This is a genomic window from Martelella mediterranea, from assembly GCF_004342225.1.
GTDB classification, from domain to species: domain Bacteria; phylum Pseudomonadota; class Alphaproteobacteria; order Rhizobiales; family Rhizobiaceae; genus Martelella; species Martelella mediterranea_B.
This window is the reverse complement of sequence record NZ_SMAR01000009.1, coordinates 1-57671: the sequence shown is the minus strand read 5'-3', so window position 1 is coordinate 57671 and position 57671 is coordinate 1. Positions and strand designations below refer to the sequence as shown.

The window sequence follows — 57671 nt, the reverse complement described above, 5'->3', positions numbered from 1 at the left end:
GCGCTTACGGACGAGTATTTCATCGAGAAGAAGCTCTACCCGAATATCGACTTCTATTCCGGCATCACGCTGAAAGCGCTGGGCTTCCCCACCTCGATGTTCACTGTTCTTTTCGCTCTTGCCCGCACCGTCGGCTGGATCGCGCAGTGGAACGAGATGATCGAAGACCCGGAACAGCGCATTGGCCGTCCACGCCAGCTTTATACGGGCGCCGACAAGCGCGACTTCGTGCCGGTTTCAGAGCGCTAAAGAAAACGACAGCAATATCGAAAAGGCCGGTCCTTGCTGGGATCGGCCTTTTTTTAATCGCACAGCGACGATGGCGTTTGAGTGAAAAACGGCCTATTCGCCGATCACAACTGTGGTGTTCTCAAGCCCTATACGACGCGCGAGCTCAAAAAGAATGGCTGCATTTTCTGGGTCCAGACGCACGCAGCCATGTGATGCAGGGGTGCCCAGACGGGAGACCTGATCGGTCCCGTGAACGGCATAACCGTGATAGAAGAAGATCGCAAAAGGCATTGGCGCGTTATTGTATTTTTTTGACCGGTGATGCTTCGAAAGCCATTCGGCCCCGTAAATTCCCTCAGGCGTGGCGTATCGCCCTGCACCAGTCGACACAGGCCATTGATATCGTTCATGCCCGTCAACAATCACCTTCATCGTCTGATCGGAGAGGCTGACCGCAGCGACCACCTGCCCCGGTGCAAAAATATCATCGCCTGACTTTCGCGCGGCTTGAGCGACCGAAACTGATATCAGGAAAGCAAAAACTGCAATAATCAAATGACGCATGATGTCCCCCTTAACGTCACTGCGTTTTTGATACTTTAGCCTCAGCTTTTATACATTCAACACGTCAAGGCTGTTAAGGTAAACAAATACAAGAAAAGCGCGACCTCAGGGAAGACCGCGCTTTTTGCAAATCATCAAAGGTCAGCGTTTTCAGGGCACCAGCGTCTTGGCGACCAGATCAACGACCTTGACCGGCTCAATGGTCATTGCAACCTGCTGATCCGGCTTGTCATCCCATGGGCTCGGCGGGAAAAATTGCTGTGACGGCTTTTGAATTGTCTGACCGTCTGCGATGCCACCACACACAACGCGAACCGAGCCGGGACGTAAACCGAACAGCTCCGGAGCAACGACATAAACACAGGCGCAGGAATCATGCACCACCATGCCATCTTCAACCTGCTGGCTGTAGAAATCGATGTAGGGGTCTGAAATCTTTGCAAGAAGTTCCAGATGCGGGCCACCACGTGCGGCCAGATCATGCATCTGCGTGCGGGTCATCACCGTCTGAATGGTGACATCGAGACCGACAATTACCACCTTCCACGGCGCAGTGAAGACAGCATCGGCTGCTTCCGGATCTCCGTGAATATTGGCCTCGGCCGCTGGTGTGACATTGCCGTTCTTTTCAAATGAACCGCCCATCACGACAACCTGTTTGACCATGCCGATGATTTCTGGGTCATGCGCAATCGCAAGTGCCAGATTGGTCATGCGACCAACAGCCACAATCTCGACTTCGCCCGGATTGGCACGAACCGTGTCGATGATGAACTGGAAGGCCGGGCGGGGATCCAGCGGCACATCATCAATGGTTTCCGGCATATCGATATCGCCGAGACCATTCACACCGTGAACAACCACCGGCCAGGGGGCCATCGGGCGTGCGGCATCATAGGTAACGTCTCCGCCTTTAGCGACCGGCGCCTTGATGTTCCACTCACGCTTTAAGAAAAGCGCATTGCGGGTCGTGGTTTCAATCGATGCATTGCCGAAAACGGTCGTAATGCCAAGCAGGTCGATTTCAGGGTGGCGCTCGAGAAACAGCAATGCCATTGCATCATCAATGCCGGGGTCTGTGTCAAAAATTACCTTGTGCATACGATCAATTCCTGATTTCTGAAATCCGAATACCGGCCTTAACTGCCGCCTACCAAACGGCCTACACGATCTTCTGCCAAAAGCAAACGGCCTGATGGCGCCAAACCTGATCAAACCTTCGCCGCCACCGGGGAGTGACACCATTTGTTCGAAGCCAGTCTGACTGTCCTTGTTCTGCTCTTCTTAGCCGCTTTGATCGCAGGCTTTATCGATTCTATCGCTGGAGGCGGCGGCCTGATCACCATTCCAGCCATGCTGATTGCCGGCGTTCCTCCGCTTCAGGCGCTTGGAACAAACAAGTTTCAGGGCATATTCGGCGTTGCTTCGGCAACGATTTCCTATGCGCGGGGTGGGCGCGTCGACCCGAGAACACAATGGCCCATGGCGCTAATGGCCTTTGCCGGTGGCGCACTTGGCGCAGGCGTAGCGACAATTATGCCGGGTGATGCATTGCGCATTGTGCTGCCGTTTCTGCTGGCTTCGATCGGTCTTTATTTCGCGTTCAAAAGCGGTCTGGATGACAGTGACCGGCACCAGCGAATGTCACGCCTGATGTTTACGGCTGCAATTGTGCCCGCGATTGGCTTTTACGACGGTCTGTTCGGTCCGGGAACGGGTTCATTCTACATGCTGGGCTTTGTGACGCTCGGAGGTTTTGGACTTTTGAAAGCAACCGCCCATACAAAGCTTCTCAACCTTTCAGCCAATACCGGTGCTTTCGTGATCTTTCTGCTCGGTGGCGTGATTTTATGGAAGGTTGGCATTGCCATGGGGCTTGGTCAGTTTCTGGGCGCGCAGGCTGGTTCGCGTCTAGCCATGAGAAACGGGGCCCGGATTATTCGACCGTTACTGGCCGTTTCCAGCCTTGCCATGGCCATCAAGGTGTTCTTCGACCCGGCAAACCCGGTTTACATGTGGCTGATGGGGTAAACCTCAGCCTTTCAAAACCATTGGCAGCCCCGCAGCCATAAAAACAACGGAGGATGCTGCCGCAGCGACCTTCTGATTCAGAATTCCTGCTTCATCACGAAAGCGGCGGGCCAGAGCGTTTTCAGGGACAATTCCAAGCCCCACTTCGTTGGAAACGATAAACAGCGGTTGCTTCGATCCCAGGATAAAATCTGCAAGTCGATCCCCTTCCCGCCCGACATCACAATCCGCCAGTATGAGGTTGGTCAGCCAAAGTGTCAGGCAATCAACCAGAACAATCGCTTCACGATCCGCATCCAGATTGTAAAGACAGCCGACCAGATCACGCGGAACTTCATGCGTGGTCCAGAGATTGCCGCGCTCAAGCTTATGACGGCCGATGCGTTCTGCCATTTCCGCGTCATGCGCCTCAGCAGTCGCAACATAATTCAGGTTTCCGCGACGCGACCGGGCACGGTTTTCTGCATAGCGTGATTTGCCTGAACGCACGCCTCCAAGAACAAGAGAGCAATCATTGGAACTGGCAGCCACGATACTCAAACCATAAGAGTTTCAGGGAGGAATAAGAGCGCCGGAACAGCGGGATACAAGACAAAAGTGGACGATTCGTAGAAACAAGAGGCGTCCACCGGCTGATTGCTCATATGCGATAAGCCGCTCTTAAAGGGGCAGATTATCAGCCCTTACAGACCGCGCTATCCGGCACTCATGTCACCATCTTATAACTCTTTCCAAAGGCACTGGCAAATCTTGATCACGGCTGAAAAAGTTTTCCTTTCATGCAGGTTCAAAGTGTTCGTTCAACCTTGTCGGCTGCAAAAGCCGGAAGCCATGCATGCCAGACATTCGGAAATTCCTTGAGAAAATAGCGGGCAGCCTCGGCGTTGGTTGCATTGTTTTCCTGCTGCCACGCCAATACGGTGCTGACAGTCTTATTATCCCAGGTTCTGACACCGAGATACCCCATGAGATCAGGATGACCTTCTTCGAGTGCGTCTGTAACCAGCGTGTAGACCGCTGAGACCGGATAGGCATTGGGCTTGGGATCGGAACAGTCCGGTTGAACCGTGCAGCGATCCCATTCCGTTTTGTCAAACTCGACGCCAAATGACAGCTTGACCATGTCATAGTCACCCAAAAGGGCCGTTGGTGCCCAATAGTAACCAAGCCAGCCTTGCTGCTTTTCAAAAGCATCGACGATGGATTGCTTCAGTGCGGCACTTGAAGACGGATCGATAAGACGGAAACCAGCATCTTCCGCCGAAAAAGCCCTGAACAGGTTCTCGGTCGCGTCCCGGCAGACCCAGCCGTCGGGACAGCTGAAAATCGCCCCGACCGTCGCATCAGCGGGCGACGGGAAAAGCTCCGGATGGGCAAGCGCCGCTTCAACGGTTGTGATTTCGGGATTTTGGTCAACCAGATATTTGGGCACCCACCAGCCCTGAACCCCGCCTTCGCGCAGCAATGGGGCCGCGAAAGAGACCTTCCCCGCAGCAACGGCGTCCTGCAGTGCAGGTGTTGTGCTCTCGAACCAGAACTCCGGAATGATATCCGGACGGCCGGCTGATGTTATCGTGTCAATCGCCGATACGGTGTCACCGGAGAGCAGGTCGACTGTACAGCCATATCCTTCTTCCAGGATAATCCGATCAACCCAGGCAGCAATCCCCGCCGAGGGCCAGTTCAGCTCAGCAATTGAGATTTCACCACACGGTTCCGCAGCAACTGCAAAAGAGGCGGATGAAATCAGTGCACCTGCGATCGCCGCCGCCGTAATTGTCACTTTCATGAGCTGAACACCTCCTCGCTTCCATACTCTGCATAAAACCACGTCAGGCGTCAGTTTTCATCTGTCAAGATTAGAGGGACAGCAGTGTAATGACAAATATGAAATTCAGCTTTTCAAGCCTCATGACCGCCCACGAAAGATCATGAAATTTTAAAGCGCGCTAACCAAGCGGTAACGTTCTTTCTCTAAAAAGGTGGGCAGCGGATGGTTGCACGGCATATAGCCCGGCCTTTGTTATTGCGTTGCCGGGCTGCCGTTTTCAGGTATAGCGTTTGCAACCTCCGCCGGCATTTTTCTCCGAACGCCTGAGCAGCCGGCCAAGACCTCTTGCGCAAAAATGCGCCCCCCCCTCTCTCAGCATCTGCATACGTTGAGCTCTGGACACTACGCGGTACCGTGAAAGCCAAGGCGGGAAATTTCCAACGCGAAACCTGACGGGCGATCCAGAAAAACAGATCAACCGCCCACGCCAAAAACAGCACTCAGCCTTTCAGATAATGTGTTTCCGGCAGGTCCAGCCGTTTCTGGGTGGCCTGTTCGGGCGTCAAATCCCGCTGAGGCGACCCAAGAAGCTCGAAACCGACCATGAATTTCTTCACTGTCGCGGAACGCAGAAGCGGCGGATAGAAATGCGCAGGCATCTGCCACTCATCGTGCGGCTCACCATCAACAGGACGCTGATGAAAGCCCATGGAATAGGGAAACGACGTCTTGAAAAGGTTATCGTAGCGGATCGTCAGCTTTGAAAGGGCTTCAGCCAGCTGAAGGCGTTCATCAGCGGTCATTTCCTCCATTGAACGGATGTGCCTCTTCGGAAGAACCATGGTCTCGAACGGCCAGACAGCCCAATACGGGACGAGGACGACAAAGCCTTCATTCTGAAAGAGAATGCGCTCATCAAGCGCCAGTTCCTGTTCGAGATAGGCCAGCAGCAAAGGTTTGCCGTGCTCATCATGATAGGCCAGCTGTGTTGTGCTCTCTTTGATCGCCTCGTTCGGCAGGTGACGGCTTGCCCAGATCTGTCCGTGAGGATGGGGATTGGAACACCCCATCATCGCCCCGCGGTTTTCAAAAATCTGCGCATAGGAAATATCGGGATGAATGCCGAGTTCTTCATATTGCGCAACCCATGCATCGACGACATGCACGATGTCATCGACATCCATCAGCGCAAGCGTCAGATCATGACGCGGAGAAAAGCAGATCACACGGCAGATACCGCTTTCACCTTCGGCCTTCAAAAGCCCGTCCTCAAAAACCTGCTTTGGCGAATCCTCAGTCAGAGCCGCAAAATCATTGTCAAAGACAAATGTATGCTCGTAGTCTGGATTGGTTTCTCCATTGATCCGGGTATTGCCCGGGCAGAGAAAACAGCCAAACGGTATTGTCAGTTTCGGCAACGGCTTCACCGGGACACGGCCAGAGCTGAACGTGCTCCGCCCCTTTCCGGCGAGGTCAAAAAAGCGTTTACGCCTCTTGTGACAGGTCGCGAACCAGCCGTTTGATATAGGCCCCAAAGATACCGCTCATATCAAGTAATTGCCCGGATCGCAGCCACTGCTCCTGCAGACCATCCATCATGGCGATAACCTCAGAAGCCAGACTTTCGGGCGACAAGGCCGCGTCAAGTGTGCCCCTTCCAATGCCAACCCGAAAAGCATCGGCGATCATCGTACGGGTTTCGTTCATGCGACGCTCAAACCACTCCTTGGCCGGATGATCGTCCGCCAGGCACTCCACGGAAAGCAAAGCAAAGACACGGACGACGCCCGGAATGCTTTCATTGTGCCGCACAATGGCGACAAGCGCCTTGAGCATATCCGGCCAGTCTCCGCCTTCGGCCGGCAGCATTGTCCGGGCCATTTCATCGCGGCGTTCCAGAACGGCTAGCAGAAGGTCGACCTTCCGCGGAAAGTGATGCAGCAACCCTGGCAGTGTCAGCCCGACTTCCTCGGCAACAGCGGCAAATGCAGCATTTTGATATCCCTGCCGCCCGAATATGACCATTGCAGCATCAACGATGGCTTCGCGCCGGCGTCTTCCTTTCAGATAGCTGCCACGCGCGCGCGCTCCGCTTTCGCCATCCTTCGTGACAGTTTCATTCTTTTTCACGCTGAACCTCAGTTAATGCGCACTCTTCAGCTGCTCTGCCTCTCGAATCGAGAAAAACCCACGCGCCGGGGAAAGCCAATTCACAGACATATCACCGGCCCACTCGACTCGAAAGTCAAACTCGGATAACAAAACCTATCAGTCAGTAGGTTTTATCTTAACCACGTTCCTCGCCGGTGATGGTGCCGAATTCGTTTGGGAAGCGGAAGCCGGGGCTCCCGAAAATGAGGAGGGGGAAATGAGTACATCCGATACAACGCATTTTCATGCGCAGGCGCACGAAACCGGAACCACAGCAGCACCACTTACAGACGTCAGCACCAGGTTTATTCTGCACTATTTTCTGGGTTTTATCGGCACCTGTCTGATGTTGATGACCCCGGCAGCGGTAACGCTGGCCGTCCGCGTCGGTGAAATTGCCGGAGACCGCAAAGAGGCCGCTCTTGGCACCATTGTCGGCATCGGCGCATTCGTGGCCCCGTTTTTCCTGACGATTGGCAGTAGCACGATCGGAAACTATCCGCTTCTGTACACCGTCGCGGCTTTGGTGGCGTTCCTCGGCGCAGTCTTTATTGTTCCTGTTAAAGGTTTTCGATAACCCATTGAAAGTATTAGGCCATAACCCCGTATATACAATCACCGTCAGCATGGCTTAAAAGACATTTCCGATTAGGAGGATGCTATGAGTACCAATCACAACGGTAAGAAGAACGTCGACATTGACGCCCTTCTGGACGACCTGACCCTGGACGAACAGGTCGCATTGATGGCTGGCGCTGACTTCTGGACCACCGTTCCCGTTGAGCGCCTTGGAATACCTGCGGTCAAGGTTTCCGATGGTCCGAATGGCGCACGCGGCGCAGGCGGCCTCACCAATGGAACACCGGCTTCGGCGTTTCCCTGCGCGATTGCGCTTGGAGCAAGCTGGAACCCAGATGCTGCCTACGAGATGGGGACCGCGCTTGCGGCTGAAGCCCGTTCGAAGGGTGCCCGTGTTCTTCTGGCTCCGACGGTGAACATCCATCGCTCAGGTCTCAATGGCCGCAATTTCGAATGCTATTCAGAAGACCCGACGCTGACCGCAATGCTGGCCGTTGCCTATATCAAGGGCCTTCAGGATCACGGTGTCGGCGCGACGATCAAGCATTTTGTCGCAAACGATTCTGAAATCGAGCGTCAGACAATCTCGTCTGATGTGGATGAACGCACACTGCGTGAAATCTATCTTCCGCCGTTTGAGGCCGCCGTCAAAAAGGCGGGCGTCTGGGCTGTCATGACCGGCTATAACCGGCTGAATGGCACTCATATGGATGCGCATAAATGGGCAATGACCGACGTCATGCGCGGTCAGTTCGGGTATGATGGCATTTTCATGTCCGATTGGTTTGGCACAAACTCGACCGCTGCTTCAGTTAATGCCGGGCACGACCTTGAAATGCCGGGGCCGACGCGCTTTCGCGGCGCACAGCTTCTGGCCGCCGTTGAAGCAGGCGAAGTTGAGCCGGAAACAATCCGCGCATCTGTCCGCCGCCTGCTGGTACTTTTTGAGCGCGTCGGTGCCTTTGACAGCGATGGTCCGGAGTCTGAAACGACGCGTGATGAGCCGGAAACCCGCGCACTGATCCGCAGACTTGGCGCTGATGGCGCCGTTCTTCTGAAGAACGAAGATCATTTCCTGCCGCTTTCAAAGGATGTTTCCGTTGCAGCTCTCGGCCCGAACGCCGCGATTTCCCGTCTGATGGGCGGCGGTTCAGCGCAGATCAACGCACCTTATCGGGTAACGCCGGTTGAGGGACTGAAGGCGGCATTCGGAGACAACCGCGTTTCGCAGGAAAAGGGCTGCTCAAATAACCGTCTCATGCAGGTCTGGCAGGGCGATATCGAACTGAGCTTCTTCCACGGTCGCAAGCTGGAAGGCAAGGCGATCCATACCCAGAAAGAAACCGAGCTGAACTGCTTCTGGTTCGACCTGCCAGTCCCCGGTTTCAACCAGAATGACTTTTCGGTCCGTGCCGAAGGAACATTTACACCGCGTGAAAGCGGCACATACTGTGCCGGTATGACCAATGCCGGGCTGGCGCGTGCCTATCTCGACGGTGAACTTCTCATCGACGGTGAAACCGACTGGGAAAAGGGAATGAACTTCTTCGGTCTGGCCAACGACGAACGTCGCGCAGACGTTCAGCTTGAGGCCGGACGGACCTATAACATCGTGCTCGAATACGCTTCACCGGGCGACGCTGACGACGGTATTACCGTTCGCGCTCTGCGCTTCGGCATCGAAAAGACGCTTGGTGAGCAGGAAATTGATGCAGCTGTCAGGCTCGCCGCGGAGCAGGACGTTGCGATCCTTTATGTCGGACGTCAGGAAGAATGGGACAGCGAAGGCCACGACCTGCCGCATATGACCCTGCCCGGCAGCCAGAACGAACTGATTGAAAAGGTCGCTACGGCCAACCCGAATACAGTTGTAGTGCTGCAGACCGGCGGTCCGGTTGAAATGCCATGGCTTGATAAGGTGAAAGCCGTGCTGCAGTTCTGGTATCCGGGACAGGAAGTCGGCTACGCAATTGCTGACGTTCTGACAGGCGAAGCCTACCCCGGCGGACGGTTGCCGCAGACCTTCCCGGTTTCCATGAAGGATAATTCGGCATGGACAGCTGACGCGCTGAGCTATCCCGGCAAGGATGGCCATGTGCGCTATGACGAAGGCGTGTTCGTGGGCTACCGTCATCATGACAGCAACAACGTACCTGTCCTCTTCCCTTTCGGCTTCGGCCTTGGCTACACCACGTTTGCCTGGGAAACAGCAACGCTCAGCTCTGATGTGATGGGCGAGTCGGACCTGAAAGTTACTGTACCAATCTCCAATACGGGAGCACGGGAGGGAGCGGAGGTCGTTCAGCTCTATGTTCGTCCGGATTTGATGGACGATGACGTCGCCGTTGCCCGACCGGAAAAAGAACTGCGGGCCTTCGCGCGTCTCGCTCTCAAACCAGGTGAAACGCAGATCGCAGAGATGAATATCGCGCCGCGCGATCTTGCCTATTTTGACGTCGAGCGCCAGCGCTGGCTTGCGCCTGCCGGTCGCTATGAAATTGTACTGGCCGTCAGCGCCACGGATATCCGTGAACGCGTTTCAGTCACGCTGAAATCCGAATGGTCTGAACCGGCCTGAGGAAAGCTGTGAAATCAAATTGAGAATTCGCCCGGATGGGCGAATTCTCCTCATATCCATTATAATTTCTCCTGACAGATGGCAGACTTGTCGTCAGTTTGCGGCCTGGCTGAACGTCTGAAACTTGAGAAGATGCCAACTTTTCGATACAGCAACGCAAGTGTCGTACACATTCAGTTGGTTGATTAATGATCGTCCGTCTTTGGAAAAACTATATTGCTCCGCTGATGCTTCGCCCGCCACGGGTTCAGATCGCTGCACTTTGCTATCGTCAGACGACGGGTGGCCCCGAAGTTCTGCTGATCACCTCACGCACAACAAAACGTTGGATCCTGCCGAAAGGCTGGCCGATCAATGGCACGGATGGTTCCGGAACGGCGCTTCAGGAGGCCTGGGAAGAAGCAGGCGTGAAAGAACATGGCGACCGGCCGATACGTATGGGACGATATCGCTACAAAAAAATTGTAAATGGATCTCTTCCGCTTCCAACGGACGTTTATGTGTACGCCGTAGAGGTGCATGAACTCTTCGACGCGTTTCCGGAAATGAGCGAGCGCGAACGGCAATGGATGTCTCCGCAGGACGCAGCCGAGGCCGTGGACGAACCCCAGTTGAAACTGATCCTGAAGACTCTGCCGGAGCGACTCGAAGACGCGCTGCAGCGCTGAATCCTGCGCGAAATTTATTCAAGGAAACGAAAAAGTGCATGATGACGCCACGCAGCAGTGGAAGACGCTCGATAAAGACCTGAACCGTCTTTCTCGTCTGGAAGAGGCTACGATGTATACTTCGCGCCCGCTTGTGGGCGTCGGGGTGAGCCTTGTTTTTGTAACACTGACCGTCGTTGCGGCTGCCATCTTTACGGGCGGGGAGCCTCAAAGCCTTGCGGTGATCGTAGCAGCAGCCTTCGGTGCCTATATGGCGCTCAATATCGGTGCCAACGATGTCGCCAACAATATGGGACCAGCAGTTGGTGCGAAGGCACTCTCGCTGCTCGGAGCCATCGCCATCGCAGCTGTTTGCGAAAGCGCCGGCGCTCTGCTTGCCGGGGGGGATGTCGTCTCAACCATCTCCAAAGGCATTATCGCGCCCTCCGCGCTTTCCAGCACCACCGTATTTGTGCGTGCGATGATGGCCGCCTTGCTGGCCGCATCCGTATGGGTCAATGTAGCCACATGGATCGGCGCGCCGGTGTCGACCACGCACTCCATGGTTGGCGGAGTGATGGGAGCGGGAATAACGGCTGCCGGTATCAGCACCGTGAACTGGGAGACCATGAGCGCCATTGCCGCCAGCTGGGTCATCTCCCCGCTCCTCGGCGGCATCATCGCCGCTGCCATGCTCGCCTTCATCAAATGGCGGATCATGTATGTTGACGACAAGATCGCCGCGGCACGAACATGGGTCCCGGTTCTGATCGGCGTGATGAGCGCCGCATTCGCAACATATCTGTCACTGAAAGGCCTGAAAAAGGTCATCGCAATCGATTTCTCGATCGCGCTTCTGATCGGGCTGGCCTCCGGACTGGTGATCGGCCTTCTGTCTGTCCCGCTGATCCGAAAGCAATCGCAGGGACTTGAGAACCGGAACCGTTCACTCAAGACGCTGTTTCGGCTGCCACTTGTGGCATCTGCTGCACTTTTGTCTTTCGCCCACGGCGCCAATGACGTTGCCAATGCCGTCGGTCCGCTTGCAGCAATTGCCTATGTTCAGAAATCCTCGGCAATAGCCGGCGAAGTGTCCATCCCGCTCTGGGTCATGCTTATCGGCGCGTTCGGCATCTCCTTCGGTCTTGTTCTTTTCGGGCCAAAACTGATCGGCATGGTTGGAAGCCAGATAACGAAACTGAACCCGATGCGGGCCTATTGTGTTGCACTTTCTGCGGCTGTCACCGTCATCGCGGCCTCATGGCTCGGTCTGCCCGTAAGCTCAACACATATCGCGGTCGGCGGCGTATTCGGCGTCGGATTCTTCAGGGAATGGTATGTCGAACGGCGCGCGCGGCGCATTCAGCGTGAACGGCCATCCGCAGAGAGAATACCCGGTCAGGAACGCGCGCGGCGTAAACTTGTCCGGCGCTCCCACTTCCTGACGATTATAGCCGCCTGGGTGATCACGGTTCCCGCGGCGGCTCTGCTCTCCTCAGCCTGTTTTATGCTATTAAGATTTATCGGCTTTTAGACCAGAGCTTTCACATAAAAGAACAACCGTATGATTTTAAAATATTTTCTTCTGAATTTTCGGACAGGCTGATGCTGATACAGGTCGGCGAAAAAAGAACCGTTGCATTTGATCTGCGCCTGGCCGTCTGGCTGGCGCTTGCCGCCGGAGCCGTTAATGCTGCTGGTTTCAGATCGCTTGGTTACTTCTCAGCCAACATGACCGGCAATGTCTCGGCCATGTCTGACATGCTCGCGCTTCGACAATGGATTGTCGCTGCCGGGCTCTTCGCACTTCTGGCCGCCTTTATCTTCGGAGCCTTCATCTCAGCCGTTCTCATCGAGGCAGGCCGCCGTCGACAGATTCGCGGCATTTATGCACTGAGCATATTGCTTGAAGCCCTCCTCCTGCTCGCGTTGACGGTGTTCGAGCTGACACTGCCCCAGTCAGTCAGCGCCATGGTTATGCTGGCCGGGCTCAGCTTTCTGATGGGGCTTCAAAACGCGGCAACAACACGTATCTCCGATGCCCGTGTGCGAACCAGTCATGTTTCCGGGATCGCCACTGATATCGGCATTGAGCTTGCGGCACTTCTGGACAGAAAAAACGACACGAAACCGATCATGCGGTCGAGATTGAAGCTCCATTCGGCAACGCTTTTGTCATTTTTTGGTGGCGGTGTTGCCGGCGTTTTAGGGTATGAGTGGATCGGGCCCTATGTCTTTGCTGTTGTCTCAGTTTTTCTGCTGGCCCTTTCCCTGCCTGCACTGCGCCACAGCTATGCAGCAAGATCTTCAGGCTCTCAGCCATAAATGATTTTCGAGACCTTGAGCGCATAACGATCCGTCATGCCCGAAACGTAATCCGCCAGGCAATGCAACGCCGAATAAGGATCATGTGCCTGCCGAAGATCAATATCGAGTGCGCGCCGCAGCTGCCTTGGGTATCCGGTCAGCTTTTCCGGTTCAAAGTCTGACTCGGCCAGAGCTTCAAACACGGGTAACAAACCATCGAGAATTCTGTGGACGAGGTTGCGCCCCATAACTTCCAGTTCGGTTTTTCTTGAAGCCGTGAAAATCCGTTCACTGGCGATTGTGCGCATCACGGCAAAGGCTGCCGCGCAAGAGCTGGCTTCAACCAGCCCTTTGCTGAAGGTTCCATGCATGATCGCGCTGTGGTTTTCGCTGAAAGCCTGACTGCAGGCTTCAAACGCGCGCCCGATCGCAACAGCGCGCAAAAATGCAATCTTCTCTGACTGCGTATCGCCACGGTCTTCGCGCGGAACCAGCCCGGCAACAGCGGCCAGAAGCTCAACGACCTCCCGATAACTCAATGTGCCCGCAGTGAAAGCATCTTCAAGATCAAGGATGTTATAACAAATGTCATCGGCTGCCTCGACGAGGAAAACCAGCGGATGGCGGCACCACCACCGATGCGGCCCCGCACCGGGAAGAAGGCCTGTCTGCTCGGCAACGGCACGCAACGCATCCGTATCGGATTCGAAAACACCGAACTTCTTCAAAGCCCCTGAAATTTCCGGATCTTCGCGCCTCGCCCGCGCCGTCGCGGGATATTTCATGAATGCACCCAACGTCGCATGTGTCAGGCGCATGCCACCCGGACGGTTCATTTCGAGCCGGGTGAGTATCCGAAAGCCCTGCGCATTGCCTTCAAAAGCTTCAAACTCTTCGGCAAAGCACTGACCGCGATCCTGAAACAGTCCGCTACGAGAATCAAACTTCTCGGCAAACCAATCACCAATAGCCGCCTCGCCGGAATGCCCGAAAGGTGGATTGCCGATATCGTGCGCAAGACAAGCGGCATGCACCGTACCGGCGACAACGGCCTGTCCGCCCGCTGCGATCAGACCTTCCTGCTCAAGCCAGTGACCGACCTCAAGGCCGAGCGAACGACCGACACTCGCCGTTTCCATGCTGTGAATCAGACGATGGTGAATGTGATCATTGTCATAAAGCGGATGCACCTGCGTTTTGTTCGCAAGCCGTCGGAATGGCGCGGAAAATGCAATCCGGTCTGCATCCTGATCATAGGCCGGACGATGCCTATCCTGCTGGTAGTCAGCACGATAGAGGCGATTAAGATCCAGCAGAGCCGGCCATTCCATTGACGTCATCATAATCTCCGGCAGTCTTCTAAAATCCAAAAAGGGCTGAATTTCTTTGAAGCAAACGCTTAAACGGATGCGAACCGTGCGTGGTCCATCAAACGACAACCCTATTCGGCCGCGTCATCCCGCCGGTGCGCTTCAGGCCCGTCAAGCTGATCCTTGTCCTCGCTATCCGGCAGGTCAATCTCATAGGAATATCCTTCCAGCATGGTATAAGCCTGCTCAATGGCAGCAATCTGCTCTTCGGCATTTTTGATGGCTTCGGCGATGGACTCGCTTCTGGCTCTCAACATCGCTCCCAGTACATCGGAACCGCTGTCATTGCGTGCTTTTTTCGCAACCCGATCCATGTGTTTTCGCACACGCGCGCGATGCCGTTCCAGTTCAAGAATGTGGAACCGGCTCTTGAGAATATCATCGGACAGCTTGCGGCGCATCGCGGCAATAGGATCAAAACTGCCAGGCTCACGCTCGTCGAGAATCATCTCGTTCACGAGCGGTTCCAGAAGCAACAGGCCTTTAAGGTCATTCGGCTCGGCCAGTTCCGGATCATAGCCAGTATCATCGTAGACCTTCCGGCGCACCGGATTCTTCAGCAGATCATAAGATGCCTGCAGTTGCCCGAAACTGTCTTCGTCGCCACCGCTGTCAGGGTGGGCTTCCTTCGCCAGTTTTCGATAAGCTGCCCGAACCGTCTTTTCATCCGATTTACGGTCAATTCCAAGCACTTCATAAGGGTCGATCAATGTATCACCCGTCACTCGTCATGAATGAATTCCACCTGACGTACTCCGCCCGGGCTTTAGGTTCAAGGCAACACCCCAAATCTGACTTGCCAGCGCCGGATATCTACACGATTCTGATTCAGAATAGGCAGTTTGGATATAAAAGGCAGCAATTCGTCGTGAATTTGACATCCATGAGCCATAATTCTAAATATCAGCCGTCGTCCGATGCTTTGAAAGCGTCTTTTTTGAGTGGCGATCGGGGTTCTATGGAGCCTGCGGGGTATGCGGATCGCTTTCAGTGCCTTTCTTTGGCGTCTGAAGGAGCCGCAAGGTCGCGGCGTGTGTCCACCACCACATCGGGGGCTTATGGCCTCGCCGCCCCATAAATGATGCGTGTGGAATGCGCCGTTCGCGGCAGCACGTGAACGCAAATAAGATCAGCCGCCTCGGGGAACTGTTTCCCTTGCAGCCGCGTTAGGAAGAGGTATGACAGTAAAACTGATCGCGAAGAATGTTTCCAAGCTTTTCAATGATGAAAGTGGCGAAGGCGCCAAACGCCTTGCCGCTGGTGAATCAAAAGAAGATATCTTTAAAGCGACCGGGGTCACGGTCGGTATCAATGATGTCAGCTTTGAGGTCAATGAGGGCGAAATATTCGTCATCATGGGCCTTTCGGGCTCTGGTAAATCCACTCTGGTACGCACCCTCAATGGTCTGATCCCGCCGTCCGGTGGCCAGATCATGATTGATGATGTCGATGTTGCATCGTGTGACAAAGACACACTGAAAAATGTGCGCAGACAGAAAATCACTATGGTTTTCCAGCACTTCGCCCTTTTTCCTCATAAAACGATTATCGACAATGTTGCCTTCGGTCTGAAGCTTAAAGGCATGGGCAAGGAAGAACGGCACAAGCTGGCGATGGAATCTCTGGCAAAGGTCGGCCTTGATACGTATGCCAACAGCTATCCGAGCCAGCTTTCCGGCGGTATGCAGCAGCGCGTCGGACTCGCCCGCGGTCTGGCCAATGACCCGGAAATCCTGTTGATGGACGAACCTTTTGGCGCCCTTGATCCGCTGATCCGTCGTGAGATGCAGGACGAATTGATGGTTCTTCAAAAAGAATTGAAGAAAACCATCATCTTCATCACCCATGACCTGAACGAGGCCATGATCCTTGGTGATCGCATCGCGATCATGAAAGACGGTGCATTCGTGCAGGTGGGAACGGCACAGGAGATCGTATCCGAGCCGGCAGACGACTACGTTCGTGCGTTCGTCTCCGATATCGACCGCAGCCGTGTCTTCAAGGTCTCCGATATCAGTGAAGATGCAGCATGGGTGAAGGTTGATGCCACCACGCGTGATGCTCTTCAGGTGATGGACCGCGCAAAATCCGACCTCGCCTATGTGGTTGAACGCGGCGTTCCGGTCGGCCTTCTCATGCGCTCAGTTGCCCTGGAACGCGACCGTTCGACGCCAGTGCGTGATGTCATGCTGGCCGAACCGCCGACAGTCGCAGAGGAAGCCTACCTCAATGAAGTCTATGGTGCTGCACAGAGCGGCGTTCCGGTGGCTGTAACTGACGACGACGGAAAGCTTGTCGGCGTGGTATCTCAGGAAGCAATCTTCGAACAGCTTGCCAGCGACGAAGAGCCGGCTGAAGACACAAACGAGAGCGGTGCTGATGATGAAAAGAAGCAGCCCGCCGCCGATAAACAGGCCTCGGAATAAGCTGACAGGAGACAAATTTTGTTCGATCCCTCACAATATCTTACAATCCCATTCGACGAATGGGTCAACGCTTTTGTCCGCGGCTTCCTGGTCCCGAATTTTCGGCCGTTCTTCCGTGCACTTCAGGTTCCGGTGAATGAAGTTCTGCAGGCATTCGACGCAGTCTTTGCCTTCATTCCGATGCTTGTCATCACAGCGCTTTTTGCTTTGCTGGCATGGCGTATCGTTGGTAAAACCATGGCAATTGTTACGATCATCGGCTTCCTCTTCGTTGATCTGATCGGCCTGTGGCCGGATACGATGACGACGCTGGCTATGATCATAACCTCGGTTCTGTTCTGTACGGTCATCGGTGTGCCGGTTGGCATTCTGGTCGCGCGCAGCGACACGATGTGGAAGATCGTCAGACCGATCCTTGATGTGATGCAGACGGTCCCAAGCTTCGTCTATCTGGTGCCGATCGTGATGCTCTTCGGCGTTGGTATGGCTCCAGGCATTATTGCGACGATCATCTTCGCCCTGCCTCCGATTATTCGTATGACCAATCTGGGTATCCGGAATGTCCGCACGGACCTGATCGAAGCTTCAGAAGCCTTCGGTGCGACATATTCTCAGACCCTGTTTGAGGTTCAGCTGCCACTGGCAATGCGCACAATCATGGCTGGCCTGAACCAGACCCTGATGCTCGCCATGTCGATGGTTGTTATCGCGGCTCTGATTGGTGCGGGTGGCCTGGGTCAGGTGGTTAACACGGGCCTTGGACGTCTGGACGTTGGCGGTGCCACGGCCGGCGGTGTCGGCATTGTTGTGCTGGCTATCGTTCTCGACCGGATCACGCAGGGCCTTGTCGAACCCGGCGACCCCAATCGCATGACATTCCGTCAGGCGCTGGCGGCTCTTTTCAGCGGTCAGAAGCAGGCCGCTGAATAAATCAGGACTGTGTCTTCACAGTCTTTAGAGGGATCTCCGATCCCTAGCCAAGATGGTTGCCCGGCTCTTCCGGGCAATAATCGCAACACAAAACACGGAGAAACACCACAATGACTTACGATCTTCGCAAGTTTTCCGCCGCGCTTCTGCTTGGCGCTGCCAGCCTTGTGCCGGCTGCCGCATTTGCTCAGGAGCCGGGTGACGGCAAGACGATCACGATGGCACAGGCTGACTGGGATACCGGCTGGTTTCAGGCCTCAATCTACAAGCAGATGTTTGAAGATCTCGGCTACACGGTGACAGGTCCGATGACACTTGGCGCTTCGGCGTTCTACCAGGCTGTTTCGCAGGGCGACGTAGACCTGTGGGTGAACGGCTGGTTCCCGCTGCACGACACTTACAAGTCCACATTCGAAGGCAAGGCAAAGGTTGACGGTGCTGTCGCAAAGGGCGGTGCGCTTCAGGGCTACCTTGTCGACAAGGCAGCCATTGAAGAATTCGACATCAAGACGCTCGACGACTTCAAGCGTCCGGAAGTCAAGGAAGCCTTCGACCGTAACGGCGACGGCAAGGCCGATCTGGTTGCCTGCCCTCCGGGCTGGGGCTGCGAACTGACCATTTCCAAGCATATGGAAGAGTTTGATCTCGGCGATGCCATCAACCCGATCAAGGCCGGTTACTCGGCTTCGATGGCCGACGCGATTGCAGCCTACCAGAACGGTGAACATATTCTGTTCTACACATGGACGCCGAACTGGACCGTTGACCAGCTCGCCCCCGGCAAGGATGTGATGTGGATCGAAGTGCCGCAGAAGGAAGGCGTTGAGCTTCCGGCACCTGCCAAGGGACTGGACACCTGCGTTGCCGATCCATGCTACATGGGCTTTGTCGCCAATGACATCGTACCGGTTGTCAACGATGACTTCATCTCAGACAACCCGGCAGTCGATGCCCTGCTGCAGGCGGCGTCCATTCCACTGCCGGCGATCTACGCACAGAACTCTGCCATGAATAATGGCGATGACAATGTCGACGCGCAGGCATCTGAGTGGATCAAGAACAATCAGGATCTGGTTGACGGCTGGCTCGAAAAGGCACGTGCTGCGGCCAAGTAATTGATTCTTAAGAATCGGCTATTCTGTCACACTGAAGCCCCGCGCAAAATCAGCGCGGGGCTTTTTTTATCTTAGCCGGGAGTGTGACTGTTCGTCATTCAGCCTCAAGGCTGATCCCTTTGGTTTCTATCCGGTAGAAGAAAGTGATGAGCGCACCCAGCAACGACGTTCCAACAAGAATATAAAGCAGAATCGTGGTCCCTATATCGGACAGAAGGATGGGGAACAAAAAGGCTGTAAGACAAGCCCCGATCTTGGCAAATGACGCGGCAAAACCAGCGCCGGTTCCACGAATGCGCGTTGGAAACACTTCACCCGCGATCAGATATGTCTGCGCATTTGGGCCGAGGTTGGTCATAAAATTAAACAACATGAAACCGGCAAAAATCAGCGCCGTCTGCATGGGACCATCAAACAAACTCGATTGAGCGGCGATAGACAGCCCGAGCGCGCAGCCAATGAATCCGAAAACCTGCAATCTGATACGTCCCAGCTTATCTGCAAGGAATACCGCAGCAACGACACCGACCAGCAGAAGAATATCAAGCAACGCGGTTCCCTTGGCAGCAATCAGATCGTTACTGATCAGATCGGCGATATTGTGCGCATTTTCACGCTGATGCCCCACTGTGGCCGCCAGAATGGTCGGCGTGAAAATACCGATGCCATAGGTTCCCAGATCCTGCAAAAACCACGGCACGGAAGCCAGAATGAGGGCACGCCGGTTTTCCCGGTGAAACAGGGCGGCATAGCCGGTCTTCGGCTTCTTTTTAGACGCGACCTCCTGAAGATCATCAATCTTCACTTCTGTCGGATAGGCAGGAACGCGCGAGAGCAGCTTCTCCAGTTCGTCTTCCGCTTCACGCTCCCGGCCACGTGCTGCAAGCCAGTGCGGACTTTCGGGAATGAAGAAACGCCCCACAAAAACGATCAGAGCAGGAATAATGGCTGAGGCATACATCCAGCGCCAGGCCTGGATCGAAGGGTCAAGAGTGAGAATGATGTAGCCGAGAATCGTGCCGAAAATTGCACCGACGGCCTGAAAACCGAACGCTGACAGGACAAGCCCACCGCGTGTATGAGACGGCGTACTTTCAGAAATGACAAGGTGCGCAGTCGGATAATCACAACCAAGCGCAAGCCCCATGCCGAACAGGCAGACTGCCAGCCACAGGAAGCTTGGAGTGACAATAATCGCCGCGAGAAAAGCGATAAAAAGACCCAGCTCAAAAATGAAAACACGCTTGCGTCCGAACCGGTCAGACAGTCCGCCCAGTGCGCTGGCGCCGATCAATATTCCGAAAAGCGACGCAGAGCCGACAATGCCATGCTGCGCAGCGTTGAGATCAAACTCCTTTGCGATCAGTGGGAGCGCGACACCGGTCATGAAAACGACCAGCCCTTCAAAAAACTTTCCGGCAACTGAAAGCCACCAGATACGCCACTGCATACCTGTCATTTTCGGTGAAGGCGCTTCTGTTCCATCCGCCCAATACGGCTTCTCATCGATGTAAAACTGGACCGTACGTCCGCAACTCACATCATCGAAAGTGCCTATTTTTTCGCTCATGCTCTGTCCCTTTTACGGTTGCCATGCGCCGCAAAAAACGGCGGCAAGGATCCGATAAACCAGTCATTTTAGTGTTTCGTGACAAAGAGCGAAGTTTTGAGAAATACATCCTTTCGTTGCTTTGAGGGCAAGAAATCCGGCCACCATTTTGGCAGGAAAATATTCGATTGCGAAAAATCGCGTATTCGCGGTCTTGACTTAAGTCAATGAAGACGAACGCTCTTTGACCGCTAATGCATCTAGCGGTCGGATTCTAAAACGGGAGGAACGAATGGCGACCGAACTACTCATATCACCGCACAAGGAGGCGGCCTTGGCCCAGCCGATGACTGACAATTTTTCGCTGGCTGGTGAATTGCAGTCGACGCATCGCGCCATTCACCGCATATGTGATTCTCTTGAAAGCATTGCTGACTCACTGCCGGCAAATGTCGACCGCAGGATCTGTCACAGCCTGTCACAGGAACTCGTGCCGGCGATTAAAGCCGCTCAGGAGTTCGAGGAAATGAAGATATTCCCTGCTGTCCGCAAGGCCGCAGGGGGGCGTGAAAGCGTGCTTGAGACAGTATCGCGTCTCGAATACGAGCATTTTGAAGATCTCTGTTTTGCAGAGGAAGTCGCAGACGTTCTCCGGCGGCTTTCAAATGGCGCGGCCGTCAATATTGAGGCAGTCGGCTATATGCTGCGCGGCCTGTTCGGAGCATTAAGGCGCCATATTGTGTTTGAAGAGGGGTACCTCGAAACAATGACACACTATTAGGACTGCAGTCTTACCAGCAAAAAGCCGCCCTTTCCGGGGCGGCTTTTTGCATTTCGCATGAAATTCAGTCTCTTTTAACGCGTCAGGCGCTTATAAGTCACGCGCTTCGGATTCACGCTATCCGGCCCGAGACGGCGGATTTTATCGGCCTCGTAGTCGGCAAAGTTACCCTCGAACCATTCAACATGACTGTCCCCCTCAAACGCCAGAATATGCGTGGCCAGACGGTCGAGGAACATACGGTCATGCGAAATGACCACAGCGCAACCGGCGAAGTTTTCCAGCGCGTCTTCCAGTGCAGCCAGCGTTTCGGTATCGAGATCGTTGGTTGGCTCGTCGAGCAGAAGAACATTCGATCCGGACTTGAGCATCTTGGCCAGATGAACGCGGTTACGCTGACCACCTGAGAGCGTGCCGACTTTCTGCTGCTGATCGCCGCCCTTGAAGTTGAACGAGCCACAATAAGCACGGCTGTTGACTTCATAGCTGCCGAGCTTGAGCACGTCAGAACCACCGGAAATTTCCTCCCAGACCGTCTTGTCCGGGTCAAGAGAATCGCGGCTCTGGTCCACATAGCCAAGATCGACGGTATCGCCGATGCGGATCTCACCATTATCTGGCTGCTCCTGCCCGGTAATCATCCGGAACAGTGTCGTCTTACCTGCACCGTTCGGGCCGATGATACCAACGATGCCACCGGGTGGAAGCTTGAAGCTCAGGTCATCGATCAGCCAGCGGTCGCCGTAGCCCTTGGAAAGACCTTCGGCCTCGATGACCACCTGCCCCAGACGTTCTCCGGTCGGAATAACAATCTGCGCATCGCCAGGGCGACGGTCAGCCGCTGATTTGACAAGTTCATCATAGGCACGGATACGCGCCTTTGATTTCGCCTGACGTGCCTTCGGGTTGGATGAAATCCACTGCTGTTCGCTCGAAAGTGCGCGCTGACGCGCTGCTTCTTCGCGACCTTCCTGCGCCATACGCTTGGCCTTGGCTTCCAGATAAGCAGTATAGTTACCTTCGTAAGGAATACCGCGCCCACGATCAAGTTCGAGAATCCAGCCAGTGACGTTGTCGAGGAAGTAGCGGTCATGGGTGATCATCAGGACAGCGCCGGGATATTCACGCAGGTGCTTTTCAAGCCAGGCGATTGTCTCGGCATCGAGATGGTTGGTTGGTTCGTCAAGCAGCAGCAGATCGGGCTGCGACAGAAGAAGACGGCAAAGCGCGACACGGCGTTTTTCACCACCGGAAAGATTGACAACATTGGCATCACCGGGCGGGCAGCGCAGCGCGTCCATGGCCATTTCAACCTGGCTTTCCAGATCCCAGAGATTTTGGCTGTCGATGATGTCCTGAAGCTTGGCGGCTTCATCGGCCGTCTCGTCAGAATAATTCATCATCAGTTCATTGTAGCGATCCAGCGTTGCCTGCTTTTCAGCAACACCTTCCATCGCATTTTCCATCACTGTCTTGTCTGGATTGAGCTCCGGCTCCTGAGGCAGATAACCAACGGTAGCACCCTCCGCGACCCAGGCTTCGCCTGTATAGTCATTGTCGAGCCCGGCCATAATTCTCAGCACTGTCGATTTACCCGCACCGTTCGGCCCGAGGATACCAATCTTGGCATCGGGGTAAAAAGACAGGTGAATATTCTCAAGAACCTTCTTGTTGCCATAGGCCTTGTTGAGGCCGGACATGTGGTAGATGAACTGACGTGCCATAGACCGATTATTCCTGCTTGTTGCGAGGTTTCCTTGGGGAGGCTTTTTAGGTTAAAGCCGCGCGCTGCACAATCCACACGCGCTGAATTCACACCATTGACGGCGCCACCCGCGTGACCAGCCGAACAAATGCCGACCTCATGCGTTGGGCCTAATGGAAGATTGGCAACACTGCAAGGGAGGCAACTATGCTCCACAAACGCGCAGAGTTTTTTGGTGAGCAGGTCAGCGAAACTGAGAAATGGCCCAGTTCGGCTGAAACAGAGGAGCGTCTGGCTGCAGAGCTGGCCGCTGTCGGCAATATCGATGCCACAGAGGTCGAGGTCGCCGTTACAGGCAGCGAGGCCAGGCTGATGGGCGAAGTGGCGCTTTCGGAAGAAATTGAAACCGCCACTCGTATCGCCTTATCAGTTGAGGGCATTGAAAAGGTCAGGAATGCCCTGAAGGTCAAGGACACTCAAGTTGATCTGCAGGCCCAAAGCCGTTCACTCTGATCACGAACCTATTGAAGTCCGGCGGCATCAACGATGCCACCGTCACACCCGATTGATGTGCTTCCGGCACCCTGTATCAGATCCTCCAGCGATGTGCCGGGAGCATACTGTTTCGAAAGACCTATGGTGATCTCATCAATCAGCACGCGATTACCGTCAGACACACAGCTGACTTTCACCCGCCGTCCGGCATTGCGCCCGAACGCTGAATCGAATGCTTTGACAATTTCATCGGACGAAAGCTGTTTCCCGATATGCGACTTGAAAAGCTCGGCAACGACGGAACCGTTCAACTGGTTCAGCAGTTCTGTAGCAGTCTGGTAGTAGTTTTCAGGTGTAAAGCGCGTGCAGGTGCCATGCTTGACCCATTCATGTCTTTGCAGATTAGACTGAACGCCGGGCATGACCTTCTTTAGCTCGGCTTCAAGATCAGATGACAACGAAAGGGCCGGAAGCTTTGACCATGCCCCGCTTTCATCTGTTGCACGCTCGGCATCCGAAACACCGCAATATTCGTCATTCATTGGCCAAAGCCCATGCAATGAAAAATGGCTGGCATCATAGCGGGCCGATGTCTGGGATTTGCACTCGGCGCGATCTGAATGCCCTTCGCAAAAAGCAGGCTGCCAGCTGACCGCCAGAAGCGCATCCGTTTTCGCGGCAAGTGCGGGCGAAGCCGCCGATAGTCCCACGATACCGATCAGCGCCGCAACCAATTGTCTCATGACATTCTCCCATCTGATAAATAATGAAATGATCGGCACTGACCCGGGTCACCGAACTTTCAAGAACGCCTCATAGGCACACATTATTGTATTTTATTGTTTATTTTCAAACAGATAAAAACAAAATATCACGTTCATGATAAACACCACCTCAGTGTCTCACCTAAAACATGATATTTCATATCCATGCCTCTGTTTTTATATGATTAAATACGCGCTCTTTCTGCTGCCTGGTAGATCACGGTCGAACGCTGCCCGGACCGGCAATATCCTAAAACCGGCTTCTCCAGATCATCCAGCGCATCGACCATTCCGGTGACAGCATCGGGGGTGAGGCCCATGCCGCCCACAGGCACATGCGCGACATAAAGCCCGGCATCACGAGCGGCTGCAGCGATTTCCTCAAACGCGGGCTGCCCGTCTTCCTCACCATCAGGACGATGGCAGACAATTGATTTGAAACCAGCTTCCTTGATTGCCGGAATGTCTTCCACGGTGATCTGGCCGCTTACGGCATAAAAATCATCGATCTGACGGATATTCATAGTCACTCACCTCGTTGTCATATGAGCGGAAGTTAAGTCAACATGCGCTGAATGCAAGCGGCAGTGCAACCGCGTCAGAATGATAAATGGCTATTCGGCAAGGCCAGCCGCAATAAAACCATGATTTCAAACACTCTCATTTCTGGCGTTCACGCCGCATTCAGCAGGATCAACGCACAACAGATCAGCAATATGGCAGAGATGAAGAAACTCAAAAACACAAGAATGAAATCAGTTATGATCAGGATCTATACCTTGCCTGTTATCTTGCTGATCGCGATGACAGCCGTTCCTGCAAAGCTGATGGCGCACGAACCTTTATTTAAACACGGCGTTCAGGTTTTTCTGGTCCGCCCGGATGGGTCCCTGCTCGACTATATTCCCGAATATGGCAGCGTCACGCTGGGTGAGGATAATGCAGGCCGTCCAACGCTGCTCGACCATCAGGGACGGTTGGTGGCGACAGAAATGACGGCACGCGAGCTTGAAACCTACCGTTCCCGCGTTGACAACAATGCTTCGCGAAGCGCCCGCGAACCCGGTGGCTGGTCGAACCGCGGAGCGCCAGATCGTGCTCCGGCCCGGCCTTCCCGCCCACAGAGCCCCGATCAGATATTGCGACCGCCCTTTTCCGCCACGCCTGAGCCAGAACAAGACTACAATCAGCGCCCGGCCCCTCAGCGACCAAGTACGGCCTCTATTTTTGATATGAACGTCGTCGCTTTGCAGGTCTATCTGGACAGAGCCGGCTTTTCCCCCGGCGTCATCGACGGGCACATGGGCGATAATGTGCAGAAAGCTCTGACCGCCTATCATGAGGCAACCGGCGAAACGCTGGATGCCGACAAGGATCGTGAAAAGATACTGGCCAGCCTCTCTGTCAATGGCGGTCTGCCGGTCACGACTTACCGGATCACGGACGAGGATGCAGCCGGACCATATCTTGCCAGCATTCCTTCAGATTACAGCGAGAAGGCCAGGCTGGAGCACCTCTCCTACACATCGGTAAACGAGATGCTTGCCGAAAAATTCCACATGGATGAGCGGTTGCTGAAACGCCTGAATCCTGAAGCAGATTTCACTCGCCCCGGAACCACGATCAAGGTGATCGCCCCGGGAGCGCCGAAAAGAGCAAAAGTCAGCCGTATTATTGCGGACAAAACGCTGAAACAGGTTCGCGCATACGATGAGAGCGGGCAGCTTGTTGCCGCCTATCCAGCAACAATCGGCTCATCTGACACACCTTCGCCTTCAGGCACAGTCACGATTGAGCGGATCGCAATCGATCCGAACTACACCTATAACCCAAAGAAAAACTTTCAGCAGGGAAACAACAATCAGGTACTGACCATTAATCCGGGGCCCAATGGTCCTGTTGGCAATGTCTGGATTGCGCTTTCCAAGCCCAGTTATGGCATTCATGGCACACCTGAGCCTTCCAAAATTGGCAAGACCTCCAGCCACGGCTGCGTGCGGTTGACCAATTGGGATGCCCAGGAACTGGCCGGTATGGTTTCCAAGGGCGTCACCGTGGTCTTTACGCCCTGAGACTGGACGGTCTCAGGGCTCGTCACCGCGTACTCAACGCGGCGCGGGGATTTTCGCGCTCAAAGTCTTCTCGACACCATAATGAACACACCTGAAAAACGGGACTGGCTATCCTGTAGCGCCGCCCTAATTCAGATCAGCAGAACTTCAACGACGAGGACGCCCTTAAAAATGAACACCAGCACGCGCTCAAAGCCCGCCATCTACTGGCTGCGTAAAGACCTGAGGATTGCCGACAACCGGGCCCTTTCGGCAGCGAGTGAAAATGGCCGGGCGGTTGTCCCCGTTTATATCCGCGAGGACGATGGAAACGGCCCGCTTGGCGGTGCTCAGGAATGGTGGCTTGAGCAGTCTTTGAAGCAGCTTATGGCGCGCTTCGAAAAGCTGGGCAGCAGAATTATACTGAAAAGCGGAGATCCTCTGCAAATCCTGAAAACAATAGCCGAAGAGACGGGCGCGGAAGCTGTTTTCTGGAACAGGCGCTACGACCCAAAAGGGATCGAAACCGATAAAAAAGTCAAAGCGGCACTGCGCGATGAAGGTTTTAAGGTTGAGAGCTTTGCAGGCCAGATTCTCCATGAGCCATCGCACTTCAAAACCAAAACAGGCGGCCCCTACAAAGTCTATACGCCTTTCTGGAAAGCGTTTTCTGCCGAAGCTCATGTTCCGGCACCGCTCGACCCGCCAGAAAAACTCAATTCGCCATCCCGCCAGCCTGAAAGCGAGACGCTCGAAGACTTCCGCCTCTACACTGGCAAACCGGACTGGGCAGCAGGTTTTCGCGAACTTTGGACGCCCGGAGAAAACGGCGCACAAGAGCGCCTGCAACACTTTATCGATGAGATCGCCAACCGCTATGCCGGTGAACGTGATCACCCCTCTGTCGACGCGACCTCACTGATGTCGCCGTTTCTGGCGCTCGGGGAAATTTCACCGGCAACAATCTGGCACGCCGTCAGCGAGGCAAAAAACATCGACGACACAAACAGGAAGAAATTTCTTCAGGAGCTGGTCTGGCGCGACTTTTCCTATCACCTGCTTTTTCATGCGCCCGATCTGGCCACCAAAAACTGGAATGGCCGTTTCGATGATTTTGAATGGTCGACTGATGAAGATGCCTATCGCGCTTGGACAAAAGGGCAAACAGGGTATCCGATTGTTGATGCCGGGATGCGGCAGCTCTGGCGCGATGGCTGGATGCACAACCGCGTGCGCATGATTGCAGCATCTTTTTTGATCAAGGATCTGATGATCGACTGGCGCCGTGGCGAAGAGTGGTTCCGCGACACACTGGTGGATGCGGACCCTGCCTCAAATGCGGCGAGTTGGCAGTGGGTTGCAGGATGTGGCGCTGATGCAGCACCGTTTTTCCGCATTTTCAACCCGATGCTGCAGGGCAGCAAGTTCGATCCTGATGGTGACTATGTGCGTCGCTACATACCGGAACTCGCCCGACTTCCGGCAAAGCATATTCATGCGCCCTTTGAAGCACCCCACGCAGTGTTGAAGGAAGCAGGTGTCGAACTTGGCAAGACCTACCCTCGCCCTCTCGTTGATCACAAACAGGCACGCAACAGGGCACTTCAGGCTTTTGAGGCGATAAAGGGCTGAAATCAGATTGCGCAAAACGAGAACCTTGTGCAAAACCATTCCTTGTTTAAGACCGGCAGCGGCGGCAAAAAGGCTTTCAAAACAGAAGGAATTGCGGGATATGACCACCCAGAATTCAGTGATCGACCTGATCGGCAACACGCCGCTTATCAAGCTGAAAGCCGCCTCTGAGGCCACCGGCTGCACCATCCTCGGAAAGGCCGAGTTTCTAAATCCGGGACAATCAGTCAAGGACAGAGCCGCTCTTTACATTATCCGGGATGCTGAAAAGCGCGGCCTGCTTGCCCCCGGCGGCACCATTGTTGAAGGCACCGCAGGCAATACCGGTATCGGCCTGACCATGGTTGCCAATGCTCTGGACTACAAAACCGTGATCGTCATTCCTGAAACGCAGTCTCAGGAGAAAAAGGATGCTCTGAGACTTTTGGGTACAGAGCTTGTTGAAGTTCCTGCGAAACCCTATCGAGACCCCAACAACTATGTGAAGCTTTCCGGCCGCCTTGCCGAACAACTGGCACACGCCAATCCGAACGGCGCGATATGGGCCAATCAGTTCGATAACGTTGCCAACAGACAGGCACATATCGAAACAACAGCGGAAGAAATCTGGGCTCAAACAAGCGGAACCGTGGATGGTTTTGTCTGCGCAGTTGGCAGCGGCGGAACACTGGCTGGCACGGCAGCAGGACTGAAGGCGAAAAACAAAGCAATCAAGACCGGTATTGCCGATCCTGAAGGTGCCGCACTTTACTCTTTTTATACAGACGGTGAACTTAAAAGCGAAGGCAACTCAATCACCGAAGGAATTGGACAGGGGCGGATTACTGCCAATCTGGAAGATTTCAAACCGGACATGGCCTTCCGGATTCCCGATACAGAAGCGTTGCCTCTGATCTTTGATCTCGTGACCAGGGAGGGCTTGTGCCTTGGCGGTTCATCGGGCATCAATATAGCCGGTGCGATCCGCATGGCGCGCGCGCTCGGTCCCGGCCACACAATCGTGACCATCCTGTGTGATTACGGGAACCGTTACCAGTCCAAGCTGTTTAATCCCCTTTTCCTTGAGGAAAAGGGATTGCCCAGCCCGGACTGGATCACGCGCACCTCAAAGATCGACATTCCGTTTGCGTAAAGGAAGTGATCAGGCGTTCATGTCAGTTCAAGAGTGCAATCTCCTGCCCCGCCCTGCCTTCCAGGCGCATGACCGGCTCACCGGCAAAATCCCGCAAACACAGCATCACTTCTGATGGCTGGTTTTCTTTATCGGAGGCAGACATGAGCGCACGGCTTAGCCCGTTTATTGTATCACCGGACTGGCTGGAGACGCGTCTGGGCGCGTCCGGCCTCTCGATAATCGATGCATCCTGGTACCTGCCTGCACACAATCGCAGCGGAAAAGCAGAATACGCAAAACACCACATCCCTGGTGCGATCTTTTTTGATCAGGATGAAATCGCAGATAAGACCACCGGTCTTCCGCACTCTTTGCCGGCACCGGATTTCTTCGCATCCGAAATGGGAAAACGCGGCATCAGCGAAAAAGATACAATCGTCGTTTATGATGGCCCCGGTTTCTTCTCGGCACCACGCGTCTGGTGGATGCTGCAGATCATGGGCGCGCATGAGGTTTTCGTGCTTGATGGCGGCTTTGATGGCTGGAAAGCCGCTCGTCGGCCCGTCACCTCCAAGACAGTCCAGCCAGAGCCGGCGACGTTCACCCCGGATTTTGACACCAAACGTGTCACGTCATTTCAGGATATGATGCAGATCGTCGAAAGCGGCGAAAAGCAGATTGCGGATGCGCGGGGCGCCGGGCGCTTTGCCGCTGAAGAAGCGGAGCCGCGCCCGGGCATGCGGTCCGGACATATGCCGGGCGCGAAAAATCTGCCCGCGACCGCGTTTTCGGAAAATGGGCATTTCCGCTCACTTGATGAGCTCGATGCCATGTTCAGGGATGCTGGAATTGATTTGTCGGGGCCGGTGGTCACCAGCTGTGGTTCAGGCGTAACCGCTGCAATTATCACACTGGCTCTGGAATCTCTTGGACATAGAGATCACAGCCTTTACGACGGTTCATGGTCGGAATGGGGCAGCCGTACCGATACGCCCGTCGTAACTGGAAAGGCCTGAACGATGAATGACGATCTGATCGCACCGCAGCCGCTCAAGGTTCACATAACAAAGCTGGAAATGACAGCACCGCCGCGTGCGCACATGGCCTCCCCCTCCAGTCTGCACATTGCGCTGATGCGGGTTCCCGAAATTCCGCTGAATTACTATCGCTTTCTCTATCGTCAGGTCGGTTCGCGCTGGCAATGGGTGGATCGCGTGCGCATGAGCGATGACGAGCTGACCAGAACAATTCACAATGAGCGCACGACCATAACAGTGCTTTATGTGGAAGGCGCGCCAGCTGGTTTTTATGAATATCAGCGCCGCGATGACAATGTGACAGAACTGGTTCACTTCGGTCTTTTCGAACGCGCTCTGGGGCTTGGGATCGGCAAATGGTTTCTGCTTCAGGGTCTCTATGCCATCTGGGCGGATGAACCGGAGAAAGTGGTTACGACAACGAACAACCTGGATCACCCGCGCGCGCTGCAACTTTACCAGCGTTTCGGCTTCTCCCCTGTCTCAACCCATGAAAGCAAAATCAATCCGCTAAGCGATGATGAATTGCTGGCCTTTGCCAAGCGTTTCTAAGGCATCGCGTAACGGCTAAAATGAGAATGCCGGTCGCCCCTGTTCGGGGGTATGACTAATCCAGAAGGCGATCGCTGGCGTATCATGCGTCAGACCTTAAGCCTAACCAGACAGGATGATCTTCTCATGACCGGCAGCGCAAAAAAGGCGGATACAGACGGAGTGATTTATGTCGCCACCGGACCGGAATATCGCGCGCTGGCCGCCCAATCAGCGCGCACCCTCAAGGCACACAACCCTCACCTGCCGGTAGACCTTTTCACTGATGACACCGCTGCGGAGGGGATCGGACTATTTGATGCGGTATGGCCTGTTCCTCTCGTCCACGACCGTGCGAAGCTCGAATGTATTGCCCTGTCGCGGTTTGATCGCACGCTTTACCTCGATTGCGATACGCTGATACTCAAGCCGCTCGGCGACTTTTTCGACATTGCGGAGCGTTTTGACCTGGCACTGGCACATGATGTGCGGCGGAAGTCCTCGCTCGTGCGCGAAGGTTTTGCCGAAGTCACGCCTTACGCCTTCCCGCAGCTTAACTCCGGCGTGATGCTTTACCGGAAAACAGAAGCGATGCTCTCCTTTTTTGAAGCGTGGCGTTCGCAGTTTCATGCCCATCCGGAAATCAAAAGAGACCAGGTTTTCCTGAAAGATCTTCTCTGGTCTTCCGATCTGAGATTTTATGTTCTTCCGCCAGAATTTAACCTGCGCCGGGTGACAATGCTCGATGCATGGGAGCCTCTTGACGCCCGTGCGACGATTATTCATTCGCATCGACTGCTTGATCACCTCCGGATTAAAGGTGGCGCCCGCATCTGTGACGCAGAAACAATTCTTCGGCTGGAACGTGAAGCTTTGCGCGATGAATGGCAGCAGGTTCAGCACTCTGAGACAAACGCTTCCGACGCTTTTGGCGATATTGGCCTTCGGGCATTGCGCGAAGACCATCTTGAGTGACGGTCATTGACTATTCGCGCCGAAAAAGCAGACCTATAGCACCAGCGTCGGCAATGCGATTTCAACACTGTGATCGCACGCAACAATGCGCCGCGAATGCGCTTGAAATTTCATACCCGTCGTATATTTTTCGAATTAACAAGGCAATAATCGAAGGGTATTCGAACCATGGAACTGGACGATATTGATCATGCGATCCTGAAAGCCCTGCAGGCCAACGGCCGCATAACCAATGCCGACCTGGCTGAAAGCGTCGGCCTTTCGCCATCTGCCTGTTCTCGAAGGCTCGACATTCTTGAAAAAAGCGGTGTCATCGAAGGCTATACGGCGAAGATTTCTCCAGAAGCACTTGGCTATAAAATGGTAGCGCTGGTTCATATTTCTCTGAGCGGCCAGTTTGCACGCACGCTCGCCGAATTTGAAGAAGCCGTCAAACGCTGCCCGAACATTATCGTCTGCTACATGGTTTCCGGTCAGTATGATTACATACTGCGCGTCGCGGCCAAAGATCTGCAGGACTATGAGCGCATCCACCGCGACTGGCTTTCTGCACTTCCGCATGTGGTGCAGATCAACTCCTCTTTCGCGTTGCGCCCGATTATCGAGCGCATCAATGTTGGTATCGAGTGATGATGAACGCGGCCAGCTTCAGCGTGTCGTCTTTTTCACCATGAGCAGCCAGTTTTCGCCCTCTGACTGCCAGTCCGGCTCCCTGATGAGCGCTCGCCGGTCGATCTCTTCAAAGCCCAGCCGACGGTAAAGGCGCAAGGCGGCAATATTGGCATCGGAGGTCACCAGACTAAGGTCCAGCCCTCCAGCCTGACGCTCTGCTCTTTCCAGCAGAAGCGATCCCAGTCCGCGACCACGATACTCTGCATAGGCAGCCAGAACATCGACATAATAGGTTCCCATAGCCACGGTTTTCAGCGCCTGAAACGGCTGAAACACCACTGGCTTTTCAGATTCCCTGCGCGGATCATGCGCATCATCAAGCGGATAACCAATCATAACCGCTGCCACATCTGTACCGAGCGAGGCGATTACCGCATTCCCCCAAAACAGTGGATCCTGTTCGTCACAAACGCACTGTCGCCCGACAGCCCACGGATCCTGCCCCTCACCTGCAAGCCGGCTCCAATACCACAGTGTCAGACCATGTTCGGCGATATTGACGAGACGCACCATATCGGATGCATCATCCTCTCTGGCATTGCGTATGGTGAAGCTGCTGATCATGTACTCTCCCGGTGTTTCTGGCGTCACAAACAGCCTGAATTGCAACCTGACTATAATCAGAGCGCGTATTCCGGCTTCACAACACTGCTATATTGTGGCTAAACCTTCTACAATGGTTGTCAACCGCCTGTCATATCAATGGCGCAAACCACATCGTGAAACGTCCCAAAACATTGGGCGCAGCCATAAGCCTGGAGCCGATCATGTCTTCATTCATTGACCTTCATTCTCTTTCCCGACGCCACTTTCTCAAAGGCCTAGCCGCCACATCTTCGATGATTGTCCTACATCCCTTTGCTGCCAATGCAGCTCCTAATCAGGCTCATCTGCGCCTTATGGAAACCACCGACATTCATGTGAATGTGCTGCCTTATGACTACTACGCAGACAAGCCCAACGACACGATGGGTCTTGCCCGTACGGCCTCGATCATCGACGCCATTCGTGCGGAATCGACCAATGCGATGCTGATCGACAACGGAGACTTTTTGCAGGGCAACCCGATGGGCGACTATATCGCCTATGAGCGCGGCATGAATGAAGGAGACATTCATCCCGTCATCAAGGCCATGAATGTTCTGGGCTACGATGTCGGCACGCTGGGTAATCACGAATTCAACTATGGCCTCGACTTCATGTTCAAGGTCGTGGGCGGGGCGAACTTTCCTTATGTCTGCGCCAACCTGACGAAGGGCCAGCTTGCCAGCGATCCGCGCAATGATGACCTGTTCTTCAAACCATACATGATCAAAGAAAAGATCATCACAGATGGGGCAGGCAACAAGAGCCCGGTCAAAGTTGGGTTCATCGGCTTTATACCGCCACAGGTCATGATCTGGGACGAGAAAAACCTCTCAGGCAAAGCCAATACGCGCGACATCGTTGAAGCTGCGGAAGCCTGGGTTCCGGTGATGAAGGAAGAAGGCGCAGACGTCATTGTCGCGCTCTCACACTCCGGCATTGACGGTACAGGCCCGTCCGAGCTGATGGAAAATGCTTCACTTTATCTCGCTGGCGTTAACGGTATCGATGCTGTCTTCACCGGCCATCAGCACCTTGTCTTCCCCGGCCCCACCGACTTCAAAGGCATCAATGGCGTCGATCCGGAAAAAGGCACGCTGCAGGGGAAACCTGCAGCCATGGCCGGTTTCTGGGGCTCGCATATGGGGCTTATCGACCTGCTTCTGGAAAAGGATGGCAACAGCTGGAAGATCGTCGACTTCACGACAGAAGCCCGTCCGATTTACCATCGCGATGAAGATCGCAAAGTCATCCCGGATGTAAAATCGGATGACGCTGTGACAAAAGCGGTCAACGCCGATCACGAAGCAACGCTGACCTATGTTCGCACACCTGTCGGCAAAACCTCCGCTCCGCTTCAGTCCTTCTTTGCGCTGGTGGCGGATGATCCATCGGTCCAGATCGTCTCAAAGGCCCAGACCTGGTACACAAAGGAAATGCTGAAAGACAGCGAATACAAGGATTTCCCTGTCCTTTCCGCAGCAGCACCGTTCAAGGCCGGTGGCCGTGGCGGCCCGGAATACTACACCGAAGTACCGGCAGGCGATATCGCGATCAAGAACGTCGCCGACCTCTACCTCTACCCCAATACAGCCCGTGCCGTTGCTATCAACGGCGCGCAGGTTCGCGAATGGCTGGAGATGTCAGCCGGTATGTTCAATCAGGTCAAGCCCGGCGCCACTGATGCGCCACTGCTGAACCCTGATTTCCCGTCCTATAATTTCGATGTGATTGATGGTGTAACCTACAAGGTCGACCTGTCGAAGCCGGCACGTTATGCCAAGGACGGCTCGCTCGCGAACCCGGACTCGCACCGCATCGTTGACCTGGCGTTTGACGGCAAGCCCATTGACCAGGAACAGATGTTTGTGGTCGCCACCAACAACTACCGTGCCGGTGGTGGCGGAAATTTCCCCGATATCGATGGTGATGTCGTGGTCTTTGTCGGCCCTGACACAAATCGCGACGTCATCGTTCGCTATATTGTTGATCAGGGCACCATCAACCCGTCTGCCGATTTTAACTGGTCTTTCAAGCCTATGCCGGGAACAACAGCCGTGTTCGAAACCGGGCCGCGCGCAAAGAACTATATTCAGGATGTTAAGGCCGCAAAAATCGAAACAGCCGGTGACGGTGAAAACGGTTTCGCGCTCTATCGCATCATGCTTTAATCAGCCGGTGAACTGATATTTGATCTGCAGGGAGGGTGGCCATTCGGCCGCCCTTTCTTTTTCCGACCGTGACTGAGTGAAGCCAGAAGCTCCAGAGCTTTCGCAAGGAGCATGCAAAGCAGCTGTGAATGCAGGGCACCCGCATCTACCTCTCAATGCAAACGATCTTTTTTTATTATTTTATTATAATTTCTTATTGTTTTACGATAATTTTGTCGAAACATAAGAGGTTTACATGCCTAACTTTCACACTCAGAAAAAACTATACAAACTCTGCGGTATCATGATTCAGGCAACGCGCGCTTTTCAGGTTCTGCTGGTTGTCATCTTCATGGTGCTTTTGTGGCTCGCGATTACAAACAATGCCGGCTATGCCGATTTCCTCAAAATGTCCAATGATCTGGAGAAGGTTACACTCACACCAATAACCACCGTATTACTCTTGGTCCTTCTTGGCTGTTTCTTCGGGTTGATCATCACCGGCCTTAAAACAGTTACAGACCTGTTTGAAAAGCTGAGAAGCGCAACACCGCTTTCCTTTGAAACAGCGATTCTTCTCAGACGGACAGGCATCTTCGCACTTTCTGTATGGGTGGCAGAACAAATTTACGGTGGCCTCTGCGCACCGCTCGCCACAGCGGGGAACCCTCCAACCGAACGCATCTTCCAGATCGGTTTCGGGATCAATGATGCTCTATTGCTTTTAATGGCTGGCTTTCTGTTCACCATGGGGCACGTGATGGTTCTCGCGAGCCGGGTAAACGATGAGTACGCCCGCATTATCTGACGCCCTCGAAACCGTACCCGCAGCGCCGGAAGCTGCAGCAATGCACACTGCAAAGGTTTGGTTCGTGGTACACCACATGAGGAACTCTGAAAAATATGGCAAGATTGTTAGAGAATATGGCTATCATCGTGAATCTCGACGTAATGCTCGCCCATCGCAAGATGAAGGCGAAAACCCTGGCCGAGCAAGTCGGAATCACGGAACAGAACATCTCTCTCCTGAAATCTGGAAAGGTGAAGGGCGTCCGCTTTGATACTCTTGAGAAAATTTGCGCAGCCCTCGATTGTCAGCCCGGCGATCTTCTGGAATATCGCTCAGAAGCGCACCAGAGCCCCGCAAATGACCTGACAGATGGATACGCAGAAAAAGATCAATCTGTGACAGACTGAGTGCTTCGCACTTAGCCGCGTTCAGATAAAAAGCCGAGACGAATTGCGGGACCGGATTGCCAGAGCGCTATCCGGTCTCGTTCATTTCCTGCCGTCAGACACTTCTGCCATACCGCGTTTACCCCACAGAGGCATCAGCGGCAATTGCAGAAGCGGCCAGTCAGCTATACAACCATACATAAGCCCACTTTCCATATTGCAGCGCATTTAAAATCAAGCCATCATCATGAAAAAAGCCATCCAAAAGCATGCCTTAAAGCCTATATTCCTATTTTTGCATTTGCGAAAGCATTGACGAAACCTAATCCCGGTGACAGGAATAATGACGGCAGACACAACCGGACAGAAGTATGTTGTGTCACTTCATCTCGGAAAGCGGAAAGGACCGTCAGCCCGCCTGTTGCGGTGCATGACGGACCGTCTCCAAAAAAGCAAACAGAAGCTGCGCTTCACCATAAAAATGGGGAACAGAAAGAATGAAAGCAATTGTCATTGGCGCCGGAATGGGCGGACTATGTGCAGCCATCGGCTTGAAACGGATTGGCTTCAGCGTGGAAGTCTACGAAAAGGTTCGGGAGATCCGTCCCGTCGGCGCTGCACTTTCGCTGTGGTCCAATGGTGTGAAATGCCTGAATTTTCTTGGCCTTGAAAAGGAAGTGGCTGCGCTTGGCGGCGCGATGGACAAAATGGCCTATCATGATGGCCTGACCGGCGACGAGATGACCGGCTTCAGCCTCGATCCGCTTTATCGCGATGTTGGCCAGCGCGCTTATCCTGTGGCGCGGGCCGAACTTCAGTCCATGCTGATGAACACGCTCGATAAAAGTGAAGTGCATCTGGGCACGGAGCTGATTTCTATCGAGCAGGACGAAGAAAGTGTAACTGCGCGTTTCGTCGATGGTTCATCGGCCACTGGCGACCTCCTGATTGGTGCGGACGGTGCGCATTCAGTCGTGAGGCCTTATGTGCTGGGGAAATCCGTCAAGCGCAGATACGCCGGATATGTCAACTGGAATGGCTTGATCGAAATTGATGACAGTCTCGCACCTTCGAACCAGTGGACCACTTTTGTTGCTGAAGGCAAGCGCGTATCGCTGATGCCGGTTGCCGGAAACCGTTTCTACTTCTTCTTTGATGTTCCGCTTCCCGCCGGAATGCCCAATGATCGCGCGACCTATAAAAGTGAGCTTAAAGAGCACTTTTCCGGCTGGGCCGAACCCGTTCAGGCACTGATTGAACGGCTTGATCCGGCCCGGACGAACCGCGTCGAGATTTTCGACATTGATCCGTTTAAGCAATGGTCCCGTGGTCGCGTGGCACTTCTCGGCGATTCCGCACATAACACAGCGCCGGATATCGGTCAGGGCGGTTGCTCGGCCATGGAAGATGCTGTGGCGCTTTCCATCGCGCTCCAGACCAACACCTATGGCATTGAAGACGCTCTCAGGCGCTATCAGAACCGGCGCGCCGGCCGCGCTGGGGAACTGGTCTTGCGCGCCCGCAAACGCTGTGCGGAGACCCATGCGGAAGACCCCGATGCCACGCACAAATGGTATGAGAGCCTGCGGCAGGAGGATGGCAGCCGGATCATGCGCGGGATCCTCTCAAACATCGAGGGCAATCCGCTGGATGCCTGAAGCCGTTCACCAACTCAAAACAGGAGCGGCCCCCGGTCGCTCTTTTCTCCAGACGATGTCAGTTTCCTTCTGCCTTACTGATATCTGAAGGCTGCAGATTGCTGGCAACCATTGAGTAGTATTCGCGCTTTTCATGGTACATCGCCAGATCGGCACGCCGGACAGCAGCTTCGACCGTTTCTCCCTCCTCACAGACTGCGGCCCCCATCGCGACACTGATCGGGATCTGTGAGTAAAACTGATTGTTGACGTGAAGAACCTTTTCGATTTGCTCCATTATCGTTTTGACGGCTTTCGCATCAGCGCCCGGCATCAGTACAGCGAACTCATCGCCGCCGATCCGCGACGCACAATTAGGCAGAGAGACAGACTTCGAGAGCACCTCGCCGATCCGTCTTAAAAGGTTGTCACCAGCTTCATGACCAAGAATATCGTTGGTTTCCTTGAGATTATTAAGGTCGATGATCAGGACACCGACCGGTCGCACTTTCTTGCGTTCAAGCCGGTTTAACTCCTCGACGAAGAAAGCGCGGTTATGCAGCTTGGTCAGAACATCATGCTTGCCCAGATATTCCAGATAGGCTTCGGCTTTCTTTCGTGCCGTAATATCTGTCAGTGACACCTGAACCAGAGACCAGGTATCTTCATATCCGGGGAAAACGGTAAACTGGAGCAGAAGATAACGCTCGCTGCCTTCAAGCGTGTAGTTCATCACTTCGCGCTTGTGAAGCAGCCGGCCTTCCCAAAGATCAATCAGTTGCTCGCGGAAGGGTTCCTGCATCTCATGACGGAAAATCTTGTGCTGGTTCTGCAGCAGTGACTGCCGGTCGGGAGCCTCGAACAAGTCGAGTGTCGCACGGTTCACATCAATCACGCGAATTTCTGTCATGCACTGACGCACGAACTCCGGATGAACATCGGTAAACACACGCAGATCAGAGATACCGCGCTCGCGCAGCTCTTCGAGAAGCTCCTTTATCCGACTGAAATCCTCAACCCAGAGCGAAACAGGTGAATGCTCAAAAAGTCCCTTCGCGTAAAGAGCCTGCTCCGCCTCACGACGTCTTGCTTCTTCGCGCTCGGTCACGTCTTCTGTGGTCACAAGAACTCTGGAAAAGTCCTCCTCATGACCGGGCAAAATCGATCCATGAAGCTGAATATCAAGGCGCCGGCCGCTTAGCGTGTAGTTGACTGCGCAGCTTTTAAAGCTCAGCCCACCTTCATAAAGCTGAACCAGTTCACCCAGATGGCTATCCAGCATGTCATCGCGGAACACTGCGTCAAGATTGGCTTTCAGATGTTCAAGATCGCGTGCCTCATAGAGGGTCAGCGTTTTCTGATTGACCTGGATGACACGGATCGCCTGCGCGCAGGCAGCCACCTGATCGGGATTTTCTCGCAGAAACGCCTCGACATCGACAACGCCTTCCGCACGCCAGCGATCAAAAAAGACTTTGACGTCCGTATAGTCCTCGATCCAAAGCGGAGCGGGTGCCAGATCAAAAAGCATTAAATCAGGTGACGTTTCACTCAAGGAACAACCCCGCTTGAAGACAGATCAAAGAGTTATGCAGTTCAGAGCCTCGCTTCAGACCACCAACAAGGCACCAGACACGAGAAAACCCAGCCTCAGAAGTGCCGTTCAACAGACAACGTAGCAAGCCCTTCATCAAGCCCTTTAGCACAGTTGGGAAGTCCAAAAACAGAGAAAAGCGGAAAACGAGGGCTTTTGCGAACCTGTTTCCGCTACCCCTCCCGGATCATTTCCCAAACAGCGGCAACAAGTTGCTTTAGATTATAGGGCTTTGGCAGGAAGCCGAATTTGGCATCATCTGGCAGGTTCTTGGCGAAAGCGTCGTCAGCATAGCCCGAAACGAAGATAAACTTCAGTTCCGGATAGTCCTTGCGCGCCTCACGCAAGAGGCTGGGTCCATCCATTTCCGGCATGACAACATCCGAAACAACAATATCGACCGCACCACCCAGCTCTTCCAGTATTTTCAGAGCATGGACACCCGTATCGGCTTCATGCACCGTAAATCCGCGCATTTCGAGCATGCGTTTGCCCGAGCGCCGAACGGCATCCTCATCTTCCACAAGGAGCACAACAGCGGACTGGCCGGTGAGATCCATATCCTCTTCGCGTGGGGCCTCACCATCACCTTCATTGGCTTCTGAAAATGCCGCCGCAATCGGCTGACCTTTATGGTCTTTCGGCGCACCGGAATGATCGATCGCCACAGTATCGCGCTGATGACGCGGAAGCAGAATTACGAATTTCGTACCCTTTCCAACCTCTGACACCGGGTGCAGATAACCACCGGACTGCGTGACAATGCCATAGACCATGGCGAGCCCCAGACCGGTTCCCTTGCCGACATCCTTGGTTGTGAAGAAAGGTTCGAAAATCTTGTCGAGCAGATCAGGCGCGATGCCCGTTCCTGTATCGGCAACCTCGACCATGACAAAGTCTTTCTCGGGCACTTCGCGTGCGCCAAGAGCCGCAACTTCCTCAGAGGGAATATTGCGGGTTCTGACCGTTAATGTACCGCCTTCCGGCATCGCATCACGCGCATTCACGCAAAGGTTTGTGATCACCTGACCGAACTGACCAGGGTCCGTTTTGACAGGCCAGAGATCGCGGGCAAACTCGGTCTTCAGTCTCACATCGGAACCACCGATCAGGCGCTCGATCATCATCCGCATTTCCCCGACCACATCTGTGAGGTCGACGACTTCCGGACGCATTGTCTGCTGGCGTGAAAAAGCGAGAAGCTGGCGCACAAGCAGAGAAGCACGGTTGGCGTTGCGCTTGATCTCCACAAGATCTGCAAATTCGGGATCGGAAGCTCTGGACTGCAGAAGAAGATGATCGGCAGACAACAAAATAGCCGTCAGCACATTGTTGAAGTCATGAGCGATGCCGCCGGCCAGCGTGCCCACCGCATTGAGTTTCTGTGTTCGCGCCATCTGCGCTTCAAGCGCTTTCTGGTCCGATATATCAATCGCGTAAACAAGCGCCGCCGTGCCCGTTTCAGAACCGGAAGCAGCATGAAGGAAGAAGCGGAAGTGGCGGCTGTCATCACGGGCATGGCAAGCCTCAAAGGGGGCAATATCCCCCTGCCGGTCCGCAGCAGCTGCAACTGCCTCCTCCATTGCGCCACGATCTGCAGCACTGATGAGCGCATCGATGCGCGCTCCACCACCCAGATCTTCACGTCCGACGAGATCTGCAAACATTGTCAGAAAACGCGCATTTCCCGTCAGAATGCGGCCATCGCGATCGACTGTGGCAATCGCCATCGGCGTGTCATCGAAAAAACGTGCACCAGACGCACCATCGACCTCGGGCGCTTCATCGCTGCGGTGCAAAACCACTGAGCGACTTTCGGTAACAACCCCTTCGCGGTCCGCAGACACATCATGGAGCAGACGGACAGGAATATGCCGGCCGGAAGTCAATCTAAGCGATACGTCAAGGCTCTCGCTCTTTCGCTGTCCCGGCTCCGGGCGCACCGTATCCATCAGCGGTTTACCGTCACCGGGCACCAGATCATCCAGCGAAAGTTCCGAAGGAACAAATGTCGCAAGATCGAGTTCAAGCCATGAAGCCAGCGTTGCATTGACATACTGAATGCGCCCCGCCCCATCAGCCGTCATGAAGCCGACAGGTGCGTGATCCAGATAATCAATCGCCTTCTGCAATTCCTTGAAATACCGTTCCTGTTCCTGACGTTCTTCGGTGATGTCGCGAATTTGCCAGATATGAAAATTTCGGTTTCTCGCCGTGCGGTCTTTCACCGGAAAATACCGCGCATGCAGACGATACCAGCGGGCATCGGCCTCGGCCTTACCGGAAAGACCACTGGACAGGCGAAATTCCTCCTGCCCGTCAATGCCGCTGCGAACCGAATGGCTAAGGCGGTAAACCGCTTCCGAACTTTCCGGATCTTCAGAAAGCAGGGCATTCAGCTCAGGAACAGATTGCCCACGGCGTGTGCCGGTAATGCGCCCGTATGAGGCATTTGCATAAACCATGCGGTCCCGGTGGTCGGTCAGCACAACAGCATCGGGATACTGATCAAGAAAAGCCCGGGCGATAATGTCCTGCCGGTCAGAGGGAAACAACCGCACAAGGCCGAGAATCAGCGACACGACAAAGAAAATTCCAAGCACGGCAAACACGCCCAGGAGAGCCAGTATCACATCATCTCGCAAGAAGCTGTGGTACTGATATGCCGTGACTGCGAGGATAACCAGAATGACAAGCAGCAGCACAACACGGGCTGCAAGTCCCGAACGGGCGCCACGTCTGATGACAGGCTGAAAATCCGTCTGATAGTCTTCGCCTGATTTCATGATAACCTCAATGTCCGCACACGCACCCGATGCCGTATTTTTTGCATGGTCATCGCTTCAAGTGCCTTTAAATTCCATACTTGAAGAAGCAAACTCCATCAAAATGCTTAATTTTGAGTTTTGGAACAGAATCAAGCGGCAAACGAAATGCCGCAGTGACGTCAAATCGTCGGAAAATTGACAAATCGGCAATAAACCAATGCTATCGGTGAAAGCCGACACAACTGAAACAAGGGCCATGCCCGGCTCATAGACGTTTAGATTGCAGAACCACGAAAGGTTGAGAATGGGAGAGTCATTTTTCGGCGGCACGTTGTTTAATTTTCCGCTGATATCCGTAGCCGTTATTATTCTGGCTTTGATTGCGATCGGGCTGCTCTTCCGTCATCGCCCGCCATCACCTTTCATCAAGGGCGGCAAGAATCGCAGGCCAAGGCTTTATGTGGTCGATGCAGCCGCCGTAGATGCCCGTCGCCGGGTAATCCTGGTCCGTCGCGATAATGTCGAACATCTGGTCATGATCGGTGGGCCGAACGATATTCTGCTGGAAACAAAGATCCCTGCTCCGATCGGCACACGCCACGAACGCACTTCGTCACCAAGAAGACCTGTTTCAGCAGGAGACACAACAGCACCCCGCCAGGAAGCTGGAACGGCCGTCCCTGAGCCTGAAAACGAACACTGAAAAAACAAAATCAAACTAAAAAGCCGCGCTTTTGAAAGAGCGCGGCTTTTTAGAGTATTAGTTATTCGTCACGATAAACTTTTTCACGCCGCTCGTGCCGCTCCTGTGCCTCGATCGACAACGTGGCGATAGGGCGAGCATCCAACCGCTTGAGCCCGATGGGCTCCCCGGTTTCTTCACAGTAACCATAGGTTCCGTCATCAATTCGACGCAATGCGGCATCGATTTTCGAGATCAGCTTACGCTGACGGTCACGCGCTCTCAATTCGATGGATCGATCGGTTTCAGACGAAGCCCGGTCTGCAAGATCCGGGTGATTGGCGCTCTCACTTGCCAGATTGTCGAGCGTCTCGCGTGCCTCACGCAAAATATCGTTTTTCCAACCGATAAGTTTCGCGCGGAAATAGGCCCGCTGGTTGGGATTCATGAACTCTTCATCATCGGAGAGAACATAGCTACTAAGATCAATGTTCTTGTTCAAAGCCATTCTCCTGAACAACACCCCACGCGCGGTGTATATCCTAAACAATCTACCGCGTTCAAGTGTTTGATTGAGTTTTAAGCAGATACAAAACTGTCAAAAAAATAGGCCATTATTTATTTTTTGAGCAGTACTCATCATATTCATCCCGACTCCAAGGGATTCTCCACGTCAAAAGCGGCAAAAACACGCGAAAGTCGTATTCACCTGCACGCGGTTTAGGCAATTTTATTCCGTTGTGGATAAGTTTAATCACGGACGCAATTCCGGAAAAAACAACTAAAAATAGAAATAAATTCCCAAAAACCGGGATGGCTCTCAGCGAGTGATGGAATTTTGCATGGGTATAAAAGCCAAATTGCGCTCTTGCCACGCAGCAATTTGTGCTAAAGAAACCAAAGGACCTCTTAATCTCGTGTTCAGGCTCGCAGATATCACGAGAATCGAGGATGGCTCTGCTCCGGAGCCAGACAAATCTGTTCCAGTCTTGCCGCTTCGAGAAGAATGATGACAAAGATCACCCCTCCTCCCGCACGGATTTATCTGGTCAGACATGCGCAGGCAGTCTGGCCGGAACCAACCATGCGCGATTTCGAGCGCATGCTTTCCAAAAGCGGCGCGGAGGACGCCGCCGAAATGGCCCGTCAGCTAAAAGACAAAGGCTATATTCCGGACATCATTCTATCGTCTTCGGCAATGCGCTGCCGTCAGACTGCCGATGCCGCGTACCGCTTTCTTGGACGCGCGCCGAAGTGCCAGTTTGTCGACGACTTCTATCAGGCTGCTCCTGTGACCTATCTGGAAGCACTTGAAGAAGTCGGTGCCTCTGGTTCGGTGATGCTTGTGGGGCATAATCCCGGTATCGAAGAAGCGTTTCTGATGCTGGCAGGGCACGACGCCTTCAACAAAGCGTGCCCCTACGGTTTTCCAACAGCGGGCATAGCCGTGCTTGATTATAATGCTGACACGAGTTCTTTATCATCCGAACATACCGGCTGGGTGGTGACCGATTTTCTGGCACCTTAAGTTTATATAAGCGCACCGCTTAATTGCCTGCCTCAGACTTTTACAAAGCTTGGGCGCTATCTATATGTATGAGAGTGTTCAAAGGATTACCGCACATTGACGCCTGTACATACATCTCTTGGTGATGAAGCTCGATTGACGCTCGACAATCTTGCCGACCGCGCCAGCGATCTTGTGGAACCAACCCTGAGGCTCGGTGTAACGGGGCTTTCGCGCGCAGGCAAAACCGTTTTCATCGCTTCTCTGGTTCATAATCTGCTTCATCGCGGACGGCTGCCGATGTTCGAGGCGATGCGATCTGGCCGTCTGTCAGCAGCAAAACTCGAAGAACAGCCAGACGATTCTATTCCACGCTTCGAATATGAGCGTCACATCGAGAAGCTGGTAAATGACCGGATATGGCCAGAATCAACGCGCGCGATCTCCGAACTCAGGCTGACCCTTGAATTTGAAAGTGCCAGCCGGTGGAGCCGGTGGTTTTCCCGCGGCAAGATTGCCATCGATATTGTGGACTATCCTGGAGAGTGGCTTCTGGATCTTCCGCTTCTCGGACAGGATTACGAAACATTCTCACGAGAGACGGAAGCGCGCGCTAGGAAGGGTTTACGCGAACCGCTGGCGCAGGAGTGGCTGAAATTCGCTGAAACGCTTGATCCTGAAGCACCTGCGGACGAATCAACGATCAGAAAGCTCCACCAGACTTTTGCGGACTATCTGAAGGCCTGCAAGGCTGATGAGCACTCTCTTTCAACACTGCCTCCCGGCCGTTTTTTAATGCCGGGCGACCTCGAAGGCTCACCGGCTTTGACATTTGCGCCCCTGCCCGGCCTGCCTGAAGGCCCGCATAAGAAGGGATCGCTTGCTGGACTGATGGCACGGCGATACGAGGCCTACAAAACGGTCGTGGTCAAACCCTTCTTTCGTCACCACTTTGCGCGTCTGGATCGCCAGATCGTGCTGGTCGACACGCTTCAGGCGCTCAGTCGAGGCCCGGAGGCTGTGGAAGACCTGGAACGGGCGCTTTCCGACGTTCTTGCCTGCTTCCGGCCCGGCCGTAATTCGTGGCTTTCTGCCCTGGTAAGACGACGCATCGACCGCGTTCTGATCGCAGCGACAAAGGCAGACCACCTGCATCACGAAAGCCATGACCGCCTTGAAAAACTGACCCGCAAACTCGTTGAAGATGCGGCCCACTCCATTGGCGACAAGGGCGCAGGGTTTGAGGTGATGGCACTTGCATCTGTGCGGGCGACACGCGAAGCGACTGTCGAAAGCGGAACGAGCATTCTTCCCGTGATCGTTGGCACCCCGATCAACGGTGAGAAGATTGGGTCTGAAACCTTTGACGGAACCCGCAAAACGGCCATTTTTCCCGGCGATCTTCCTGCAAACCCGGATGCGTTTTTCCGTCATTTGCGTAAAGGTGGAGCGCTTACGCAAAGCCTGGCAGACATTAATGCAGTCAGATTCCGTCCGCCGGAAATCGGCTCTGCGGATGATCATGAAACGCTTTCCATCCCGCATATCCGGCTGGATCGCGCGCTCCAGTTCCTGATCGGAGATCGTCTCGCATGAATGAGCAGGACAAAAATCCGAGACGCCCCGCATTCTTTGACTTCGAAGAACGGGATCCTCAACCGGAAAAGACGCCAAGCGGAGATGAACCTCGCCGGCCTCGTAGTTTTGATGAGCCGGATATTCGGTTCACGCCCGACGAGGAGGATCCTTTTCTCAGTGAGGACGGCATGAATGATGCCGAGGCTCTGGAACCGGAAGCTGCGACAATGAAAAAGCGCGGATTCTCGTTCGCAAAGCTTGCGATGGGCGCCTTCGGCATTGTCCTGACGCTTGCGCTGGGGCTGTGGATCGATGATCTCGTGCGCGGGCTGTTTGCCCGGGCACCATGGCTGGGCTGGCTCGCATTGGGCGCCGTTGCAGTCGGTGTGCTCGCAGCGGTGATCGTTGCCATTCGCGAAGTTATTGCGATCATGCGCCTCGGCGCTATCCAGAATATCAAGGTGAAGGTTGCCGAAGCACATGCCGGAAGCGACACTGGGGAAGCGCGCAAGGCAGCCGAAGAGTTATCCGGCCTGCTTTCAGCAAAGGCCGAAACTGCGCGCGGCCGCCAGCTGCTTCGCGACATGGAAGCAGATATCGTCGATGCTCCGCAGCTGATCGAATTCTGCGAACGCGAGATGATGAGCCCGCTTGACCTTAAGGCAAGGGCGCTCATTCTGAACGCCTCCAAGCGCGTTTCTGTCGTCACTGCCGTCAGCCCGCGTGCTGCTGTTGACCTTATCTATGTATTTTATGAGTCGGTCCGCCTCGTGCGCAATATGGCAGAGCTTTATGGCGGGCGACCCGGTTCAATCGGGATGTTTCGCCTGATGCGCGATGTTCTCGCACACCTGGCCGTGACCGGATCAATCGCGGTTGGAGACGGCCTCGTTCAGCAGGTTCTCGGGCATGGACTGGCCTCCAAGCTTTCAGCCCGGTTCGGTGAAGGCGTCATCAACGGTCTGATGACGGCGCGAATTGGCATCGCCGCGATGGACCTTTGCCGGCCGATGCCATTTCAGGCCCTGAAGCGCCCCGGAATCGGTGATTTCATCAGCGATCTTGGGCCGGGTAGCAAGCGAGATCTTTCGCGTCCATAACTCTGGCTTTCGCGCGCGGCTTGCCTGCCCGGTACTCGCCTTCAGGTCGAAACCTCGTATTAACCATTCCAGCGCATAGTTGAGACGACTTGTTTTATGGCCGCTGCATGCCACCCGTTCTCAGCTGTTGGATCAGATTATGACCAGATGCCTTGCCCGCTCCGCCATGCTTCGTTGCTGTGCAGCGCTTTCGCTTGCCGTTCTGGTTTCTCCACTGGTGGCAAAAGCAGAAAGCAATGACGATGCATTCTTTCAGGATGTTGCCGGGCGCTGGCAAGGTTCCGGAAAAATCATCGAGGGCAAGCTGAAAGGCAAACGTTTCAGATGCACACTCGACGGCGTACCCGCCACAGCTCCTGAAGAGGGTTTCAGGCTGGAAGGGTCTTGCAGGTCCGGCCTTCTCTCACACAAGGTGACTGCTGCATTCCTGCGGGATGGTGATGGGTATCACGGCCACTTTCTGGATGGTGAAGACGGTGAAGGGCTGGATGTAACCGGCGGTATCGTAAAGAACCGTACAGCGATCATTGACGTGAAGCGGGAAAAGGTGACAGGCGCAGTCGTTACCAATCTGATGAGCGACGATGACCTCAACATTACCGTCATGATACGGGGACACACAAAGTTTGTGCCCGTAATCGGTTTGTCGCTGAAGCGTCAGACCGACGGCACAACTGTCGGCTCGATCAAATAAGCGGTTCTTCCCACCAATGCCCGTCTTCACTGGCGGGCAAGATACCGTCACGCTCACACTTCGAGGCCCAGTCCGCGACCGTGCGCCCAAGCACCGGAAGGTCCGGCGCAATTTCCGCAAGCGGCACCAGAACAAAACCACGCTCGGTCATACGGGGATGCGGAACGGTAATGTGATCGCTTTCGATTTCCTGCAATCCGTAAGTCAGAATATCGATATCGACCAGACGCGGCCCCCAGCGAACCTTGCGAACGCGTTTGAGCCGATGCTCGATATCGAGACAAAGCTGCATCAGATCGTCCGGCTTCAAAGACGTTTTAAGCCTTGCACAGCTGTTTAGAAAAGCAGGCTGTTCGGTCAGCCCCCATGGCGGTGTACGATAGAGTCTTGAGACCCCGTCCACCCTGCAATCGGGCCTTTCATTCAACATGTGAAGCGCTTGCGCCATTGTCTGGCGTGGATCGCCCAAATTCCCGCCAAGGCCTAGCGTGACATCTATCGTGGGCAAATCACTCTGCACAGTAGACCACACGGGCTTCTGCATAATCCAAAAGCCCGGCAACCGGAGCTGAGGGCTTGCGCACGGCGATCTCGGCTGTACGGATCGCGGGAAACTGACGGCAAAGTGTTTCACCGACCGCATAAGCCAGTGCTTCAATGAGGCGGTAGCGTTGCTTCGTTACAACGTCCTCAATCACATGGAATGCAACGCCGTAATCGACACCGTCGCTCAGATCATCGTTTTTTAAAACCGACTCGCTTTCAATCGTGAGCACAGCATCAACATAAAATCGCTGTCCGAGTCGCTCTTCTTCAGGCATGACGCCGTGTTTCGCGAAGAAGGCACAGTTTTTCAGTGTGATAACATATTGTGTGTTCATGTGCTTTCTCCGAAGCCCCGGCTGATCATGGCATCGGCAAATGCCAGTGCCGCTTTGTTGGCTGCCACGTTGTGAACGCGGAAGATACTCCCGCCCGCAAGCCGGGTCAAAACCGTCGTTGCTGCGGTCCCGAAATCACGGCTGAGATTGTCAGTGCCTCCACTCAGCGCCGCAACAAAGCGCTTGCGCGATGTACCGATAAGCAAAGGGATCCCCAAATTCTGAAGCGTGCGAAGGCCTGCCATAATGTCCAGATTTTCGCCGGTATCCTTGCCAAATCCAAAACCGGGATCAAGCAGCAGATTGTGATCACCAATGCCCTGTCGTTTCGCTTCTGCAACCTGCTGCCGGAGAAACATCAGTTGGTCTTCGAGGGGGGCTGCCAGCACTGAACGCTCGCGGCTCGTGTGCATGAGACAATAGCCTGCCTTTGCTTCTGCAGCGACGGAAAACATCTGGCTGTCAGCCATACCGCCCGAAACATCATTGATAATATGCGCACCGGCCTCAATGGCCAGCCTTGCGGTTTCGGCCCGGTATGTATCGATCGAGATGACTGCGTCGGTCTCAGCGGAAAGACGGCGGATCACCGGTAAAACACGAGCCTGCTCTTCAGCAGGCGAAACGGGTTTTGCGCCAGGCCGCGTCGACTCGCCCCCCACATCAAGAATATGGGCGCCCTCTTCCATAGCCTTGAGCGCAAACTGAAACGCATCGTCAAGGTCACCGAACTGGCCACCATCTGAAAACGAGTCCGGTGTAACGTTGACGATCGCCATCAACTGCCCGCAACGCCCGAGGTTCAGTTGGCGCCCATGCGCCAGACCAAGCTGACGCTCGGCAAATATTTCATTCTTCGGATGCTTCATAGAGTTGCCAAGCCTAATTCGTCCTGAAAAGCGAAGTCATTGAACCGCCAGAAGCGCCTGTCAGAAGGCCAGTGTCTTTAAAATGACACTTTCCTTACGGACACTTGATCCCGACGTTTCGCAGCATCCGGCATTGGCCGAGGTGCCGAGCGTCATAGCCCCCTAGTAAGGTTAATTCGCCCCGGCTTCTCACCCCCATAGAAGACGGGGCTTTTTTTATCTAAACTGACAGACGGCGATCAGCCCTGCATTTCAGGCACACGCACGACAAGTCCATCCAGTTCGTCTGACATGCTGATCTGACAGGATAGACGCGAATTTGCGCGCACATCGACGGCAAAATCGAGCATATCTTCTTCCATCGGCTCTGGCTCGCCAACTTTTTCAGTCCATGTAGCATCGACATAAACGTGACAGGTGGCACAGGCACAGGCTCCACCGCATTCCGCTTCAATACCTGGAACGCCATTGCGAACGGCGTTTTCCATGACGCTTGAGCCGTCTTGCACATCAAGCTCATAGGCCGTGTCGTCATTGCCGATGATTGTGAGTTTAACCATGTCCTGAACCTGTTATTCTGGGAGGTGAGTAAATTACACGGCAGTTCTTCAACCAAATCGACGGTCTAGTCAATATTAGGTCGTCACTCCCGAAATCAGGCCCTCCTGTTCCCGGCCGGACACGACCTTCCCAGAGACGCCATAGAAAAGGCGTATTATGGTTAATATTTGCTAAATAGCGGATTCTAATCGCTTTTTGCGGGGATTGGGTTGGCAACGTCCACTGCGGTAGCGCTTACAGGAGCCATCAAAGCAGGGGATATTGTTGTGAACCCATTGCGGATATGCGATTTAATCATGGTAATTCGTTGAAAAAGCTAAGATTTGCCGGACATCAGGATTGCTGGAAGGCCGAGTTTTCCAGGTCTGCGCATCTGAGCTGACGTTTTGAGTACCACCGTAACACGGTCATTCCTGAATGATCGGCGACCGGTGTCTTTCGAGTTTCTGGGGTTGCCTGAGCGTATTCATGAACTGTTCGGGCGCCGCGTGTCACGAGGCGTAACATGGCTAAAAATTCTGGCGGCACTTCGCTCGACGAGCAGTCCATCAATGCGTTGGAAGACGCACTGGAGCTCGATCTGACCGGAGATGACGGCGATTCTTCAAAGAACGCCAGATCAGAAACGGAAGACAAAACAAACCAGGCCAGCACTCGGTCAGGCAGCGGGGAACCAGAGCGCGCGACAGCTTCGCGACCGAAATCCCCCGAATTCCAGCCTGCAAATGACCCTGGACGCTTTTCTGCACGCCGCATTCTCAAAGGTTTTGAAAGCCGCTCAGTCTTTCAGGCGCTGCGACGCACATTGATCTTTTCAGCAATCTGGCTCATCTTCGGTGTTGGCGGAACGCTTGCCGTCTTCGGTCAGCAGATTTTCGCCGTTGAAACCGTTGGTGCCTTCTTCGCAATCGATGGCATCGGCTTTGCGCTATCGCTCACCTTCATTCCGATTTTCCTGTTCATCGCGTCAACATTGATGCTCGCACGTGCCCGCGATATGCACGATGCTGCCCGCTCGATGGCAGAGGTTGCCATCCGCCTGTCTGAGCCGGATGAAATGGCAAATCAGCAAGTCCGGACTGTCGGTCAGGCGGTTCGCCGCGAAGTCTACGCCATGAATGAAGGTATTGAGCGCACGATCGCACGCGCGGCCGAACTGGAAAATATGGTTCACTCGGAAGTTAACGCGCTGGAGCGCAGCTATGCCGACAACGAGATGCGCATCCGCAATCTTGTTCAGGAACTGGTTGCCGAACGTGAAGCCATTGTCAGCCATGCTGATCGCGTTCGTACTTCGTTGGTCGGCACGAATAACGAGCTGAAAACCGATATTACAACGCTGATGAACGAGCTCACGCAGACGGTCAGCACCGCGGGCAACGGCGTTGCCGAAATGCTCGAAACACGCGCTGCATTGATTGAAGACAGCTCAACGCGCGCCGCAGAAAACATCAGCGGCGTTCTCGATAGCCGCACCGAAACCCTGCGCAGCGATCTCGACCGCTCCTATGGTGAACTGAACAGCCTCTTCGATGAGAAGTTCTCCAGCCTTTCGGAAAGCTTTGCCGAGCGGGGCACTGCGCTTATCAACGCATTTGAAACCACCGCAACATCGGTCAACAGCGATGCCGAACGCCTTGCTGAAACCCTGAACGAACGGACCAAGGCCCTCAATGAAGTTCTCAGTGAACGTTCCGCAGAATTGCGTGACGTTGCTGACAGCACTCAGAAGAGCCTGCACGACACAATCGAACGGGTCACCCTGGGCCTGACGGCAACGATTAGCGATTCGCAAAGCCGCTTCACGCAGCAGGTGAGCGAAACCAGTGCCGAAGCCAACCGCCTCATCGAAGAGCGCAGCGACTTCATCGATCAGCGTCTTGAAGCGACCATTTCACGCCTCACCTCGAACCTCGATAGTCGCTTTGATGGTCTGAATGACTTCCTGGATCACAGCAGCAATTCGCTGAACGAACGTCTTGGTGACAATCTCGCTCGTTATCAGCAAGCCATCACTGAAGGTGAAACGAGCATTGAAACGATGCTGCAGAGTGCAGGCGAAACCTTCCACGAGCGCCTCAACGACCAGACGCTTGCCATTGCGACAACGCTCAGCCTCGGCAGCGACAGCCTGAACCAGACAATCAGCGACCAGACCAAACTGCTAGGCGACAAGCTGAGCGACGAACAGAGCCAGCTCAGCCGCACACTGAACGACGCTTCAGAGCGCCTGGACGGCAAGCTGGCACGCTTCAGCAGCCAGATCGAAAATGGTGAGGCCAGCATTTCTGCAGCACTGACAAGCACCGGTGAACGGCTTGAAGAGCGCATGAACGATCAGGCCTTTGCTCTGGCGGCGACACTGAGTGCCGGTGAGGAAAGCCTCGCACAGACACTTGACGCCCATTCTTCATCCATCGGCGAAACGCTCGATAAAGGTCATGAGCGTCTGAGCGGATCGATGAATGAAGTTGCCGGTCGCCTGCGTTCAGATATTGACCAGTTTGACCAGTCCATCAAAACCAGTGGCGACAATATCTCGGCTTCACTCAAGGACGCTTCCAGCCGCCTTGATGAGCGGATGACCGAGCAGGCGGTTACCCTGGCTTCTACCCTCAGCCTCGGTGAAGAAAGCCTTTCCGAGACACTGGGCACCCATTCCTCGAAGATCGAAGCAACGATAAGCGATGGTCATCAGCGCATCAGCGGTGCGCTCGAAGGTGCTTCAGACAAACTGCGTGCAGATCTTGATCGCTTTGACGAGGCCGTTCGCTCCAGCGAAAGCAGCGTTGAGGCATCTCTGGCCGGCGCTTCTGAACGTCTCAGCGAGCGGATGAATGAGCAGGCGCTGAACATCGCGACAACGCTGAGCCTTAGCGAAGAGAGCCTTGCAGATACACTCGGTTCACATTCGTCAAAGATTGAAGGCGCGTTGAACGAAGGGCACCGGCGCATCAGCGGCGCTCTCGAAGGCGCGTCTGAACGCCTCAGCGAACGGATGAATGAGCAGGCGGTTACCCTGGCTTCTACCCTCAGCCTCGGTGAAGAAAGCCTGTCGGAGACGCTTGGAACGCATTCGTCCAAGATTGAAAGCGCGCTTGATAATGGTCACCAGCGCATCAGTGGTGCACTGGATGGTGCCTCGGACAAACTGCGCGCAGACCTTGACCGCTTCGACGAAGCAGTTCGGTCGAGCGAAACCAGTATTGAAGCCTCACTTGCCGGTGCGTCAGAGCGTCTTGGTGAACGCATGAACGAACAGGCGCTGAACATCGCAACAACGCTGAGCCTCAGCGAGGAAAGCCTCGGCCAGTCAATCGAGCAACACCGTGCGCGCGTTGAAAACACGCTGAACGATGGCACCGAAAAGCTCGGTAAGACTTTCGACGGCATCGACAGCCGTATCGAAGCTGCGTTTATCGAGCGGGAAAAGGCGATTGGTGAGGTCTATGAGAAAGGGCATGCCCGCCTTCAGGACAGCCTCGGCAAGGGAACGGAACAGTTCAGGAAGACTCTGGAAGACACAAGTGCACAGATCGTTGAATCGCTCAACGAAGAAAGCACCAGCATCACCAGCACCCTCGCCGCATCGACCGGTCTTCTGGAGATGTCGCTGGAAGGTCGCGAGAATGCCCTTCGCGAAATGATCGAACGCTCCGGACTCGAGCTGGACAATACCCTGCGCAACTCTGCCGGTGTCATTGCTGATAAGGTTTCGACGGCCGCCGGACTGATCAGCAAGTCGGCAGACACAATCACAGGACGGGTGGAAGGCTCATTCAGCGAAATCGACCGTAGCCTGAGGGCGCATGGAGAGAGCATCGACAAGGGTGCAACTCGCCTCGAAGGTCTGGTGCATGAAACCGGCACACGGCTTGAAAACGCCCTCGCCGACCATGTTTCAGCCGTTGACAGCACGAGCGGACGAGCCGCCGACCGTGTCACCGAAGCTCTCGCTGCCTACACAAAGACACTGGACGAAGCGAGCACGAAGACACAGACCCGTCTTCAGGAAACGCTCAACGATCATGCAGCAGCAATCGAGATGACCGGCGGATCGCTGGAAGAGCGCTTCTCGCAGTCGCTTTCACGTTATGCATCAACCGTGCATGAAACCGGCGACCGGACCCGCGAACAGATCGAACAGGCAATTGCCGATCACGCCGCCGCGCTGGAGCGCAGCAGTGCTGAAACCTCAGCCCGGTTCGAGCGCAATCTGCATGCCCAGACAGCCAACTTCACGGAAGCCAGCGAAGCTGCTGCAGGGCGCATCAGTGAGAAGCTGAATGAAGGCACGGCGCATATTGATGAACGCTTCGGAACGTTCGAGCGTGCTATCGACACCGGCCTTTCCAACGTAAACACGACCATGGAACGACAGGCCGCACGCCTTGCAGGCAGCCTGCGTGAAACTGTGGCAGAGACAACCGCCGGAATGGAGCTTGGCGCTGAAAACACGCGTCTGGCACTGGAAAGCTCCGGTGAAGCGTTTGCCGAGAAGATTCAGAATACATATTCCACTGTTCAGCAGAGCATGGAGGGCAGTGCCCATGCGATCTTTGATCGTGCGCGTCAGCTGCAGACTCAGCTTGCAGAGCAGGCCCGGACTGCCGGCGATGAAGCCAGCAGCAACAGCCAGCGTATTGCCGAGATCATCGGTGCGACCAGCGAGCGTATCGATGGTCAGGTATCGGCCATTCGCCAGACGATGCAGGACGCAGAACGCCTTCTGAGCGAACGCGGAGAAACGCTGAATGCCGGTATCAACAGTACGGCGAGCATGCTGACCCAGAATCTCGAAGAGACCGAACGGGTTATGGCTGAGCGGGCAAGGAGCCTGCGTGCCAGCCTTGGATCTCAGATTGAGGAACTGGAACAGACGCTTGGCGCCGTTGACCGGGCTCTTGAGGCACGCGGACAGGCCGTCAGCACAGCGCTTGACGAGCGCGCCCGCGATATGAACTCGATGCTTGCCGGACACACAACAGAGCTGAGCAGCCTGATTAATGACCAGGCCCGCCCGCTGATCGAGCGCTATGGTGAAACCGGACGTATCGCGGCAGATCGTATTACCCGTGCCGCAGAAGCCAGCAGCCAACAGCTCAAAGAAAACAGCGACGGCCTTTCATCCAATGTCGAAGCCATGGTTTCGCGTCTCAGCCGCAGTCACGAAGAATTTGCGAACCTGGTCAATCAGGCTGCTGCAAATCTCTACTCAGCCGATCGCAACCTCAGTGCAACGGCAGAGCATGTCAGCGAGACAGCATCGCGCTCGACGGCATCTATGTCCGAAAGCACAGCCCAGATTGCACGTCACATCGACACCCTCGACAACAGTGCGGGGAACTCGCTTGAGACCGTGCGCCGACTGGTCTCCGAGATCGAAAGTCATGCCGGTATTCTCGATAAGGCATCCGGCCTGATCGAAGCTGCACAGTCCAACCTGTCCAGCACACTTTCGGAACGGCAGGAAACACTCGCCAGCCTTTCGGAAGGCATTGCACGTCGCTCGCAGGAGATCGACAAAGGCCTGCAGGCCACTGCCGCGATGGTTGCCAGCAGTGTCGAAAATGCCAGCCGGGACACACAGGCTATGTCACGACGCCTTTCGGAAGAAATGGCGGCTTCGATGAACGAAGCTTCAAGGCTTGTGGATGAATCCGGACGGAGCTCCGAAGAGGCTGCACACAAGATCCGTGAGACCTTGCGCAGTTCCGTCGACGAGGCTTCACAGCGCTTCTCCGGCGCTACGCAGGAAGTTGAACGGATTGCCTCTGAAATCCGCACAATCCTCGATGGCACCCGCGCTGACGTCAAACGAGGTATCCACGCCATGCCGGAAGAAGCCCGCGAAAGTGCTGCGGCCATGCGTCAGGCCGTCGAAGATCAGGTTCGTGCCCTCAACGATATTTCAAGCCTGATCAACACATCTAAGTCCCAGCTGTCGCCACCGGCCAGGACTGAACAGGCTGAACGCAAGGAGCCTGCGAAACCGCAGGCCAGACAGACTGCGCCAAATGCTTCACAGCGACCGTTTGTCAGCCCGAGCGCCGGTTCTCTTGCCGCGCCAAGGGAAGAAACCGCGGCACGGGGGCCAAGCCTGCGCGGAACGTCCGGCAGAGCGACAACCGCACCGAGTGAGCCGTCTGTTCGCAAAGCTGCGCCTCAAAGCTCCCAGACAATGGCGTCCCAGTCATCTGGCGGCGAAGGCTGGATCAGCGATCTGCTGAAAGCTGCCTCCCGTGAAGAAGCTGAACCGCGCACCGGCCCGGCCAAGGCACAGGAGAGCTGGGCAGCCGCGTCTAAACCGCGCAAACCCAATCAGGTTGTTGAGTCGCTGAATTCGCTTTCGGTCGACATCGCACGCGCCATAGACCATGATGCCTCGGTTGAACTCTGGGGACGTTATCAGCAGGGTGAACGCGACATATTCACGCGTCGTCTTTATACCCTGAAAGGCCAGCGCACCTTTGATGAGATCAAGACGAAATACGAAACCGATCGTGAGTTCAAAACCGCAGTTGACCGTTATATCGCCGATTTTGAGAAACTTCTTTCCGATGTCATGCGGAACAATCGTGACCGCTCGATGGTGCAGTCCTATCTGACATCGGACACCGGCAAGGTTTACACGATGCTGGCACACGCGGCCGGAAAGCTCCGCTGACGGGAAAACGATCAAAACAAAAAATCATAAAAAAGGCGGCCGGATGAAGCCGCCTTTTTTAATTGTCCGCTGAGGTGAGGCTGTTCCATTTTGAGCGCGTTGGCATCAAACGCACCTACCGGGAACCGCTATAAACCGAACACTTTCTGGCTCATCCAGCCCCACATTTGAAGAGCATCCAAAATCGTATAGCCAGCGCTGGCGGCACCTGGGATCAATCGTTCCGGGGCGAGCCCATGCTAAACGGGCCGGACGAACTGCCGGAAGCGCCCTGAAGAGATGGCGCACTATTTGGGTTTCCCCTTCCTCCGTCATTAATCTGCGGCGGCCCGGCGTCGCGTCGGTTTTGCATCACATGGCCAGACTGGTTGTACTGGTCGATGATCCCCCGCGAGCCAGAAGCGGATGATTGCCGATGAGAGGGGCCAGCCGCATCAGCCTCTCTTGATGATTGAGGGGCGGAGTTCGAAGCCGGCTGATTGGAAAGGCCTTCAGCAACAGGATTTTGCGGCGGCTGAGCGGCAGCCGTCTGTCTTACAGGGTAAACGCCTGGGCTGGTCGCTGCCTGACGTATAAATGATCTACTTGCCGCGGCGAGTTTTTCTTCCATTTCTGCTCGAAACTGAGAGGCTCTTTTTTCTAAGATATTGGAAACGTAGGTTTCTGCCCCCGGGATTTCCCTCTGAAACCGTGCTATTCGATTCAGAGCTAGATCTTCTAAACGAGCTTGCGCCCGATATTGTTGCACCTGGTCAACATGGACCTGTCGCGTATTTGTGCCGCTCCTTTGATAGCCTTTACTGCAACAAAGGAGATGAACTATGGTCACAGGAAGAACGGATGAATTTCGCAAAGATGCGGTTCGAATAGCATTAACCAGCGGGCTGACACGACGTCAGGTTGCCGACGATTTGGGCGTTGGGCTTTCGACGCTGAACAAGTGGGTGACGGCGCACCGCGACACGGATGTGGTATCGTCCGAGGATCGCGAGCTTGCGCGGGAGAACGAACGGCTTCGACGCGAGAACCGCATCCTCAAGGAGGAGAGGGACATTCTAAAAAAAGCCACCCAGTTCTTCGCGAGCCAAAAGCCATGAGATTTCGGTTCGTCGAAGAACAACGTGATCTTGTACCGATAGCGCAAGACTTTTTTAGGTTTCATGCTGAGGTCTGTAATCGGTTTGCACGCCGTGATGCCCGGATACTCTCGGATACG

At 54.6% G+C, this 57671-nt stretch carries 49 protein-coding genes and 1 pseudogene (1 of these 50 running past the window's edge); 30 read left to right on the top strand and 20 right to left on the bottom strand.

The window, feature by feature from the left end; genetic code table 11:
- Positions 1 to 249: the 3' portion of a citrate synthase gene (gene gltA / locus EDC90_RS08125; protein WP_132310358.1), read on the top strand. Its footprint begins 1038 nt before the window's first position; the window shows 249 of its 1287 coding nt (coding positions 1039-1287); its start codon lies off the left edge, out of view; its stop codon occupies positions 247 to 249.
- Positions 250 to 342: 93 nt separating this feature from the next.
- Here gltA and EDC90_RS08120 read toward each other — a convergent pair whose 3' ends face one another.
- Both EDC90_RS08120 and EDC90_RS08115 read right to left on the bottom strand, forming a co-directional pair.
- Positions 343 to 795, bottom strand: a complete 453-nt coding sequence (locus tag EDC90_RS08120) for a L,D-transpeptidase (protein WP_132310356.1) — start codon at positions 793 to 795, stop codon at positions 343 to 345.
- Between the two features lie 150 nt (positions 796 to 945).
- Positions 946 to 1896 (bottom strand): nucleoside hydrolase, encoded by a 951-nt coding sequence (locus EDC90_RS08115; protein WP_132310354.1) that lies wholly within the window; start codon positions 1894 to 1896, stop codon positions 946 to 948.
- Positions 1897 to 2040: 144 nt separating this feature from the next.
- On the opposite strand from EDC90_RS08115, the gene EDC90_RS08110 reads away from it, so the two are divergent.
- Positions 2041 to 2826, top strand: a complete 786-nt coding sequence (locus tag EDC90_RS08110) for a TSUP family transporter (protein WP_132310352.1) — start codon at positions 2041 to 2043, stop codon at positions 2824 to 2826.
- 3 nt (positions 2827 to 2829) lie between these two features.
- Here EDC90_RS08110 and cobU read toward each other — a convergent pair whose 3' ends face one another.
- From cobU to EDC90_RS08090, 4 genes are all read right to left on the bottom strand, one after another.
- On the bottom strand, positions 2830 to 3357 hold the full coding sequence (cobU, locus tag EDC90_RS08105) for a bifunctional adenosylcobinamide kinase/adenosylcobinamide-phosphate guanylyltransferase (protein WP_132310350.1): 528 nt from the start codon (positions 3355 to 3357) through the stop codon (positions 2830 to 2832).
- Between the two features lie 256 nt (positions 3358 to 3613).
- Complete coding sequence (locus EDC90_RS08100) at positions 3614 to 4615, bottom strand: glycine betaine ABC transporter substrate-binding protein (RefSeq protein ID WP_132310348.1); 1002 nt, start codon at positions 4613 to 4615, stop codon at positions 3614 to 3616.
- A gap of 482 nt (positions 4616 to 5097) precedes the next feature.
- Positions 5098 to 6015 carry a UDP-glucose--hexose-1-phosphate uridylyltransferase gene (locus tag EDC90_RS08095; protein ID WP_245510988.1) on the bottom strand — a complete coding sequence of 306 codons (918 nt, stop codon included), beginning with the start codon at positions 6013 to 6015 and terminating at the stop codon, positions 5098 to 5100.
- 67 nt (positions 6016 to 6082) lie between these two features.
- Positions 6083 to 6727 (bottom strand): TetR/AcrR family transcriptional regulator, encoded by a 645-nt coding sequence (locus EDC90_RS08090; protein ID WP_245510987.1) that lies wholly within the window; start codon positions 6725 to 6727, stop codon positions 6083 to 6085.
- A 238-nt stretch (positions 6728 to 6965) separates the two neighbouring features.
- On the opposite strand from EDC90_RS08090, the gene EDC90_RS08085 reads away from it, so the two are divergent.
- The 5 genes from EDC90_RS08085 (at position 6966) to EDC90_RS08065 (ending at position 12877) form a co-directional block, all read left to right on the top strand.
- Positions 6966 to 7325: a hypothetical protein gene (locus EDC90_RS08085; RefSeq protein WP_132310344.1), complete on the top strand. Its 360-nt coding sequence runs from the start codon at positions 6966 to 6968 to the stop codon at positions 7323 to 7325.
- 84 nt (positions 7326 to 7409) lie between these two features.
- Positions 7410 to 9905 carry a beta-glucosidase gene (locus EDC90_RS08080; protein ID WP_132310342.1) on the top strand — a complete coding sequence of 832 codons (2496 nt, stop codon included), beginning with the start codon at positions 7410 to 7412 and terminating at the stop codon, positions 9903 to 9905.
- 188 nt (positions 9906 to 10093) lie between these two features.
- Positions 10094 to 10573 carry an NUDIX hydrolase gene (locus tag EDC90_RS08075; protein ID WP_132310340.1) on the top strand — a complete coding sequence of 160 codons (480 nt, stop codon included), beginning with the start codon at positions 10094 to 10096 and terminating at the stop codon, positions 10571 to 10573.
- 34 nt (positions 10574 to 10607) lie between these two features.
- Positions 10608 to 12086, top strand: a complete 1479-nt coding sequence (locus EDC90_RS08070; RefSeq protein ID WP_132310338.1) for an inorganic phosphate transporter — start codon at positions 10608 to 10610, stop codon at positions 12084 to 12086.
- Between the two features lie 71 nt (positions 12087 to 12157).
- A complete protein-coding gene (locus EDC90_RS08065; RefSeq protein ID WP_132310336.1) occupies positions 12158 to 12877 on the top strand; it encodes a YoaK family protein in 720 nt (239 codons plus the stop codon).
- On the opposite strand, the gene dgt is transcribed toward EDC90_RS08065, so the two are convergent.
- Both dgt and EDC90_RS08055 read right to left on the bottom strand, forming a co-directional pair.
- On the bottom strand, positions 12868 to 14202 hold the full coding sequence (dgt, locus tag EDC90_RS08060; protein ID WP_245510986.1) for a dGTP triphosphohydrolase: 1335 nt from the start codon (positions 14200 to 14202) through the stop codon (positions 12868 to 12870). The genes EDC90_RS08065 and dgt overlap by 10 nt on opposite strands.
- Positions 14203 to 14300: 98 nt before the next feature.
- Complete coding sequence (locus EDC90_RS08055) at positions 14301 to 14939, bottom strand: J domain-containing protein (RefSeq protein ID WP_132310478.1); 639 nt, start codon at positions 14937 to 14939, stop codon at positions 14301 to 14303.
- Between the two features lie 468 nt (positions 14940 to 15407).
- On the opposite strand from EDC90_RS08055, the gene EDC90_RS08050 reads away from it, so the two are divergent.
- The 3 genes from EDC90_RS08050 to proX all read left to right on the top strand — a co-directional run bounded on the left by EDC90_RS08050 (position 15408) and on the right by proX (position 18700).
- Positions 15408 to 16655 carry a quaternary amine ABC transporter ATP-binding protein gene (locus EDC90_RS08050; protein WP_132310334.1) on the top strand — a complete coding sequence of 416 codons (1248 nt, stop codon included), beginning with the start codon at positions 15408 to 15410 and terminating at the stop codon, positions 16653 to 16655.
- A gap of 18 nt (positions 16656 to 16673) precedes the next feature.
- Entirely contained in the window at positions 16674 to 17585 is a 912-nt protein-coding gene (locus tag EDC90_RS08045; protein ID WP_132310331.1) for an ABC transporter permease, read from the top strand.
- A 110-nt stretch (positions 17586 to 17695) separates the two neighbouring features.
- Positions 17696 to 18700, top strand: coding sequence for a glycine betaine/L-proline ABC transporter substrate-binding protein ProX (proX, locus tag EDC90_RS08040; RefSeq protein WP_132310329.1), 1005 nt, complete (start codon positions 17696 to 17698; stop codon positions 18698 to 18700).
- A 94-nt stretch (positions 18701 to 18794) separates the two neighbouring features.
- On the opposite strand, the gene EDC90_RS08035 is transcribed toward proX, so the two are convergent.
- Positions 18795 to 20270 carry an MFS transporter gene (locus tag EDC90_RS08035; RefSeq protein ID WP_132310327.1) on the bottom strand — a complete coding sequence of 492 codons (1476 nt, stop codon included), beginning with the start codon at positions 20268 to 20270 and terminating at the stop codon, positions 18795 to 18797.
- 271 nt (positions 20271 to 20541) lie between these two features.
- Between EDC90_RS08035 and EDC90_RS08030 the strand changes: the two genes are divergently transcribed.
- A complete protein-coding gene (locus EDC90_RS08030) occupies positions 20542 to 21030 on the top strand; it encodes a hemerythrin domain-containing protein (protein WP_132310325.1) in 489 nt (162 codons plus the stop codon).
- Positions 21031 to 21104: 74 nt separating this feature from the next.
- Here EDC90_RS08030 and ettA read toward each other — a convergent pair whose 3' ends face one another.
- Positions 21105 to 22754 carry an energy-dependent translational throttle protein EttA gene (gene ettA, locus EDC90_RS08025; protein ID WP_132310323.1) on the bottom strand — a complete coding sequence of 550 codons (1650 nt, stop codon included), beginning with the start codon at positions 22752 to 22754 and terminating at the stop codon, positions 21105 to 21107.
- A 188-nt stretch (positions 22755 to 22942) separates the two neighbouring features.
- Between ettA and EDC90_RS08020 the strand changes: the two genes are divergently transcribed.
- A complete protein-coding gene (locus EDC90_RS08020) occupies positions 22943 to 23248 on the top strand; it encodes a BON domain-containing protein (protein WP_132310321.1) in 306 nt (101 codons plus the stop codon).
- Between the two features lie 8 nt (positions 23249 to 23256).
- Here EDC90_RS08020 and EDC90_RS08015 read toward each other — a convergent pair whose 3' ends face one another.
- Both EDC90_RS08015 and EDC90_RS08010 read right to left on the bottom strand, forming a co-directional pair.
- On the bottom strand, positions 23257 to 23973 hold the full coding sequence (locus EDC90_RS08015) for a ribonuclease T2 family protein (RefSeq protein ID WP_132310319.1): 717 nt from the start codon (positions 23971 to 23973) through the stop codon (positions 23257 to 23259).
- 206 nt (positions 23974 to 24179) lie between these two features.
- Positions 24180 to 24518, bottom strand: a complete 339-nt coding sequence (locus EDC90_RS08010) for a TIGR01244 family sulfur transferase (RefSeq protein WP_132310317.1) — start codon at positions 24516 to 24518, stop codon at positions 24180 to 24182.
- A gap of 237 nt (positions 24519 to 24755) precedes the next feature.
- On the opposite strand from EDC90_RS08010, the gene EDC90_RS08005 reads away from it, so the two are divergent.
- From EDC90_RS08005 to EDC90_RS07980, 7 genes are all read left to right on the top strand, one after another.
- A complete protein-coding gene (locus EDC90_RS08005; RefSeq protein WP_245510985.1) occupies positions 24756 to 26066 on the top strand; it encodes a L,D-transpeptidase family protein in 1311 nt (436 codons plus the stop codon).
- A gap of 171 nt (positions 26067 to 26237) precedes the next feature.
- A complete protein-coding gene (locus EDC90_RS08000) occupies positions 26238 to 27677 on the top strand; it encodes a cryptochrome/photolyase family protein (RefSeq protein WP_132310315.1) in 1440 nt (479 codons plus the stop codon).
- Between the two features lie 100 nt (positions 27678 to 27777).
- Entirely contained in the window at positions 27778 to 28809 is a 1032-nt protein-coding gene (locus tag EDC90_RS07995; protein ID WP_132310313.1) for a cysteine synthase A, read from the top strand.
- Between the two features lie 143 nt (positions 28810 to 28952).
- Positions 28953 to 29807: a 3-mercaptopyruvate sulfurtransferase gene (gene sseA / locus EDC90_RS21065; RefSeq protein WP_207903875.1), complete on the top strand. Its 855-nt coding sequence runs from the start codon at positions 28953 to 28955 to the stop codon at positions 29805 to 29807.
- A gap of 3 nt (positions 29808 to 29810) precedes the next feature.
- Positions 29811 to 30380 (top strand): GNAT family N-acetyltransferase, encoded by a 570-nt coding sequence (locus EDC90_RS21060; RefSeq protein ID WP_207903874.1) that lies wholly within the window; start codon positions 29811 to 29813, stop codon positions 30378 to 30380.
- 126 nt (positions 30381 to 30506) lie between these two features.
- A complete protein-coding gene (locus EDC90_RS07985; RefSeq protein ID WP_132310311.1) occupies positions 30507 to 31334 on the top strand; it encodes a putative nucleotide-diphospho-sugar transferase in 828 nt (275 codons plus the stop codon).
- Positions 31335 to 31502: 168 nt separating this feature from the next.
- Complete coding sequence (locus tag EDC90_RS07980; RefSeq protein ID WP_132310309.1) at positions 31503 to 31964, top strand: Lrp/AsnC family transcriptional regulator; 462 nt, start codon at positions 31503 to 31505, stop codon at positions 31962 to 31964.
- An 18-nt stretch (positions 31965 to 31982) separates the two neighbouring features.
- Here EDC90_RS07980 and EDC90_RS07975 read toward each other — a convergent pair whose 3' ends face one another.
- A complete protein-coding gene (locus tag EDC90_RS07975; RefSeq protein ID WP_132310307.1) occupies positions 31983 to 32570 on the bottom strand; it encodes a GNAT family N-acetyltransferase in 588 nt (195 codons plus the stop codon).
- A gap of 203 nt (positions 32571 to 32773) precedes the next feature.
- Here EDC90_RS07975 and EDC90_RS07970 point away from each other — a divergent pair, with 203 nt between their 5' ends.
- The 4 genes from EDC90_RS07970 (at position 32774) to hpxO (ending at position 37575) form a co-directional block, all read left to right on the top strand.
- Positions 32774 to 34762 (top strand): bifunctional 2',3'-cyclic-nucleotide 2'-phosphodiesterase/3'-nucleotidase, encoded by a 1989-nt coding sequence (locus tag EDC90_RS07970; protein WP_132310305.1) that lies wholly within the window; start codon positions 32774 to 32776, stop codon positions 34760 to 34762.
- 283 nt (positions 34763 to 35045) lie between these two features.
- Positions 35046 to 35549: a hypothetical protein gene (locus EDC90_RS07965; RefSeq protein WP_132310303.1), complete on the top strand. Its 504-nt coding sequence runs from the start codon at positions 35046 to 35048 to the stop codon at positions 35547 to 35549.
- 116 nt (positions 35550 to 35665) lie between these two features.
- Complete coding sequence (locus tag EDC90_RS07960; protein ID WP_132310301.1) at positions 35666 to 35938, top strand: helix-turn-helix domain-containing protein; 273 nt, start codon at positions 35666 to 35668, stop codon at positions 35936 to 35938.
- Positions 35939 to 36414: 476 nt separating this feature from the next.
- Positions 36415 to 37575, top strand: coding sequence for an FAD-dependent urate hydroxylase HpxO (hpxO, locus tag EDC90_RS07955; protein ID WP_132310299.1), 1161 nt, complete (start codon positions 36415 to 36417; stop codon positions 37573 to 37575).
- 58 nt (positions 37576 to 37633) lie between these two features.
- On the opposite strand, the gene EDC90_RS07950 is transcribed toward hpxO, so the two are convergent.
- Positions 37634 to 39085, bottom strand: coding sequence for a sensor domain-containing diguanylate cyclase (locus EDC90_RS07950; protein WP_132310474.1), 1452 nt, complete (start codon positions 39083 to 39085; stop codon positions 37634 to 37636).
- 236 nt (positions 39086 to 39321) lie between these two features.
- Positions 39322 to 41934, bottom strand: coding sequence for a cell cycle histidine kinase CckA (cckA, locus tag EDC90_RS07945; protein WP_132310297.1), 2613 nt, complete (start codon positions 41932 to 41934; stop codon positions 39322 to 39324).
- A gap of 286 nt (positions 41935 to 42220) precedes the next feature.
- Here cckA and EDC90_RS07940 point away from each other — a divergent pair, with 286 nt between their 5' ends.
- Complete coding sequence (locus EDC90_RS07940) at positions 42221 to 42619, top strand: flagellar biosynthetic protein FliO (RefSeq protein ID WP_132310295.1); 399 nt, start codon at positions 42221 to 42223, stop codon at positions 42617 to 42619.
- Between the two features lie 61 nt (positions 42620 to 42680).
- On the opposite strand, the gene dksA is transcribed toward EDC90_RS07940, so the two are convergent.
- The gene (gene dksA / locus EDC90_RS07935; protein WP_132310293.1) at positions 42681 to 43100 is read right to left on the bottom strand and encodes an RNA polymerase-binding protein DksA; all 420 of its coding nucleotides are present in this window, start codon (positions 43098 to 43100) and stop codon (positions 42681 to 42683) included.
- 507 nt (positions 43101 to 43607) lie between these two features.
- On the opposite strand from dksA, the gene EDC90_RS07930 reads away from it, so the two are divergent.
- From EDC90_RS07930 to EDC90_RS07915, 4 genes are all read left to right on the top strand, one after another.
- Positions 43608 to 44126 (top strand): SixA phosphatase family protein, encoded by a 519-nt coding sequence (locus EDC90_RS07930; protein ID WP_132310291.1) that lies wholly within the window; start codon positions 43608 to 43610, stop codon positions 44124 to 44126.
- 96 nt (positions 44127 to 44222) lie between these two features.
- Positions 44223 to 45701 carry a YcjX family protein gene (locus EDC90_RS07925; protein WP_132310289.1) on the top strand — a complete coding sequence of 493 codons (1479 nt, stop codon included), beginning with the start codon at positions 44223 to 44225 and terminating at the stop codon, positions 45699 to 45701.
- Entirely contained in the window at positions 45698 to 46783 is a 1086-nt protein-coding gene (locus tag EDC90_RS07920; protein ID WP_132310287.1) for a YcjF family protein, read from the top strand. The genes EDC90_RS07925 and EDC90_RS07920 overlap by 4 nt, the downstream gene beginning before the upstream one ends.
- 139 nt (positions 46784 to 46922) lie before the next feature.
- The gene (locus tag EDC90_RS07915) at positions 46923 to 47477 is read left to right on the top strand and encodes a hypothetical protein (RefSeq protein ID WP_132310285.1); all 555 of its coding nucleotides are present in this window, start codon (positions 46923 to 46925) and stop codon (positions 47475 to 47477) included.
- On the opposite strand, the gene folK is transcribed toward EDC90_RS07915, so the two are convergent.
- The 4 genes from folK to EDC90_RS07895 all read right to left on the bottom strand — a co-directional run bounded on the left by folK (position 47470) and on the right by EDC90_RS07895 (position 49787).
- Entirely contained in the window at positions 47470 to 48021 is a 552-nt protein-coding gene (gene folK, locus EDC90_RS07910) for a 2-amino-4-hydroxy-6-hydroxymethyldihydropteridine diphosphokinase (protein ID WP_132310283.1), read from the bottom strand. The genes EDC90_RS07915 and folK overlap by 8 nt on opposite strands.
- Positions 47987 to 48358, bottom strand: a complete 372-nt coding sequence (folB, locus tag EDC90_RS07905; RefSeq protein WP_132310281.1) for a dihydroneopterin aldolase — start codon at positions 48356 to 48358, stop codon at positions 47987 to 47989. The genes folK and folB overlap by 35 nt, the downstream gene beginning before the upstream one ends.
- Positions 48355 to 49227 carry a dihydropteroate synthase gene (gene folP, locus EDC90_RS07900; RefSeq protein ID WP_132310279.1) on the bottom strand — a complete coding sequence of 291 codons (873 nt, stop codon included), beginning with the start codon at positions 49225 to 49227 and terminating at the stop codon, positions 48355 to 48357. The genes folB and folP overlap by 4 nt, the downstream gene beginning before the upstream one ends.
- A gap of 239 nt (positions 49228 to 49466) precedes the next feature.
- Positions 49467 to 49787: a 2Fe-2S iron-sulfur cluster-binding protein gene (locus tag EDC90_RS07895; RefSeq protein WP_132310277.1), complete on the bottom strand. Its 321-nt coding sequence runs from the start codon at positions 49785 to 49787 to the stop codon at positions 49467 to 49469.
- Positions 49788 to 50293: 506 nt separating this feature from the next.
- Here EDC90_RS07895 and EDC90_RS07890 point away from each other — a divergent pair.
- Together EDC90_RS07890 and EDC90_RS07880 are read left to right on the top strand one after the other, a co-directional pair.
- Positions 50294 to 56455, top strand: a complete 6162-nt coding sequence (locus EDC90_RS07890) for a hypothetical protein (RefSeq protein ID WP_132310275.1) — start codon at positions 50294 to 50296, stop codon at positions 56453 to 56455.
- An 821-nt stretch (positions 56456 to 57276) separates the two neighbouring features.
- Positions 57277 to 57593 (top strand): annotated as a pseudogene (locus EDC90_RS07880) (transposase); the annotation flags it as partial.
- Between the last annotated feature and the right edge of the window lie 78 nt (positions 57594 to 57671).

Coding starts and splice junctions, on each gene's coding strand:
- EDC90_RS08120 (WP_132310356.1), bottom strand. CDS start 795: ATGCGTCATTTGATTATTGCAGTTTTTGCTTTCCTGATATCAGTTTCG.
- EDC90_RS08115 (WP_132310354.1), bottom strand. CDS start 1,896: ATGCACAAGGTAATTTTTGACACAGACCCCGGCATTGATGATGCAATG.
- EDC90_RS08100 (WP_132310348.1), bottom strand. CDS start 4,615: ATGAAAGTGACAATTACGGCGGCGGCGATCGCAGGTGCACTGATTTCA.
- EDC90_RS08085 (WP_132310344.1), top strand. CDS start 6,966: ATGAGTACATCCGATACAACGCATTTTCATGCGCAGGCGCACGAAACC.
- EDC90_RS08080 (WP_132310342.1), top strand. CDS start 7,410: ATGAGTACCAATCACAACGGTAAGAAGAACGTCGACATTGACGCCCTT.
- EDC90_RS08075 (WP_132310340.1), top strand. CDS start 10,094: ATGATCGTCCGTCTTTGGAAAAACTATATTGCTCCGCTGATGCTTCGC.
- EDC90_RS08065 (WP_132310336.1), top strand. CDS start 12,158: ATGCTGATACAGGTCGGCGAAAAAAGAACCGTTGCATTTGATCTGCGC.
- dgt (WP_245510986.1), bottom strand. CDS start 14,202: ATGATGACGTCAATGGAATGGCCGGCTCTGCTGGATCTTAATCGCCTC.
- EDC90_RS08050 (WP_132310334.1), top strand. CDS start 15,408: ATGACAGTAAAACTGATCGCGAAGAATGTTTCCAAGCTTTTCAATGAT.
- proX (WP_132310329.1), top strand. CDS start 17,696: ATGACTTACGATCTTCGCAAGTTTTCCGCCGCGCTTCTGCTTGGCGCT.
- EDC90_RS08035 (WP_132310327.1), bottom strand. CDS start 20,270: ATGAGCGAAAAAATAGGCACTTTCGATGATGTGAGTTGCGGACGTACG.
- EDC90_RS08030 (WP_132310325.1), top strand. CDS start 20,542: ATGGCGACCGAACTACTCATATCACCGCACAAGGAGGCGGCCTTGGCC.
- ettA (WP_132310323.1), bottom strand. CDS start 22,754: ATGGCACGTCAGTTCATCTACCACATGTCCGGCCTCAACAAGGCCTAT.
- EDC90_RS08020 (WP_132310321.1), top strand. CDS start 22,943: ATGCTCCACAAACGCGCAGAGTTTTTTGGTGAGCAGGTCAGCGAAACT.
- EDC90_RS08015 (WP_132310319.1), bottom strand. CDS start 23,973: ATGAGACAATTGGTTGCGGCGCTGATCGGTATCGTGGGACTATCGGCG.
- EDC90_RS08010 (WP_132310317.1), bottom strand. CDS start 24,518: ATGAATATCCGTCAGATCGATGATTTTTATGCCGTAAGCGGCCAGATC.
- EDC90_RS08005 (WP_245510985.1), top strand. CDS start 24,756: ATGATCAGGATCTATACCTTGCCTGTTATCTTGCTGATCGCGATGACA.
- EDC90_RS08000 (WP_132310315.1), top strand. CDS start 26,238: ATGAACACCAGCACGCGCTCAAAGCCCGCCATCTACTGGCTGCGTAAA.
- EDC90_RS07995 (WP_132310313.1), top strand. CDS start 27,778: ATGACCACCCAGAATTCAGTGATCGACCTGATCGGCAACACGCCGCTT.
- sseA (WP_207903875.1), top strand. CDS start 28,953: ATGAGCGCACGGCTTAGCCCGTTTATTGTATCACCGGACTGGCTGGAG.
- EDC90_RS21060 (WP_207903874.1), top strand. CDS start 29,811: ATGAATGACGATCTGATCGCACCGCAGCCGCTCAAGGTTCACATAACA.
- EDC90_RS07985 (WP_132310311.1), top strand. CDS start 30,507: ATGACCGGCAGCGCAAAAAAGGCGGATACAGACGGAGTGATTTATGTC.
- EDC90_RS07980 (WP_132310309.1), top strand. CDS start 31,503: ATGGAACTGGACGATATTGATCATGCGATCCTGAAAGCCCTGCAGGCC.
- EDC90_RS07975 (WP_132310307.1), bottom strand. CDS start 32,570: ATGATCAGCAGCTTCACCATACGCAATGCCAGAGAGGATGATGCATCC.
- EDC90_RS07970 (WP_132310305.1), top strand. CDS start 32,774: ATGTCTTCATTCATTGACCTTCATTCTCTTTCCCGACGCCACTTTCTC.
- EDC90_RS07965 (WP_132310303.1), top strand. CDS start 35,046: ATGATTCAGGCAACGCGCGCTTTTCAGGTTCTGCTGGTTGTCATCTTC.
- EDC90_RS07960 (WP_132310301.1), top strand. CDS start 35,666: ATGGCTATCATCGTGAATCTCGACGTAATGCTCGCCCATCGCAAGATG.
- hpxO (WP_132310299.1), top strand. CDS start 36,415: ATGAAAGCAATTGTCATTGGCGCCGGAATGGGCGGACTATGTGCAGCC.
- EDC90_RS07950 (WP_132310474.1), bottom strand. CDS start 39,085: ATGCTTTTTGATCTGGCACCCGCTCCGCTTTGGATCGAGGACTATACG.
- cckA (WP_132310297.1), bottom strand. CDS start 41,934: ATGAAATCAGGCGAAGACTATCAGACGGATTTTCAGCCTGTCATCAGA.
- EDC90_RS07940 (WP_132310295.1), top strand. CDS start 42,221: ATGGGAGAGTCATTTTTCGGCGGCACGTTGTTTAATTTTCCGCTGATA.
- EDC90_RS07930 (WP_132310291.1), top strand. CDS start 43,608: ATGACAAAGATCACCCCTCCTCCCGCACGGATTTATCTGGTCAGACAT.
- EDC90_RS07920 (WP_132310287.1), top strand. CDS start 45,698: ATGAATGAGCAGGACAAAAATCCGAGACGCCCCGCATTCTTTGACTTC.
- EDC90_RS07915 (WP_132310285.1), top strand. CDS start 46,923: ATGACCAGATGCCTTGCCCGCTCCGCCATGCTTCGTTGCTGTGCAGCG.
- folK (WP_132310283.1), bottom strand. CDS start 48,021: ATGCAGAAGCCCGTGTGGTCTACTGTGCAGAGTGATTTGCCCACGATA.
- folB (WP_132310281.1), bottom strand. CDS start 48,358: ATGAACACACAATATGTTATCACACTGAAAAACTGTGCCTTCTTCGCG.
- folP (WP_132310279.1), bottom strand. CDS start 49,227: ATGAAGCATCCGAAGAATGAAATATTTGCCGAGCGTCAGCTTGGTCTG.
- EDC90_RS07895 (WP_132310277.1), bottom strand. CDS start 49,787: ATGGTTAAACTCACAATCATCGGCAATGACGACACGGCCTATGAGCTT.
- EDC90_RS07890 (WP_132310275.1), top strand. CDS start 50,294: ATGGCTAAAAATTCTGGCGGCACTTCGCTCGACGAGCAGTCCATCAAT.